The 41,807-nt window shown below is 28.3% G+C and carries 35 protein-coding genes; 32 read left to right on the top strand and 3 right to left on the bottom strand.

Annotation, left to right across the window (positions count from 1 at the left end):
• Nucleotides 1-1,151 (top strand): N-acetylglucosaminidase (locus J7G74_RS07310; RefSeq protein WP_297133585.1); only part of this gene is annotated, 1,151 nt, incomplete at its 5' end.
• Between the two features lie 37 nt (nt 1,152-1,188).
• Here the strand turns inward: J7G74_RS07310 and J7G74_RS07305 are convergent.
• A complete protein-coding gene (locus J7G74_RS07305) occupies nt 1,189-1,869 on the bottom strand; it encodes a hypothetical protein (protein ID WP_297133583.1) in 681 nt (226 codons plus the stop codon).
• Between the two features lie 186 nt (nt 1,870-2,055).
• Here J7G74_RS07305 and J7G74_RS07300 point away from each other — a divergent pair, with 186 nt between their 5' ends.
• From J7G74_RS07300 to J7G74_RS07165, 28 genes are all read left to right on the top strand, one after another.
• Nucleotides 2,056-6,348, top strand: coding sequence for a PolC-type DNA polymerase III (locus J7G74_RS07300; RefSeq protein ID WP_297133581.1), 4,293 nt, complete (start codon nt 2,056-2,058; stop codon nt 6,346-6,348).
• Nucleotides 6,349-6,470: 122 nt separating this feature from the next.
• Nucleotides 6,471-6,701 (top strand): YgjV family protein, encoded by a 231-nt coding sequence (locus J7G74_RS07295; protein WP_297133579.1) that lies wholly within the window; start codon nt 6,471-6,473, stop codon nt 6,699-6,701.
• Between the two features lie 177 nt (nt 6,702-6,878).
• On the top strand, nt 6,879-7,340 hold the full coding sequence (gene rimP / locus J7G74_RS07290; RefSeq protein ID WP_297133577.1) for a ribosome maturation factor RimP: 462 nt from the start codon (nt 6,879-6,881) through the stop codon (nt 7,338-7,340).
• 32 nt (nt 7,341-7,372) lie between these two features.
• Nucleotides 7,373-8,425: a transcription termination factor NusA gene (nusA, locus tag J7G74_RS07285; protein ID WP_297133574.1), complete on the top strand. Its 1,053-nt coding sequence runs from the start codon at nt 7,373-7,375 to the stop codon at nt 8,423-8,425.
• A gap of 12 nt (nt 8,426-8,437) precedes the next feature.
• Nucleotides 8,438-8,713, top strand: coding sequence for an RNase P modulator RnpM (gene rnpM / locus J7G74_RS07280; protein WP_297133572.1), 276 nt, complete (start codon nt 8,438-8,440; stop codon nt 8,711-8,713).
• Nucleotides 8,703-9,011 (top strand): L7Ae/L30e/S12e/Gadd45 family ribosomal protein, encoded by a 309-nt coding sequence (locus J7G74_RS07275; protein ID WP_297133570.1) that lies wholly within the window; start codon nt 8,703-8,705, stop codon nt 9,009-9,011. Before rnpM ends, J7G74_RS07275 begins: the two co-directional genes overlap by 11 nt.
• 24 nt (nt 9,012-9,035) lie before the next feature.
• On the top strand, nt 9,036-10,976 hold the full coding sequence (gene infB / locus J7G74_RS07270) for a translation initiation factor IF-2 (protein WP_297133568.1): 1,941 nt from the start codon (nt 9,036-9,038) through the stop codon (nt 10,974-10,976).
• Between the two features lie 32 nt (nt 10,977-11,008).
• Entirely contained in the window at nt 11,009-11,392 is a 384-nt protein-coding gene (gene rbfA, locus J7G74_RS07265) for a 30S ribosome-binding factor RbfA (RefSeq protein WP_297133566.1), read from the top strand.
• Nucleotides 11,385-12,365 (top strand): DHH family phosphoesterase, encoded by a 981-nt coding sequence (locus tag J7G74_RS07260; RefSeq protein ID WP_297133564.1) that lies wholly within the window; start codon nt 11,385-11,387, stop codon nt 12,363-12,365. Before rbfA ends, J7G74_RS07260 begins: the two co-directional genes overlap by 8 nt.
• A gap of 12 nt (nt 12,366-12,377) precedes the next feature.
• A complete protein-coding gene (gene truB / locus J7G74_RS07255) occupies nt 12,378-13,286 on the top strand; it encodes a tRNA pseudouridine(55) synthase TruB (protein WP_297133563.1) in 909 nt (302 codons plus the stop codon).
• Nucleotides 13,287-13,310: 24 nt separating this feature from the next.
• Complete coding sequence (locus tag J7G74_RS07250; RefSeq protein WP_297133561.1) at nt 13,311-14,240, top strand: bifunctional riboflavin kinase/FAD synthetase; 930 nt, start codon at nt 13,311-13,313, stop codon at nt 14,238-14,240.
• A 98-nt stretch (nt 14,241-14,338) separates the two neighbouring features.
• The gene (rpsO, locus tag J7G74_RS07245; RefSeq protein WP_297133559.1) at nt 14,339-14,593 is read left to right on the top strand and encodes a 30S ribosomal protein S15; all 255 of its coding nucleotides are present in this window, start codon (nt 14,339-14,341) and stop codon (nt 14,591-14,593) included.
• Between the two features lie 102 nt (nt 14,594-14,695).
• Nucleotides 14,696-15,538, top strand: a complete 843-nt coding sequence (locus J7G74_RS07240; RefSeq protein ID WP_297133554.1) for a DegV family protein — start codon at nt 14,696-14,698, stop codon at nt 15,536-15,538.
• A gap of 132 nt (nt 15,539-15,670) precedes the next feature.
• The gene (gene pnp / locus J7G74_RS07235) at nt 15,671-17,776 is read left to right on the top strand and encodes a polyribonucleotide nucleotidyltransferase (protein ID WP_297133552.1); all 2,106 of its coding nucleotides are present in this window, start codon (nt 15,671-15,673) and stop codon (nt 17,774-17,776) included.
• Between the two features lie 137 nt (nt 17,777-17,913).
• Entirely contained in the window at nt 17,914-18,663 is a 750-nt protein-coding gene (locus J7G74_RS07230) for a polysaccharide deacetylase family protein (RefSeq protein WP_297133550.1), read from the top strand.
• An 84-nt stretch (nt 18,664-18,747) separates the two neighbouring features.
• Nucleotides 18,748-19,989 carry a M16 family metallopeptidase gene (locus tag J7G74_RS07225; RefSeq protein ID WP_297133547.1) on the top strand — a complete coding sequence of 414 codons (1,242 nt, stop codon included), beginning with the start codon at nt 18,748-18,750 and terminating at the stop codon, nt 19,987-19,989.
• A 36-nt stretch (nt 19,990-20,025) separates the two neighbouring features.
• Nucleotides 20,026-20,271: a YlmC/YmxH family sporulation protein gene (locus tag J7G74_RS07220; protein WP_297133545.1), complete on the top strand. Its 246-nt coding sequence runs from the start codon at nt 20,026-20,028 to the stop codon at nt 20,269-20,271.
• 216 nt (nt 20,272-20,487) lie between these two features.
• Entirely contained in the window at nt 20,488-21,333 is an 846-nt protein-coding gene (locus tag J7G74_RS07215; RefSeq protein ID WP_297133540.1) for a ClpP family protease, read from the top strand.
• 175 nt (nt 21,334-21,508) lie between these two features.
• Nucleotides 21,509-23,857: an FtsK/SpoIIIE family DNA translocase gene (locus tag J7G74_RS07210; RefSeq protein ID WP_297133586.1), complete on the top strand. Its 2,349-nt coding sequence runs from the start codon at nt 21,509-21,511 to the stop codon at nt 23,855-23,857.
• Nucleotides 23,858-23,860: 3 nt separating this feature from the next.
• Nucleotides 23,861-24,919 carry a tRNA 2-selenouridine(34) synthase MnmH gene (gene mnmH, locus J7G74_RS07205; RefSeq protein ID WP_297133537.1) on the top strand — a complete coding sequence of 353 codons (1,059 nt, stop codon included), beginning with the start codon at nt 23,861-23,863 and terminating at the stop codon, nt 24,917-24,919.
• Nucleotides 24,913-26,250 (top strand): 30S ribosomal protein S12 methylthiotransferase RimO, encoded by a 1,338-nt coding sequence (gene rimO, locus J7G74_RS07200; RefSeq protein WP_297133535.1) that lies wholly within the window; start codon nt 24,913-24,915, stop codon nt 26,248-26,250. Before mnmH ends, rimO begins: the two co-directional genes overlap by 7 nt.
• The gene (gene pgsA, locus J7G74_RS07195) at nt 26,234-26,776 is read left to right on the top strand and encodes a CDP-diacylglycerol--glycerol-3-phosphate 3-phosphatidyltransferase (protein WP_297133532.1); all 543 of its coding nucleotides are present in this window, start codon (nt 26,234-26,236) and stop codon (nt 26,774-26,776) included. The genes rimO and pgsA overlap by 17 nt, the downstream gene beginning before the upstream one ends.
• 359 nt (nt 26,777-27,135) lie before the next feature.
• A complete protein-coding gene (recA, locus tag J7G74_RS07190) occupies nt 27,136-28,167 on the top strand; it encodes a recombinase RecA (RefSeq protein WP_297133529.1) in 1,032 nt (343 codons plus the stop codon).
• 246 nt (nt 28,168-28,413) lie between these two features.
• Entirely contained in the window at nt 28,414-29,952 is a 1,539-nt protein-coding gene (gene rny / locus J7G74_RS07185) for a ribonuclease Y (RefSeq protein ID WP_297133527.1), read from the top strand.
• Nucleotides 29,953-30,103: 151 nt separating this feature from the next.
• Nucleotides 30,104-31,888 carry a DEAD/DEAH box helicase family protein gene (locus tag J7G74_RS07180; RefSeq protein WP_297133526.1) on the top strand — a complete coding sequence of 595 codons (1,785 nt, stop codon included), beginning with the start codon at nt 30,104-30,106 and terminating at the stop codon, nt 31,886-31,888.
• A gap of 106 nt (nt 31,889-31,994) precedes the next feature.
• A complete protein-coding gene (locus tag J7G74_RS07175) occupies nt 31,995-32,903 on the top strand; it encodes a tyrosine-type recombinase/integrase (RefSeq protein ID WP_297133523.1) in 909 nt (302 codons plus the stop codon).
• A 91-nt stretch (nt 32,904-32,994) separates the two neighbouring features.
• Entirely contained in the window at nt 32,995-34,440 is a 1,446-nt protein-coding gene (gene purB, locus J7G74_RS07170) for an adenylosuccinate lyase (RefSeq protein ID WP_297133522.1), read from the top strand.
• A 245-nt stretch (nt 34,441-34,685) separates the two neighbouring features.
• Nucleotides 34,686-35,138: a MarR family winged helix-turn-helix transcriptional regulator gene (locus J7G74_RS07165; protein WP_297133519.1), complete on the top strand. Its 453-nt coding sequence runs from the start codon at nt 34,686-34,688 to the stop codon at nt 35,136-35,138.
• A 55-nt stretch (nt 35,139-35,193) separates the two neighbouring features.
• Here the strand turns inward: J7G74_RS07165 and J7G74_RS07160 are convergent, their stop codons facing one another.
• Nucleotides 35,194-36,393, bottom strand: a complete 1,200-nt coding sequence (locus J7G74_RS07160; protein ID WP_297133518.1) for a pyridoxal phosphate-dependent aminotransferase — start codon at nt 36,391-36,393, stop codon at nt 35,194-35,196.
• A 283-nt stretch (nt 36,394-36,676) separates the two neighbouring features.
• Here J7G74_RS07160 and J7G74_RS07155 point away from each other — a divergent pair, with 283 nt between their 5' ends.
• Together J7G74_RS07155 and J7G74_RS07150 are read left to right on the top strand one after the other, a co-directional pair.
• Nucleotides 36,677-37,630 carry a galactose-1-phosphate uridylyltransferase gene (locus tag J7G74_RS07155; protein ID WP_297133516.1) on the top strand — a complete coding sequence of 318 codons (954 nt, stop codon included), beginning with the start codon at nt 36,677-36,679 and terminating at the stop codon, nt 37,628-37,630.
• 12 nt (nt 37,631-37,642) lie between these two features.
• Complete coding sequence (locus J7G74_RS07150; protein WP_297133514.1) at nt 37,643-38,395, top strand: exodeoxyribonuclease III; 753 nt, start codon at nt 37,643-37,645, stop codon at nt 38,393-38,395.
• Between the two features lie 36 nt (nt 38,396-38,431).
• Here the strand turns inward: J7G74_RS07150 and J7G74_RS07145 are convergent, their stop codons facing one another.
• Nucleotides 38,432-39,193 (bottom strand): 3'-5' exonuclease, encoded by a 762-nt coding sequence (locus J7G74_RS07145; protein WP_297133510.1) that lies wholly within the window; start codon nt 39,191-39,193, stop codon nt 38,432-38,434.
• A 295-nt stretch (nt 39,194-39,488) separates the two neighbouring features.
• Here J7G74_RS07145 and J7G74_RS07140 point away from each other — a divergent pair, with 295 nt between their 5' ends.
• The gene (locus J7G74_RS07140; RefSeq protein WP_297133508.1) at nt 39,489-41,396 is read left to right on the top strand and encodes a glutamine synthetase; all 1,908 of its coding nucleotides are present in this window, start codon (nt 39,489-39,491) and stop codon (nt 41,394-41,396) included.
• Nucleotides 41,397-41,807: the final 411 nt, after the last annotated feature.

Genomic DNA, 41,807 nt, shown 5'->3' with positions numbered 1-41,807 from the left:
TTGGAAAATTAAATAAAGATGATAAAGTAGAAGTGATATCAGAAAGTGGATCATGGAGTAAAATAAATTACAAAGGAAGTACAGCCTATGTAAGTAGTCAGTATCTGTCTGATAAAAAAGTAGAAGATGATAAGGACGAAGAAGTAAAAGTATCTAATAAAAAAGTTACAGCAAGTACTTTGAATGTAAGAAGTGGCCCATCAACATCACATTCGATTATAGGGACTTTATATAAAGGAAATGTAGTAAAGCCTTTATCACAAGATAATGGATGGGTTAAAATAAAACTTAATGATACTACAGGATATATCTCTGATACATATTTAACTAATACATCTGAAAGTGAAAACATAAATGGATTTAATAACTCATCTTCAGCAGGTACAAACTATAAGCCTTTATCGTACACATTAGATCAACATGTAGAAGTACAGTATAGTAAAGCCTTAAAAGGTGGAAATAAAATAGATGCATCTTCATCTACTGGAGGAAGTGGAAATAGAGGATATATAAATGCTACAAGAGCTGACTTGAAAAAATATTTAAATCCAGATACATTTACTTCATCTAAAAGTGGAATGAACCAATTTTTAAGGCTTGATAGTTATAAAGGTGGTGTAACTGTAAGTCAGTTAAACTCTTATTTAAATAGTTTAGCTCCTGACTCTAATGGAAACAATGTTTTTTATAACAAAGGTGAAGCATTTATAAATGCAGCTAAGAAAAGTGATATAGACTTAGCTTATTTTGTGGCACATGCTATGGTTGAGACTGGTTATGGAAGATCCACATTAGCAAAAGGTCAATATGTGAGTACTCCAAATGGACAAGTAAAAGTATATAATTTCTTTGGTATAGCAGCTTTTGATGGAACAGCAGATTCTTCAGGGAAAAACTATGCCTATAAGATGGGGTGGACAAGTGTTGAAAAAACTTTGGAAGGTTCAGCTAAATGGATAGCTGATAATTATATAAAAAATTCAAGGTATAACCAAAATACTCTATATAAGATGAGATGGAGTTATGAAAATCCTAATCATCAATATGCAACAGATGTAAACTGGGCAAAACTTATAGGGTCTGTTATGACAAAAATAACTTCTATGTATAGCTCAACTTCTATGAAATATGAAGTTCCAAAATATAAATAAAATAAAAAATCCTACTTTTTATAAGTAGGATTTTTTGTTAAGCAAAGTATTTCTTATATTTAAAAAAAGATTCTAAATTATTTTCTTTTATGATAGATTTTAAATCACCATAATTATAAGTTGCTAAAGCATATTCTCTAACCTTATCAAAAATGAATCTTTCTTTAGGTGTGTGAAAATGCATAATATTTCTAGCTATTTCCCAGGCAATAGCCTCCCTACCTACTAAATTTTTCTTGAAAATTAAAACACTATTTTCTAAATCTTGCGGAAGATTTTTTTTATGAAAATCAATATTGGAAAAATCAATATTATAATGAAGCATCTTTTCTAAAATATCTGTCAATACTTTTGATTGTTCCCATCTATTACTGTTAATACTATCATCTAATATATGACCAATTTCATGGGAACAAACACATTTAGCAATTATCTTTAAGTTATCTTGTGAAATATCTATATTATAATAATCGAATCCATTAACATAAAAATAAAAGTTATAGCAAAATGACAAGAAACCCAATCTAGTAACTAACAAAATTTTAAATTTTGGCAGTGCACATACGGGTGTATCTTTTTTATTAGAATAATAAAGATATACTTTTTTATTGATATATGAATTAAAGTCTTTTATACAGTCTTTAAATAGTTTTTTACCTCCAAGATTGTCGTAGTAGGTTGATAAATAATTTATATCAAGGATGTTCTTGCATGTCATATTAAACACCGCCTTAATTTGAATAGTCGTCATATTATATAATATTAATTAAAGATGAATTCGAAGCTAATCCTAAAAAATTTTTTTATTAGTAAATAAAAATAAAAAAGAATATATATTATACTCAATATTAATTGTTTTTGAGATGTGATATAATAATTTATCTAGAAAGGAAGTGATAATCTCATGGATAATATTAAAGATTATTTAAGCAAATTAGAAATAAATAATAATAGGTTATCAAAGCAACTAGGAGATGTGCAAGTGTCTAAAGTTGTGTATTTTAAAGAAGACAGAATATTTTATATGTATTTATCATCAAAGGAAATGATATCTCATGAGATTTTAGATGAACTTAGAGAAGAATTACTAGGTAAATTAAATTACTTTAAAAATATTAGAATAAAGATTAAATATATAGGCTTTGGTAGAAAATCAGAAAAAGATATTATAAAAGCTTATTGGCATAATATTTTATATATATTAAAAAAAATATGTCCAGCAATAGAAGGATGGAAAAAACAAGTTGAATATATGTATTTAGATAATCTTTTAAAAATTAAAATACCTAAAGATATTTTTTATGAAAAATTAAAAAAGAATAATATAGAAGAAGTAATAAAAAATATATTAATTGAAGAATTATCTATAGAAGCTGATGTTAAAGTTGAAAAAGCTGTAAGTGAAAAAATAGACAGAAAAAAATTAATGGAAAGAACAGATAAAGAAATAGAAGAATTAATTAAAGAGCTAGAGTTTGATACTGTTGAAGAAGTTGAAGAGGAAGGATATGTTATCAAAGACGATGAACATGATACACACCTAATATATGGTGAAGATGTAAATAGTTTAGTTTGTTCAATCAAAGACTTGAATCAAAACTCTAAAACAGTGGCAGTAGTAGGTGATGTATTTAATATAGAAATAAAAGAATTAAGAAATGGTAAAATTCTTTTAATAATGTCTATTACAGATAACACAAGTTCCATTAACTGTAAACTATTCTTAAATGACTTAAATAAAGATAAAGTATTAGATAAAGTAAAAGAAGGTTCTTATGTAAAAATCAAAGGAGATGTTTTATATGATACTTATCAAAGAGAACTAACTATGACAATAAGTGGTATCAGAGAAGAAGAAAAGCCTCTTAGAAAAGATAAAGGAAATAAAAAAAGGGTAGAACTTCATGCTCATACTCAAATGTCTTCTATGGATGCCATATGTTCTACTAAAAAGTTAGTAAAACAAGCAGCCACTTGGGGACATCAAGCCATAGCCATAACAGATCATGGTGTTGTACAAGCCTTTCCAGAAGCTATGGATGCAGGAAAATCAAATAATATAAAAATACTTTATGGTGTGGAGGGGTATTTAGTAGAAGATAATGCTCATATTGTTGAAGATGCAAATGATTTAGATTTATCTCAAACTTTTGTAGTATTTGACTTAGAGACTACAGGTTTTTCTAATAAAAATGACAAAATAACTGAAATTGGTGCAGTTAAAGTAGAAAATTTCAAAGTGGTAGATAGATTTAGTCAATTAATTAATCCACAAAAAGATATTTCTTACAAAGTTCAAGAACTAACGGGTATAACGAATGACCTAATAAAAGATAAGCCCACAATAGAAGAAGTATTGCCTAAATTTGTAGATTTTATAGGAGACAGCGTTTTAGTTGCTCATAATGCTGATTTTGATATGGGATTTATGAAACAAAAATGTAGAGAACAAAATATTGAATTTAAGAATATAAGTATAGATACACTAACTCTTGCTAGAACACTTTTACCACATCTAAAAAGATTTAAACTGAATATAATAGCTAAAGAACTTGGTATACCTCTACTTAATCACCATAGAGCAGTAGATGATGCTGAAGCTACAGCTCATATATTTATTAGGTTTTTAGAAATGATAAGAAAAAAAGGCGGAGAAAAATTAAGTGATGTAAATTCCATATTAGGAGATATAGACTATACAAAACTAAGAACAAATCATGTTACTTTAATTGCTCAAAATCAAGTTGGGATTAAAAACTTATATAAAATAGTATCCGATGCTCATGTAAATCATTTTTATAGAGCGCCAAGAATATTGAAAAGTGTTCTTCAAAAATTTAAAGAAGGTATTATAGTAGGATCAGCTTGTGAAGCAGGGGAAGTTTTTCAAGCAGTAAAACAAAATAAGAGTGATGAAGAAATAGAAAAAATTATTCATCTCTATGATTATATAGAAGTAATGCCTATAGATAATAATAGATTTATGATTGATAAAGGTGAAGTTGAGGATGAAGAAGAGCTAAGAGAAATAAATAAAAGACTTATAGAAATTGCTAAAAAGTTTAAAAAATTACCTGTAGCTACAGGAGATGTTCACTTTATAGAGAAACATGAAGCAATTTTTAGAAAGGTATTAAAATATTCTCAAGGATTTAAAGTAGATGAAGAAGAAACATATCTTCATTTTAGAACTACAGATGAAATGTTAGAAGAATTTAGTTATTTAGGTGAGGAATTGGCTTATGAAGTAGTAGTTGAAAATACTAATAAAGTAGCAGATATGGTGGAAAGTATATTGCCAATACCTAATGAAACATTCCCTCCAGTAATAGAAGGGTCTGACAAAGAGCTTAGAGATATGTGCAATGCTAAGGCAGAGAGGATATATGGTTCTCCACTACCTGATGTAGTTAGAAAAAGGTTGGACAGAGAACTAAATTCTATAATTAGCAATGGATATGCAGTTATGTATATAATTGCACAAAAACTAGTTACTAAATCTCTATCAGATGGATATCTAGTTGGTTCTAGGGGATCTGTTGGTTCATCATTAGCTGCTACGATGAGTGATATAACAGAGGTTAACCCGCTACCAGCACATTATATTTGTGAAAACGAAGAATGTAAATATTCTTATTTCTATGAAGTTGGTGAGTGGGGTTCTGGAGTAGATTTACCAGATAAAGATTGTCCAAAGTGTGGTAGAAAATTAAAAAAAGATGGTCATGATATACCTTTTGAAACATTCCTTGGGTTTGAAGGTGATAAAGAGCCAGATATAGACCTTAATTTCTCAGGAAGTTATCAGCCTGTAATTCATAAATATACGGAAGAACTTTTCGGAGAAGGATATGTATACAGAGCTGGTACTATAGGTACAGTAGCAGAGAAAACAGCATATGGATATGCGAAAAAATTTGTGGAAGAAAATGATTTAAACTCAACAAGTGCAGAGGTGTTAAGACTGGCCAATGGTTGTACAGGTGTGAAAAGGACATCTGGTCAACATCCAGGTGGTGTTATGGTTATTCCTAACTATAAAGATGTATATGATATTACACCAATACAATATCCAGCTAATGACACCAGCTGTGGAGTAATTACTACTCACTTTGACTATCACTCTATAAGTGGTAGGATACTAAAACTTGATATACTTGGGCACGACGTTCCGACTATTATAAGAATGCTTGAGGATATTACGGGTACTGTAGCTACAGAAATACCTTTAGATGACCAGGAAACTATGTCATTATTCACATCTACAGATGCACTGGGAGTTACACCAGAAGAAATTAATTGCCCAATAGGATCTCTTGCTATACCTGAGTTTGGGACCAAGTTCGTTAGACAAATGCTTTTAGATACAAAGCCTAAGACATTTGACGAATTAGTACGTATATCTGGTCTTTCGCACGGGACAGATGTGTGGTTAAACAATGCACAAGATTTAGTTGTTGAAGGGACTGTTGAATTCAAAGAAGTTATAACTACTCGTGACGACATAATGAACTATCTTATATTTAAAGGATTAGCACCGAAGTTGGCATTCACAATAATGGAGAGTGTTAGGAAAGGTAAAGGGTTAAAACCGGAATTCATAGAAGAAATGAATAAGAATAATGTTCCAGAATGGTATATAGGTTCATGTCAAAAGATAAAATATATGTTCCCGAAAGCTCATGCCGTAGCATACGTTATGATGAGTTTTAGATTGGCATATTATAAGGTACATTATCCTGCAGCTTTTTATGCAACATATTTTACTACAAAAGCAGAAGATTTTGATGCTGACTTAATAGTTAAAGGGTTAGATGTTATAAGGGACAAAATAGATGAAATACAATCTCTTGGAAATGATGCCAGTGCAAAGGAAAAAAATATGCTTACAGTACTTGAAGTTGCATTAGAAATGTACGCTAGAGATATAAAGATAATTCCTGTTGATATATATGAGTCTGATGCTACTAAGTTTAGGGTTATTGATGATAAAACAATTTTACCACCAATGATAGGATTGCAAGGGGTTGGTGAAAATGCAGCCATCCATATTCAACAAGAAAGGGAAAATGGTGAATTTATTTCAAAAGAAGATTTAAGAAGAAGGACTAAAATTTCAAAAACAGTAATTGAGACTTTAACAAATCATGGCTCGTTATCCAATATGAGTGACAAAAATCAGCTTTCCTTGTTTTAAAATATTATTATAGATTCGGGACAAAATATATAATATAATGGAAGGACTGGTAAATGAAAATTTATACTTTGAAAAAATAGTAAATATGACATCAAGTGTAATAGAGAAAAGGAGGATTTGCTATGTTTAGTTCAGAGCTTATTGAATGGGTAGGTTATGGAGCATCTATTTTGCTAGTAATATCACTTATGATGACTGATATTACTAAGTTAAGAATAATAAATTCTATTGGATGTTTAATGTTTGTTATATATGGTTTAACCGTAGGTGCATATCCTGTAGCTTTATCCAATATGGCAATTATACTTATTAATTTTTATAATTTATATAAGTTAAAAAGTCAAAACCAATAATTATTACGTTTAACTACTTATATAATACAAAAAAACCACAAAAGCTTGTAAATATAAGATTTTTATGATATAGTGATATATAAAATAGTATATTTGCAGAAACTAAGAGTGAGACATAGCTTCTCACTCTTTTGTTTTAAATAATATATAAGTACAACTGAATAGGAGGTAATCAATATGAAAAAAAGCATAGCTGCTGAAATTGAACAATTAGTGTTACCAATAACAGATGCTAATAATTTAGAATTAGTTGATGTTGAGTATGTTAAAGAAGGAGGAGAATTCTTCCTTAGAGTTTACATTGATAAAGAAGGCGGAGTATCTTTAAATGAATGTGAGGTTGTAACAAGAGCATTAAATCCAATTTTAGACGAGAAAGATCCAATAAAGGATAATTACTACTTAGAAGTATCATCTCCAGGACTTGATAGACCGTTAAAAAAAGATAAAGACTTTATAAAATACCAAGGTAGAGATGTGGAAATAAAGCTTTATAAACCAATGAATGGTTCAAAACAACATGAAGGTGAATTAGTTGGTTTAACTGAAGATAAAAATATTAAAGTTATAATAGATAATGAAGAAGTTGAATTTAATAAAAAAGATGTTGCACTTATTAGATTAGCAATTAAATTTTAGTGGTAACATATTAATATAGGGAGGATAATAAAATGAATCATGAATTCATGGAAGCTTTAGATGAATTAGAAAAGGATAGAGGTATTGATAAGGATGTACTTATAGATACAATTGAGCAAGCACTTTTAACTGCTTACAAGAAAAACTTTGGTTCTGCTCAAAATGTTAGAATAGATTTTAATAGAGAAAAAGGTGATGTTAAAGTATATTCACAAAGAAGAGTAGTTGATGAATCTGATTTATATGATAATTTCTTAGAAATAGAATTAGATGAAGCAAGACAAATAAATCCAAAATATGAATTAGGAGACATATTAGAAAATGAAGTAACTCCAAAAGATTTTGGTAGAATAGCAGCTCAAACAGCTAAACAAGTAGTTGTTCAAAGAATAAGAGAAGCTGAAAGAGAAATAATATACAATGAATTTATAGAAAAAGAAGGAGAATTAGTAACAGGAGAAGTTGCTAGAGTATCTGATAATAAAAAAATAGTTTATGTAAGACTAGGGAAAATAGAAGCTTCTATGCCAGAAACTGAACAAATACCAGGAGAACACTTTAAAGCTGGTGATAAAATAAAGGTATATATATTAGAAGTGAAGAAAACTAATAAAGGACCTCAAATAGTAGTTTCTAGAAGTCATCCAGGTTTAGTAAAAAGATTATTTGAATCAGAAGTTCCAGAAATATACCAAGGTATAGTTCAAATAAAATCTGTATCAAGAGAAGCTGGTTCAAGAACAAAAATGGCTGTTCATTCTATAGATGAAAAAATAGATCCAATAGGTGCTTGTGTAGGACCAAAAGGAACTAGAGTAAAATATGTAGTTGATGAACTTGGTGGAGAGAAAATTGATATAATAAACTATAGTGAAAATCCAGCTGAATATGTATCAGCATCACTAAGCCCATCAAAAGTAGTTAAAGTAGAAGTTAATGAGGAAGAAAAATCAGCTTTAGTTGTAGTTCCTGATTATCAATTATCTTTAGCTATAGGTAAAGCAGGGCAAAATGCTAGACTTGCAGCAAAACTTACGAACTGGAAAATAGATATAAAAAGCGAATCTCAACTAGACGAAGAATAAGGAGGGATAAGTTTGACAAAAATAAAAAAAGTACCTCAGAGAAAATGTATTTCATGTCAAGATAGAGATAATAAGAAAGAGCTTATTAGAATCGTTAAAAATAAAGAAGGCGAAATTTTTATAGACTTAACTGGCAAAGCTAATGGAAGAGGAGCATACATATGCAAGGATTCTGAGTGTTTAAAAAAAGCTATAAAAAGCAAAGCTTTAAATAGAGCATTTAAAATGGAAGTTCCTAATGAGGTATATGAAAAATTATTATCGGAGTTAGAATCTTATGAAAAATAATAATAATCAAATACACTCATTACTAGGAATTGCTATGAGAGCTGGTAAATTAGTATCTGGAGAAGATGCTACATTATTAGATTTAAAAAAAGGTAAGTTAAATTTAGTTATTGTAGCAGAAGATGCATCAAATAATACAAAAAAACTTTTTAAAGACAAATCTTCATTTAGAAATGTAAAGTGTATTCACTTTTCTACAAAAGAAGGTTTAGGATTATCCATTGGAAAAGATTCTAGAGCTGTTATAGGAATAAAAGATATAGGATTTACAAATAAAATTGTACAATTAATGGATTAACAAATAATTATAGGGGGTGATCTTGTGAAAAAAACAAGAGTATACCAAATAGCAGAGCAAGAGGGAATGTCAAATAAGGATATTCTAGCAAAATTAAAAGAATTAGGAATTGAAGTGCAAAACGAAAAATCTGAAATAGAAGAAGAAGATGTTGAATTATTACTAGACTTAATAAAAGAAGAAAAAGGTAATAATGAAAATACTATAGCTGTTGAAGGAAATTTAACAGTACAAAATTTAGCAGAAGCATTAGGAAGACCAGCTACAGAAGTTATAATGAAACTTATGAAAATGGGAACTATGGCTTCATTAAATCAAGAAGTTAATTTTGAAATAGCTTCTCACTTAGCAAGTGAATATGGATTTACATTAACTATGTCTTCAAATGAAGAAGATGCTGAAGAAGAAATAGAAGCATTAATGGACATACAAGAAGATGCTGAAGAAGATTTAAAACCAAGACCACCAGTTGTTACAGTTATGGGACACGTTGACCACGGTAAAACTTCTTTACTTGATGCAATAAGAAGTACACATGTTACAAATAGTGAAGCAGGTGGAATTACTCAACATATAGGTGCATCTGAAGTATCAATAAATGGACAAAAAATAGTATTTTTAGATACTCCAGGACATGAGGCTTTCACATCAATGAGAGCTAGAGGTGCACAAGTTACAGATATAGCTATACTTGTTGTTGCAGCTGATGATGGTATAATGCCTCAAACAATAGAAGCAATAAACCATGCTAAAGCAGCGGAAGTTCCACTAATAGTAGCTATAAACAAAATAGATAAACCATCAGCTAACCCAGATAAAGTTAAGCAAGAACTATCAGAACAAGGATTACTTGTTGAAGACTGGGGTGGGGATGTTATAGCAGTTCCAGTTTCAGCTAGACAAAGAACAGGTATAGATACATTACTTGAAATGATACTTTTAGTTGCTGAAGTAGAAGAATTAAAAGCTAATCCAAATAAAAGAGCAGTAGGTACTGTTATAGAAGCTGAATTAGATAAAGGAAGAGGTCCTGTTGCAACTATATTAGTTCAAGGTGGTACTCTTAAAGTTGGAGACCCAATAGTTTGTGGTGTTGCTTGTGGTAAAGTAAGAGCGATGATAAACTCTAAAGGAAAAAGAGTTAAAACTGCTGGACCATCAATGGCAGTAGAGATACTAGGTCTTTCTGAAGTTCCACAAGGTGGAGACCAGTTTGTAGCTGTACCTTCAGATAAAGTTGCTAGAAGTATAGCAGAAAAAAGACAATTAATAGCTAGAGAAGAAATGTTAAAATCTAGTCAAAGAATGTCACTTGATGAATTCTTTAATCACATGAATGATGGTCAAGTGAAAGAACTTAATATCGTCATAAAAGCAGATGTTCAAGGTTCTGTTCAAGCGGTTAAACAATCACTTGAAAAACTATCTAACGAAGAAGTGGGTGTAAGAGTAATTCACGGTGGTGTTGGAGCTATAAATGAATCAGATGTTATGCTTGCTGCTGCATCAAATGCAATAATAATAGGATTCAATGTTAGACCAGTACCTAGTGCTGAATCATTAGCAGAAAAAGAAAGTGTAGATGTCAGAAGTTATACTATAATATATAAAGCTATAGAAGATATACAAGCAGCTATGACTGGTATGTTAGATCCAGAATATAAAGATGAAGATACAGGTAAAGCAGAGGTAAGAGAAGTTTATAAAATATCTGGTGTAGGAACTGTATCAGGATGTTATGTTACATCTGGGAAAATATTCAGAAGTGGTAAAGTTAGAATCGTAAGAGATGGAATAATAATTCACGAAGGTGAAATACAAGCTCTTAAGAGATTCAAAGATGATGTAAAAGAAGTTAATAATGGATACGAATGTGGTATGAGCTTTGTAAACTACAACGATATTAAGGTTGGAGATATAGTAGAAGCATATATAACAAAAGAAGTAGAAAGAAAATTAAAATAAATAATTAACGAAAAGTAAAGAAGGTTGATATTATGGCATCGTATAATAGAACACGTAGAATAGGCGAAGAAATAAGAAAAATAGTAAGTACAATGCTTATTAATGGAATAAAAGACCCTAGAATAAATTCTATGGTAAGTGTAACAGATGTAGAAGTGACTAATGACTTAAGCTATGCCTATGTATATGTAAGCATTTTAGGTGGAGATGAAGAATCTACTTTACAAGGTTTAAGCAGTGCTGAAAGTTACATTAGAAGAGAAATAGGAAGAAGTATAAAAATAAGACATATCCCACAAATCATATTTAAAGTAGACGATTCATTAATCAAAGGTATGTATATGGACAGCCTTATAAAAAAAGTATCTGAAAAAGATAATCAAAGATCTCAAAATGAGGAAACTGATAATGAATAATATAGACAATATTATAAATTATTTAAATGGAAGTAACGATTTTATCGTTACTTCTCATATTAATCCAGATGGAGACAATATTGGTTCAACTCTTTCAATGTATTATTTCTTAAAAAATCTTAACAAGAGGGTTTACTATGTTTTAGATGATAGTGCACCTTTAAATCTTCAATTTCTAGTAAATGATATAAACAGAATAAGCTCTCAAGAATTTAAAGAGATGAACATAAATGATTATAATTTGGTTGCTTTAGATTGTGGAGATAAAAATAGAATATGCTTAGATGACAATATAATGTCTAACTGTAATAAACTAATCAATATAGATCATCATGATAGTAACGATTTGTATGGAGATTATTATTATGTAGTTAAAGATGCATCATCAACTTGTGAATTAGTATATAATCTACTAAAAAGAAATGAAGAAATAACTAAAGTAAAAACTATTGATGAAAAAATAGCTACATGTCTTTATACAGGTTTGATGACAGATACAGGCAAACTTACCTACTCAAATACTCAAGCAAGTAGTTTTGATATGGCTAAAAATCTATTACTTGCAGGTGCTGATACTCAATTAGTTGTACAAAGTGTATTTGGTAGCAATCCTTTTAATTTTTATAAATTATTAGGTGAAGCTTTAAATTCCTTAGAAATAACAAATATTAAAATAGCTACAATGTGTGTAACCCAAGACATGTTAAAAAGAACTGGTGTAGATTTTAAAGATACAGACGGTGTAACTCCTTATGCTAGAGATATAGAAAATGTGGAAATTGGAATTTTACTTAAAGAAAAAGGCAATAATGAAATTAAAGTAAGCTTAAGATCCAAATCATATGCTGATGTAAGTAAGATAGCAAAAGTATTTGGTGGAGGTGGTCATATAAGAGCTGCTGGATGTACTATATATGATACAATAGAAAATGCAAAAGAAAAGATAATACAAGAAGCATTAAAAGAAATTTAAGGATGATTTTTAATGAATAAGATAATAAATATATTAAAACCTACTGGAATGACATCTCATGATGTTGTCAGTAGAGTTAGAAGAATTTTAAATATAAAAAAGGTTGGTCATACAGGTACATTAGACCCTGATGCGGCAGGTGTACTTCCTATTTGTATAGGAAAGGCTACTAAAGTAAGCGAGCTTATATTAAATAAAGAAAAATCATACATATGTGAATTGACTTTAGGAGCAAGTACGGATACGTATGATTCTTCTGGAGTTATTTTAAAAGAAGGAGATACTTCAAAAATCACGAAAGAAGATATTTATAAGGCATTTGAGAGTCAAAGAGGAGAAATTGATCAATATCCTCCAATATACTCAGCTCTAAAAGTAAATGGTAAAAAAATGTGTGATTTAGCTAGAAAAGGTAAAGCAGACAGTATAGAAATTAAACCTAGAAAAGTAAAAATAGAACATAATGAAATTTTAAGCATAAAGGATAATAAAATTTTATTTTTAGTAAAATGCTCAAAAGGAACTTATGTCAGAAGTATTTGCCATGATATTGGAGAATATTTAGGATGTGGTGGACATATGTCATTTTTACTTAGGACGTCTTCAGGAAAATTTAACTTAGAAAACTCAATAACTTTAGAAGAATTAGAACAATATTATTGTGACAACATATTAGAAAATTACTTATATGACATTGATTATGTATTAGATAAGTTTAAGCCAGTTAAATTAGTTGAAAGTGCACTAAAATATTATAGTAATGGTGGCATAATAGATTCTAGAAGGTTTACTACAGATAATCTAGATAATGAAGATGAGTATGTTAGAGTATACTGTAATAATAAATTTATAGGAATAGGAAAAATATTAAAAAATAATAACACTATTAGTATAAAGAGTGATAAACTTTTTATAGAATAAATATTATATCAGTGGGGAAAAGACATGATTATTATAAATTCTTTAGAAGAAATAAAAAGTTTTGATAAAAGTGTTGTTACTATAGGCAAATTTGATGGTATACATAATGGTCATAAAGTTCTTATAGAAAAAACAGTTTCTATTGCAAAAGAACAAGATTTTAAAAGTGTAGTAATTACTTTTAAAAATAGTCCTTTAAGTTATTTCTTTAATAGAGAAACAAAAGAAATAATTACAGAAGAGGATAAAATGAATTTATTTAAATCTTTAGGAGTAGACATAGTAATTGATATACCTTTTGATAAAAGTATGGCTGAAATATCGGCTGAAGACTTTGTAAAGAACATTTTAATAGAAGGTTTGCATGCCAAAAAGGTTATTGTAGGACATGATTTTGCTTTTGCAAGGAATAGAGAGGGAAATGCACAAACTTTAAAACAATTAGGTTCAAAATATAGTTTTGATGTGGATGTTATAGGACCAGTAAGAGTTAAAGGAAAAAGAATAAGTAGTACTTTTATTAAGGAATTAGTTCAAACTGGAGAGGTAGATGGAATACAAGAATACTTAGGCAGAAATTATACAATAGAAGGTGAAGTAATTAAGGCTAAACAAGTAGGGAGAATTATAGGATTCCCTACAGCGAATCTTAAGTTAAAAGAAAGTTTGGTAATACCTAAAAGAGGTATATATGCTACAAAGGTATATATAGATAATGAAGTTTATATAGGAGCTACAAATGTTGGATATAATCCAACTGTTAATGGAAATAAAATGTCTATAGAAACAAATATATTAGAATTTGATAAGGATATTTACGGAGAAACTATAAAACTTGAATTTTTGGAAAGAATAAGAGATGAAAAGAAGTTTAAAGATTTAAATGAATTAAAAGTACAATTGAAGAAGGATATTAATTATATATATAAAAAGTATATTTGCAAAAGTAACTAAGTTGTGATAAAATAATCAAAGTAACCATTACTCGGCATATGAATACTCCAATCAATGCTTAGTAAATGGCGATTATTAAATATTTGGAGGTAAAACAAATGAATAAAACAGAAATAATAAAAGAATTCGGAAGAAAAGAAGGAGATACTGGTTCTCCAGAAGTTCAAATAGCATTATTAACAGCTAGAATAAACGAATTAAACGATCACTTAAAAGTTCACAAAAAAGACCACCACTCAAGAAGAGGTTTATTAAAAATGGTTGGTAGAAGAAGAAACTTATTAGCTTACTTAAAAGAAAAAGACTTAGAAGGTTACAGAGCATTAATAGCTAAATTAGGATTAAGAAAATAATCTTGTTACTTTATTTAAAAAGCAGGTATACTATAATACCTGTTTTTTTGTATTTTATAATAAAGAAATTTAAATACTATGTTCTATAAGGGGGCAGTAGCAGTGAAAATTAAACTATTATGCGATAGCATGTGCGACATTCCTGATGAAATAAAAGAAAAAGATTTTCTAGAGATGATTCCACTTACTATAAACATAGGTGGAAAAGATTATAAAGATGGTGTAGATGTTACTAAAGAAGAATTTTATGATGTTTTAAAAAATAGTGATATTTTACCTAAAACATCTCAAGCTACATATATTCAATTTAAAGAAGCTTTTGAAAAGTATGTTAATGAAGGATATGATGTTATATGCATAACAGGATCTTCAAAGACATCTGGAACATATCAAAGCGCTACTTTAGCTAAAAATGATGTAAGTGAAAATATTTATTTATTTGATTCATTATTTTTATCACTAGGTAGTGGTCAATATGTAATAAAAGCTTGTGAATTAATTGAAGAAAATAAATTAAGTGCTAATGAGATAATTGATAAACTAGAAGAAATTAGAGATAGTGTAAATTTATTTTTTGTTCCTTTTACACTTGAATATTTAAAGGAGAGTGGAAGACTTCCTAGTATTGTATCTTTTGTAGGAAATATGTTAAATATAAAGCCTATATGTACTATGGAAGATGGAAAAAATAAAATAGTAACAAAAGTTAGAGGTACAAAACATATAGCATCTAAGTTAGTAGACATGATTTTAGAAGTTAATAATAATGACTTAGAATCAAAAACTATTACTATAGGATATGGATCAAATGAAGAAGATTTTAAAAAGTTAAAAGAAGAAGTAGATAAAAGAATAAAAGCTAAAAATGTTTTTATTACAAGGGGAGGTTCTAGTATATGCTCACATACAGGACCTGAAATTTTAGCAATAAGTTCTTCGAAATAGTTAATAATAAACATATGACTAAAAGCCCTAATAATGTACATGATATAATTATATTGTTAATTAGTAGTAATTTTGTTAATATAGTACATAGAAGAAATAGTGGTTTTAGTACAAGAGGAGGTACAAGCATTAATGTTTGAACATAAAATTTTTACAATGGATTTAGCAGGAAGAGAACTTTCTGTTGAAATAGGAAAAATAGCACAACTTGCTAGTGGAAGTGCAATACTTAGATACGGTGAGACTATGGTTATGGTTAATGTATCAAAATCAGCTCAACCAAGAGAAGGTGTTGATTTCTTCCCACTAAGTGTTGACTATGAAGAAAGATTATATTCAGTTGGTAAAATACCAGGTGGATTTTTAAAAAGAGAAGGTAAACCATCAGAAAAAGCTATACTTACATCTAGACTTATAGATAGACCTATAAGACCTTTATTCCCAAAAACTTTTAGAAATGATGTACAAGTAGTTGCTACAGTTTTATCTGTAGATCAAGACTGTACTCCTGACATAGTTGCTATGATAGGTTCTTCAGTAGCTCTTTCTATATCTGAAATACCTTTTAATGGCCCAACAGGTTCTGTATGTATAGATTTAGTAGATGGAGCGCTTGTTGTTAACCCAACAGCTGAAGAGAGAGAAAAAAGTTCATTACATCTTGTAGTATCAGGAACTAAAGATGCTGTAATGATGGTTGAAGCAGGAGCAGATGAAGTACCAGAATCATTAATGCTTGAGGCTATATTAAAAGCGCATGAAGAAATTAAGAAAATAGTTGAATTTATAGAACAAATCCAATCTGAAGTTGGAAAAGAAAAAATGGAATTTGAAGAAATTAAACCGAATCCTGAAATAGAAGCTAAGGTTAGAGAAATAGCTACTGAAGGAATGAGAGAAGCTGTTAGAGTAGTTGAAAAATTAGAACGACAAGAGGCTATGGATGCGGTTAAAGAGCAAACTATAAATAGCTTTGACGAAGAAACTTTGGAGGAATTTGGAAATGATATAATAGCAACTTTAGATGCGATTATTAAAGAAGAAGTTAGAAAAGCTATAGTTCATGAAGGTAGAAGACCAGATGCTAGAAAAACTGATGAAATAAGACCAATTTGGTGTGATCATGGATTTATACCAAGAGCTCATGGTTCAGGGTTATTTACTAGAGGACAAACTCAAGTAATGACAGTTACAACTCTTGGAGCATTAGGTGATGTTCAAATATTAGATGGACTTGATGAAGAAGAAAATAAGAGATATATGCATCACTATAATTTCCCAGCATACTCTGTTGGTGAAGCTAGACCATCAAGAGGGCCAGGAAGAAGAGAAATAGGTCATGGAGCTTTAGCTGAAAGAGCATTACTTCCAGTAATACCATCAAAAGAAGAATTCCCTTATGCTATAAGACTTGTATCTGAAGTATTAAGTTCAAATGGATCTACATCTCAAGGTTCTGTTTGTGGTTCTACATTATCTTTATTAGATGCTGGTGTACCTTTAAAAGATATGGTTGCAGGTATCGCAATGGGACTTATAGAGCATGATGGGAAGATGGCTATACTTTCAGACATACAAGGTATGGAAGACCACTTAGGAGATATGGACTTTAAAGTTGCAGGTACTGAAAAAGGTATAACTGCTATACAAATGGATATAAAAATAGCTGGTATAGATAAAGAGATATTAACTACTGCCCTAGCTCAAGCGAGAGTTGGTAGATTACATATCTTAAATGAAATGAAAAAATGCATAGATAAGCCAAGTGAAGAGTTATCTAAATATGCACCAAAAATAGTTACTATGAGAATAAATCCAGACAAAATAAGAGATGTTATAGGAGCTGGTGGTAAAGTAATAACTAAGATAATAGATGAAACAGGTGTTAAAATAGATATAGAACAAGATGGTGAAGTATTCATAGCTGGAGTTGATATGGATATGATAAGACTTGCAGAAAAGAAAATAAATGATATAGTTGCAGAAGTTGAATTAGGAGTTGTCTATAAAGGTAAAGTAACTAGAATAGTTAATTTTGGTGCTTTCGTTGAATTACTTCCAGGAAAAGAAGGTCTTCTTCGTATAGGAAATATTGCTCATGAAAGAATAGAAAAGGTTGAAGATGTTTTAAATGTTGGAGATGAAGTAGAAGTTAAAGTTACTGAAATAGATGAAAAAGGAAGAGTAAACTTATCTAGAAAAGTTTTATTACCTAAACCAGAAAGAAAAAATAAATAGTAATTAATTATTATATAAGTGAACGAGACATTGTCTCGTTTTTTTATTTTTAGCAAGTCCTAAATAAAGAATAATTTAAGAGGTATCCTAATAAAATTAATTAAGAAGTAATTTGTACATATTAGGAGGAGAAGCTTATGATAATGATGGTACTTAACAAAAGTAAGTTAAAAAAGATAATAATGTTTATCTTAATTATCTTGCTAATTGTAGGAGGGATTGTATTTACTGTAAAAAAGAACGAACCTACACCAACTATAAATATTTTAGACTTAGCAAAAGAACCCTATACCCAGGGCACTAAAAAGGACAGTGGCTATGTTGCATTAACATGCAACATAGACCTAGGATGGGAAAGTGAGTATGTTGAATCTATATTAGAAACTCTAAAGAAAGAAAAAGTAAATATAACTTTTAATGTAACTGGCAAATGGGTAGAAAAAAATAAAGACTTATTATTAAAAATAAAAAATGAAGGTCATGAGATAGGGAATCATGGATATAAGCATTTAGATTATGCAACCTTATCTTATGATGATAATCTAGAGCAAATAACTACATCTAAAAAAATAATAGATAATGCTTTAGGTGAAGAAACTAAATTCTTTCAAGCACCAGCAGGCTCTTTTGGATCAAATACAGTAAAAGCAGCAGAAAGTTTAAATTACATATGCTTTAAGTGGGATGTGGATACTATTGATTGGCAAGATAAACATAATCCAGAAAAGATAATAGAAAGAGTGAAAAAGAAAGATATAGTAGACGGAAGTATAGTTCTTATGCACCCTACAGAGGCTACAACTGAATGTATAGATGATATAATACAGATTATAAGGGAGAAAAATCTTAAGCCTGGTAGACTTAGTGATGTGTTTGTTGTTGAATAAATTATCTTACTAAACTATAATTAATACTATATGTTTTTATGGATAAAGAAAATATAAAGAATAAAGAAAAAATTGGAGGATAGTATGTATAAATGTCAAACCTTAAAAAATGGTCTTACTGTAGTAGGTGAGGAAATACCATATTTTAAATCCGTATCTCTAGGTATTTGGATAAATACAGGCTCTAGAATGGAAAAACAAAATGAAAGTGGTGTATCTCATTTTATAGAGCACATGTTATTTAAAGGGACTAAAAATAGAAGTGCAAAAGATATAGCGAGGGATATAGATAATCTGGGGGGACAAATAAATGCTTTCACAAATAAAGAGTGTACATGCTATTACGTTCATCTTTTAGATGAGCATATTAATGTGGGGATAGATGTACTAAGTGATATGATACTAAACTCAACTTTTGATAAAAAAGATATAAATAAAGAAAGATTTGTAATATTAGAAGAGTTAAAAATGTATGAGGACTCTTTAGAAGACCTATCCTATGATTTATTATTAGAAAATATTTACCCTGACAATGGATTGGGGATGAATATATTAGGAAATCGAAAAACTATCAAAAATATTACTAAAGAGCAAATATTAAGTTATTTTAATAAGTATTATGTACCAAATAATGCTGTAATTTCAGTTTGTGGTAATTTTAAATTTGATAATCTAGTAAAAGAGTTAGAAATGAAATTTGGAGAGTGGCAAACAAAAGAAGTTTGTACTGATGTTGAAGAAGCTAAGTTCCACTCTTGTATAGTAAGAAAAAATAAAGATAGCGAGCAAGTAAATATTGCTATCAACTTAAAGGCAATACCAGAAGAGAATGAAGAAGAATCTTATGCATTAGCAGTTGTTAATAATATTTTTGGGGGAAGCACAAGCTCAAGATTATTCCAACATATAAGAGAAGAAAAAGGTCTAGCATATTCAATATACTCATCTCAGACATTATATAGAAAATGTGGGGAATTAGGTATATTTGCGAGTACAAGTGAAGAATATTTGAAAGAAGTATATGAAAGCATAATAAATGAAATAAAATATATAAGAGAAAATTATGTTACGGAAGAAGAGCTAAAGGAAAGTAAAGAACAATTAAAAGGTAATTATATATTAAGTTTAGAAGGCGTTGATTCTAAAATGTTATCTATGGGTGAATCAATGTTGCTTAATAATAAAATAAAAGATGAGGATGAAATAATAGAACATATAAATAGCGTTAATATGGAACAAGTTAAGGCGATTATTGACAAAGTATTTAACATAGAAAATTTAGGAGTCTGTATTGTAGGAAAAGATGTAGAAAGTGTTCAGATATAAAATAATTAATATTTAATTTATATTGGGGGAAAAAATATGAATTTATCTGAATTGGCTGGTAAAGAAATTGTGAATTTAGTTACTGGAGAGAGACTAGGTGTAATTGGAGAGTGTGACATAATCATAGATGAAAGTTCTGGAAAAATATTAGCATTATCTATACCAAGAGAAAGAGGTTTTTTTGGAATAAGAAGGGATAAAGGGGATTTAGAAATTCCTTGGAGAAATGTGAAAAAAATTGGAAATGATATGATTATTATTGAATATGAAGGAATATATTAGGAAGAGCCTACGACAATACTAGTATAAAATTTTGTGGTATGATAGTAGTATCATAATAAAGAATAAATACAATGAATTATATTCATAATCAATGTTCAAATTTATAGCTAAAAAGCAAGATAATTTTATCTTGCTTTTTGTGTTTATTGTAAGTAAGAATTTATTTTAGACTCATTGGGAAATATAAAAATAAATATATTCTATGAGGTGAAATAAATGATAAAAAATCAAGATAATACTAATCAATACATAAATGATAATAGTGGCAGTGATAATGAATTAGAAGATTTAAATTATGATGAATCAAATGTAGAAGAAAAAGAAGTAAATAAAGCAGAAAATAGGAATAATGCAAATAGTAATGATAACTCAGATGAAGATCAAGACAATGATGATGAAAAAATACAAGATATAAAACAAATGGGGGTTAGCAATATGCCGTCTAATGCCTCAAAAGAAATTCAATGCATAACAATAATAGGCGAAATAGAAGGACATTTTGTTGGTAACCCGCAAAAAAAATCTACAAAATATGAACATATAATACCTTTATTATACTCTGTTGAAGAAAGTAGTGAAATAAAAGGAATACTTGTTATTTTAAATACAGTAGGAGGAGATGTGGAAGCAGGCCTTGCTATGGCAGAGTTAATAAATAGTATTTCAAAAAAAGTAGTAACTTTAGTCCTTGGTGGAAGCCATTCAATAGGTGTTCCTCTTGCAACTGCAGGTGATTATTCTTATATAGCACCAACAGCTACTATGATAGTTCATCCTATAAGAACTAATGGACTTGTTATAGGTGTAAATGAAACTTTTGAATATTTTAAAAAGATGCAAGAGAGAATAGTTGAATTTATAACAAGGACTTCTAATATAGAAAGAGGAGAATTAGAAAGGCTTATGCATGCTAAAGATGAACTAGTAAGTGATGTGGGAAGTGTTCTAATTGGTAAAGAGGCCGTTGAGTGTGGACTTATAGATGAAGTTGGAGGGCTTAAAGAAGCTTTAGCTAAACTTAGACAATTAATAAAAGATGATCAAAATCAAGAGAATAAATAAGATTTGTTTAAAATTAATAAAATGTGATATAATGTTTTAATAGTCAAGTGTTAATGTAATCCATTAACACTTTTAATTTGAATTGAAAAGGTATGAGAAATAAGAGGTGAGATTGGTGGCTAAGAAAAAAAGTAAAGGCTCTAATAATAAAAAGTACAAAAAAAATAAAGAGAGTATGATTATCTCTGGAGAGTATTCTAATTTAGTTACAATATTCATAGGTATATTTTTATTATATAGTTTAAATTCAAACTCAATGGGCCTTATAGGACAATTTATACAAGACACTTTTAAAGGGTTGTTTGGAGCTCTTTCCATAATTATTCCAGTTCTAATAATCATAATAGGTATTCTTGGATTTTTTGAAAGAAATGAATATGTTTATAGAATGAAAAGGAGTAAAGCTGGTTACATATTCATATTATTTTTATTCATATTTTATGGATTAATTAATGCAAGGAGAATTCCAGTAGAAAATCCTCTAAAACCAAATATGTATAGAGATGTTATGCAAATGGGAATAGAAGGAAGTGGTTGTGGACTTGTTACATCTACAATTGCATATTTCATCAAATCAGTATTTGGTCTAACAGGTGGATGGTTAATTTCATTATTCGTATTATTTATTACGATTATGTATACATTTAATATATCTCTAAAAGATTTAATTTTAGGTATACAAGAAAAATCTAATAACATTAAAAATGGTAATATGAGTATGAAAGATAAGATGTCAAATTTAAAGGAATCTGCAATTAATCTGGTTACTGAAGAGGTTGATGAAACTACTCAACTAGGTAACAATAAAAAAGGATTATTTAAAAATATCCTTCATAAAAATGAGAATAAAGATGAATTAACTAATACAAATATAGATTCAAATGTAGAAGATGAAGACAAAACTATAAAAATAGTAGGATTTAATAAAAGTGATGATGATTATTTAGAAATACTTGAAGGTACAAGTTCAATGCCAGAATTAGATGTACTTAAAGATCTTCAAAATACAAATCCAAATTTAAGTAGGACTAATGTAAATCTGGATAAGACTACTGAAATTACATTAGATAGAACTACTGAATTAGAATTTAATAATCAATCAACTTTTTATAATTATCAAAAACCTAGTTTAGATTTATTGACTAAAATAGGTAATAAATGTAATGAAAGTGATAAAAGAAAGGCTTTAGAAAATGCCTCACTATTAATTAAAACATTATCTAACTTTGGTGTAGATACTAAGATGGGCCAAGTTACTTTAGGGCCTACAATCACTAGATATGAAGTTCAACCAAATCCGGGAGTTAAGGTGAGCAAGATTGTAAACTTGTCTGATGATATAGCTCTTAGTCTAGCTGCGAAAAGTATAAGAATAGAAGCACCAATACCAGGAAAGAGTGCAATAGGTATAGAAGTTCCAAATGATGAACCACAAGTTGTTAGTCTTAGAGATGTACTTGGAAGTAAAGAATTTAAGGATAACTCTTCTGTATTATCTATAGGACTAGGGAAAGATATTAGTGGTAATCCTGTTGTGGCTGATATTGGGAAAATGCCTCATTTACTTGTTGCAGGGGCTACAGGATCTGGTAAGAGTGTTTGTATAAACACAATAATAAATAGTGTATTATTCAAAGCTACTCCACAAGAAGTAAAATTATTACTTATAGACCCTAAAGTTGTTGAATTAGCAAATTATAATGGAATACCACATTTATTATCTCCAGTTGTAACTGATCCGAAAAAAGCAGCAAATGCTTTAAATTGGGCAGTAGTAGAAATGAATAAGAGATATAAATTATTTGCTGAGCTTGGAGTAAAAGATATTACAAGTTATAATGAAAAAAGTGAAACTAAACTTTGTAAAATAGTAATAATAATAGATGAGCTTGCTGACTTAATGATGGCATGTGCAAATGAAGTAGAAGATTATATATGTAGATTAGCGCAAATGGCAAGGGCAGCAGGTATGCACTTAATTATTGCAACACAAAGACCTTCTGTTGATGTAATTACAGGGGTAATAAAGGCAAATATCCCATCAAGAATAGCATTTGCAGTTTCATCTCAAACAGATTCTAGAACAATATTAGATATGGGTGGAGCTGAAAAACTACTTGGTAAAGGTGACATGTTATTCTATCCTTTAGGAGCTTCTAAGCCAGTTAGATTACAAGGTGCATATATTTCAGAAAATGATTCTGATAAAGTTATAGATTTTGTAAAAGGCCAAGTAAAAGAAGAAATTAAATACGAAGAAGAAATAATACAAACTATCTCAAAAACAGCTAATATTAAAAATAATGATGTGGATGAATTTTTAGAAGATGCTATAGCATTTGTAGTACAAAGTGGACAGGGGTCATCTTCTATGTTGCAGAGAAAGTATAAAATAGGATTTAATAGAGCTGCTAGGTTAATAGACGCTATGGAAGAAAGAGGGATAGTTGGCCCTAGTGAAGGAAGTAAACCTAGAAAGGTATTAATAACTATGGAAGAATTGGCGAATTTAGAAGGTGAATAGAATTTGAAAACAATAAAAATAGAAGATGCATTAAAACTTGAAAAAACAATTTTTATAGATGTTAGAACTGAAAAAGAGTATGTAGATGACCATATATTAAATGCTTATAACTTACCTTTATTTGATAATGATGAGTATCATGAAATTGGTACTATTTATAAAAAAGAAGGTAAACATGAAGCAATAGATAAAGGTTTTGATTTTGTATCGCCGAAACTAAAAGATATGTATAAAGTAGTAAAAGACTTATCATTGAATTATGAGCATATAATTATATATTGTGCTAGAGGTGGCATGAGAAGTAGCAGTGTAGCGAATATGTTAAGTTCCATAGGAATAGATTTATATAAACTTGAAGGTGGATATAAAGCCTATAGAAATTATGTATTAGATTACTTAAGTAATATAATGAATGAAAAACAATTTATAGTACTTCATGGGCTTACTGGAGTTGGAAAAACAGAATTATTAGTAGAACTTAAAAAAAATAATATAGATATAGTTGATTTAGAGCAAATGGCAAGAAATACTGGTTCAGTTTTTGGATTTATTACTTATGATGAAAAACCACCATCACAGAAAACTTTTGAAACTAGAATTTTTGAATCACTATATTTTTCAAAAACAGATTTTTTATTCATAGAAAGTGAAAGTAAAAGAGTTGGAACTGTATTAGTTCCAAATGATATATATGATGCTATCATAAGAGATGGATATCATATTCTTATAGAATGTGATATAAATGAAAGAGTAAAAAGACTTTGTAAAGAATATATTTATGATAGAGATGAACTAAATATTGAAGAACTTAAAAAATGCATAAATACATTTAGAAAAAGGCTGGGTAATAAGCAAGTTGACGAATATTTAGATTTACTAGAAAAAGGTAAATATGAAGAGCTTGTAGGAAATTACTTAATTTCATATTATGACCCACTATATATGCATTCTATAAAACAATATAAATATGATAAAACAATAGACTTTAAAGCAATTAATGAGACATTAAAAGAATTAATGAGTTTTCATAAGGCAGCAGTGGAAGGAGTTAAACAATGTTAAAAATAGCACTTGAATCATTAGGTTGTTCTAAAAATCTAGTTGATGCAGAAATAATGATGGGTATATTAAATAAAAAGGGATACAAATTAACAGGGGATTTTGAAGAAGCAGATGTAATCTTAGTAAATACATGTGGATTTATAGAGTCAGCAAAACAAGAATCTATAGATACAATAATTGAGTTTGCAAATCTTAAGGAAACTGGTAATTTAAAATTACTTATTGTTACTGGCTGTTTAGCTCAAAGATATTCAGATGAATTAAAAGAAGAAATTCCTGAAATTGATGCTATAGTTGGTACTGGAAGTTATCAAAATATAGATGAAATATTAGAAGGATTACAAAAAGAAAAGCAAATTGTAAGTTTAAATGATATAGAATTTGTATACAATGAAGATCTTCCAAGATATGTTTCTACACCAAGCTATATGGCATACTTAAAAATAAGTGAAGGATGTGATAAGCATTGTACTTATTGTATAATACCTAAGTTAAGAGGGAAACAAAGAAGTAGAAAAATGGAAGATATAATATCTGAAGCTAAGACTTTAGCACAAAATGGTGTTAAAGAAATTGTAGTTATAGCACAAGATAGTACAATGTATGGCTCTGATATATATGGAAAACCTGTTTTACCTGAATTATTAGATCAATTAGCAGGAATTGAAGGTTTAAAATGGATAAGAATAATGTACTCATATCCAGAATCAATAACTGAAGAGCTAGTAGATGTTATAAAAAGACATGATAATATTTGTAATTACTTTGATATGCCAATACAACATGCAAGTAATAAAATATTAAAATTAATGAATAGAAAAACTACTAAAGAAGATATTTTGTCTAAAATAGAAATGATTAGAAAGAATATACCAGATGCTACACTTAGAACTACAATAATAACTGGATTCCCAGGAGAAGATGAAGATGATTTTGAACAACTTGTGGAATTTGTTAAAGAAGTTAAGTTTGATAAATTGGGAGCATTTACTTACTCAAGAGAAGAAGGTACAGCTGCTGATAAATTACCTAATCATATTGAAGAAGAGGTTAAGGCAGAAAGAAGAGATGTTTTAATGATGGTACAACAAGGTATTTCTGAAGAAATAAATCAAAATAAAGTTGGAAATATTTATGAAGTACTAATAGAAGAGCAAATTGAAGACAACGTATATATGGGTAGAACTCAATATGATGCAGAAGAAATTGATAGTATAGTATATGTAAAATCACATACAGATCTAGAGGCGGGAGATTTTGTTAAGGTAAAAATTGATAAAGCCCTAGAGTATGATTTAATGGGGGATATACAAGATGAATTTACCAAATAAATTAACATTACTTAGGATTTTGTTAATACCGGTATTTATATTAGTAATGATGTCTAATATACAAAATCATTACTTAATATCTTGCTTAATATTTGTAATAGCATCAATAACAGATGCACTAGATGGTCATATTGCTAGAAAAAATAATCTGGTAACAGACTTTGGAAAATTTATGGATCCTTTAGCAGATAAATTATTAGTAATATCAGCACTTATATGCATGATAGAGTCTGATTTAGTTGCTGGATGGATGGTTATAATAATAGTATCTAGAGAGCTTACCGTTAGTATTTTAAGAGCTATTGCTGCAGCTGATGGAAAAGTTATAGCTGCTAGTGGCGGTGGTAAGATAAAAACAATAAGTCAAATGCTAGCTATAATAATATTATTAATTGGTGCAAACTTTAATAATATCTTATTAATAAATACAGGAAGTATATTTATTTTAATAGCAACATTTTTTACTTTATACTCAGGAATAGATTATTTATATAAAAATAGAGATTTATTTATGAATAGTAAATAACTAAAAACCTCTCTGGAATTTGATTCTAGGGAGGTTTTTTATTGTAAGGAAATTATATGTTATCTAATCTTTGGAGAATGTATAATTTTCAACTTTGTTACCTAAGTAACGAGCAAAGCCGTTGAGGCTATGAGCAAAGTAAATTTTTTTATTACTTACAAATTTGTTGCTATAAAAATAAATAAAATCGTATAAAAGAATTAATAAAAGTTTATAAATATAAGTATAAGTCTTTATTTTTAATAATTTCATGGGTTTTTATAAATAAGGGTATTTTCAATTGACGATGAAAGTTTTATAGGATATAATAATATAGTAAATAGAACAGGTGTTTGTTTTTAGAGAAAGGATGAAATAACATGAGTATAGAACAAGAAAAGTTACAAGCTCTTAATCAGGCTTTAGGAAAGATAGAAAAAGATTTTGGTAAAGGATCAGTTATGAGACTTGGGGAAGCCACATCAATGGCAATAGATGTAATATCTACAGGATCTATAGGACTTGACATTGCCGTTGGAATAGGAGGACTTCCAAAAGGTAGAATCATTGAAATATACGGACCAGAATCTTCAGGTAAAACAACAGTTGCTTTACACACAGTAGCTGAGGCACAAAAAAATGGTGGAATAGCTGCATTCATAGATGCAGAGCATGCCTTAGATCCAGTGTATGCGAAAGCTTTAGGAGTTGATATAGATAATTTAATAATATCTCAACCAGATACAGGGGAACAAGCATTAGAAATAACAGAAGCACTAATAAGATCTGGTGCAATAGATATAATAGTAGTGGACTCTGTAGCAGCACTAGTACCAAAAGCAGAGATAGAAGGAGAAATGGGGGATTCTCATGTTGGCCTTCAAGCAAGACTTATGTCTCAAGCTTTAAGAAAATTAACAGGTTCAATTAAGAAATCTAATTGTGTTGCAATATTTATAAACCAATTAAGAGAGAAAGTTGGGATAATGTTTGGGAATCCAGAAACTACTACTGGTGGTCGTGCTCTTAAATTCTACTCATCAGTAAGACTTGATGTAAGAAGAATAGATAGTATAAAACAAGGTGATAAAGTACTAGGAAATAGAACTAGAGTTAAAGTTGTAAAAAATAAAGTTGCCCCTCCATTTAAACAAGCTGAATTTGACATAATGTATGGAGAAGGTATATCTAAAATAGGTGATTTATTAGACATAGCAGCTGACATAGAAATAGTTAAAAAATCAGGTTCATGGTATGCATACAACGATATAAAACTTGGACAAGGTAGAGAAAATGTTAAGAAGTTCTTAGCTGATAATATGGACTTAACAGATGAAATAAATGCAAAGGTTAGAGAACATTATAATCTTGATAAGGCAGTTGTATCAGAAGAAAATGATGAAATTGAATAAAATATAGAGAAATTGAATAATAAAATGCATACACCCCTCCTATAAACTTGACATGAAATAGAAAAAATTATAAAATTAAGTGAGGATAAAATATTTTAAATTAAGATGATTTTATTTAAAGTATTCCAAGATTATAGATAAAGAAACTTTATTATATTTTAAAAATTAAGACCAATTGTCATAATAGTCATAATTTTAAATTACGTTAAAGAATAATATTGATATTTTGGGATTATAACAAAGGAGGTGGATGTCATAGAAATTATAGCCATAATAATTGGTTTAGCTATTGGTATTATAGTTGGATATTTTGTTAGAAAAAATATATCTGAAACTAAAATTGGTGAAGCTAAAGACTTAGCCAATGATATAATAGATAAAGCAAATAAAGACTCAGAAACAATTAAAAAAGAAAAGCTATTAGAAGCAAAAGAAGAGATACACAAATGGAGAACTGATGCTGAAAAAGAGCAAAGAGAAAGACGTAACGAATTACAAAAATACGAAAGAAGAGTTCTTCAAAAAGAAGAAGCTATTGAAAGAAAACAACAAAGCTTAGAAAACAAAGAATCAAACTTAAATGATAAGTTAAAAGCTGTACAAAGAAAAGAAGAAGAAGTAGAAGAAATCAAAACAAAGCAGCTTGAAAAGCTTGAGGATATATCAGGGGTTACTTCTGAAAAAGCAAAAGAAATAATACTTACAAATGCAGAAAGAGAAGTAAGACATGAAATGTCAATAATGATTAAAGATATTGAATCTCAAGCAAAAGAAGAAGCTGATAAGAGATCAAGAGAAATAATAGGCTATGCTATCCAAAAATGTGCAGCAGATCATGTTGCAGAAACTACTGTAACGGTAGTTAATTTACCTAATGACGAAATGAAGGGGAGAATAATAGGTAGAGAGGGAAGAAATATAAGAACACTAGAAACCTTAACAGGTATAGATCTTATAATTGATGATACTCCAGAAGCTGTTATTTTATCAGGTTTTGACCCTATTAGAAGGGAAGTAGCAAGAATCGCTTTAGAAAAGCTGATATCTGATGGAAGAATACATCCAGCAAGAATAGAAGAAATGGTTGAAAAATCAAGAAAAGAAGTTGAAAACATCATAAAAGAATTTGGTGAACAAGCAACTTTTGAAACTGGTGTACATGGACTACATCCTGAATTAGTTAAATTATTAGGAAGATTAAACTACAGAACTAGTTATGGTCAAAATGTATTAAAACACTCAATAGAGGTAGCTCATATAGCTGGTATAATGGCTGCTGAAATAGGAGCTGATATAAAGCTAGCTAAAAGAGCAGGTTTATTACATGATATAGGAAAAGCTGTGGACCATGAAATGGAAGGGACTCATGTTGATATAGGTATGGACTTACTTAGAAGATATAAAGAATCTAAAGATGTTATACATGCTATGAGTACTCATCATGGGGATTATGAGCCACAAATAGTTGAAGCTGTATTAGTTACAGCAGCAGATGCAATATCTGCAGCAAGACCAGGGGCAAGAAGAGAAACTTTAGAAGCTTATATTAAGAGATTAGAAAAGCTTGAAGAAATTGCTAACTCTTATGAAGGTGTAGAAAAATCTTATGCAATTCAAGCAGGTAGAGAAATTAGAATAATGGTTAAGCCTGACAGCATAAATGATGAAGAACTTCATTTATTAGCTAGAAAGATGACTAAACAAATTGAGGACGAGCTTGAATATCCAGGTCAAATAAAAGTAAGTATAATAAGGGAAACAAGAGCAATTGAATATGCTAAATAAATAAAAAAGAGAGGTATAACCTCTCTTTTTTTATGTACTATTATATTATAGAGTATCTTAATTGTAAAAAAATTATGCAAAATGTATATATTTGATAATATAGTAAAATATATGTTTAAATGATATAATTACTATAAAGGGGGAATGCAAATTGAGACAAAAGATAAATATCAACTCACAATTAGATGCATTAAAAATAAAAGAAGTAGAAAAGATTTTTTATAAAAAAATATCTGATAATACTAATATAATACCCAAAGTAACTCCATTTAGAGGTATAAATACAGATCTATTATATATAAAAGATAATAAAATACTTTTTATAAAATTTATGGATACAAGCGAAGAAATATTTTCAATCCTAGATGAAGAACTAATTGAAGTAATGAATGAAGAGTATGAACTACTTAAGTTTAAAATGGCTCAATTTCATAGTAATATTAGCTTTAATTATGTTTTTATTATGCCATATGTAGAGATTGAAGATTATTATGGATTTGAAAGTTTTGTGAAAAATAATATTATAGATAAGAATAAATTAGAAGAGATAATAGGAAATCGTGATAAGTTAGATAACTATCTTAAAGAAGTTAATAATGAAATTGAATTAAATCTTTATATATTAGATATATGTCCTGAATATTATGAACTTAATGGACAATATCATCTTAATAAAGAATTTAAAAAAATTACTTTTTCTCAAGGTGATTATAATTATAGTGCTTCTATGTTAACAGATGAACAATTAGAAAAAACTATTTCAATTAATTATGGTAAGACTTTAATAGAAGGACCTACAGGTAGCGGTAAAACATCTTTGATGATGTCTAGAGCTATTAAATTAGCACGTATTTACCCTCATCATAACTTTATTATATTCACACATACTAAGCAATTATGTAATCAATTGAGAGAAACTATAAAATTACTATATAAAGAAAATAATAATTTAGAAGTTCATACTATATCATCTTTTGTATTCAAGTTGGCTAAAAAATATAATTTAATACTAGATTATGCTATGTTAAAGCAAGATTACGAAAGAACTTTTAATAATTTAATAAAACAAGCGAAAAATATCATAAAAAACAAAAAAATCTTTAAAGGTATATTTATAGATGAAAGCGAAAGTTTTGAACAAAAAGACATAGAATTTATACAAGATTTTCTGTATGAAAAGAAGTATATATTTAATATTTTTTACTGTGAATGTCTAAATATTTATAATAACGTAAATATTTTTAAAGAACCCTTTAGTTATATAAGTTTTGATGAAAAAATTATGTTGGATAATAATTTAAGAGAAGGAAAATATATTGTAGATTTTTCAAATCAATTTTGTAGAAATGCAAATAAATATATAAAAAATCTAAGAAAGAATATTAATAGAGATATATATAAAGAATCGAATAATATTATTAATGAAGGAATAAATGCTCAAGTAATAAAAGTAGATGACTTAGAGGATCAAATAAGTGCCATATTATGGGAAATAAAATATTTAATAAGTAATAAAGGATTGAATTATAGTGACATAGCTATAGTATATCCGTATAATAAAAAAAGACTTAAAAATGGAAAAACTATATATTTCCAATACTTATTGAAAAAAGCTTTAAGTGAAGGGAATATTCCTTTTATACAAGGTGATGATAACTTAACTAAATACGATAAAGACGGTGGAGTAACAATATCTAATTTGTATTTTATAAAAAACTTAGAATATAAAGCGGTTGTATTTTGTGAGTTAGAAATGTTATATAATCAAACTATAAATGAAGAGTATCAAGATTATCAAATTAATGACTTTGTTGGAGATCTAAATAAAATATATATGGCTATAAATAGATCTAGTGAATATTTAACTATAATAACAACATTTAATGAAAATTCAAGTGAATTAATAAAAATAATAGTTGATTCTACAAAAGAATAATTAAGAAGCACTTATGTGCTTCTTAATTAATTTATAAAATAAAATACCATAGGAAGTTAAATTTTAATTTATAAAATTTATAAAAATAAAGATGAAAGGAGTAATTATGGATCAAGAATTTATATTAACAAAAGAAGAATATGAAATATTTCAACTATTTTCTATAAAAATGGCGCCTTCTACAAAAAAAGATTACCTAAGTAAAATTATATCTTTCAAAGAATTTTTAAAAATAGAAAATTTATTGGAAGTCACTAAAAATGAATGTAGAGACTTTATAGAATACATAGACGATGAATATGCTAAGTCTACTTGTGAAAAAATATTTAGTTATCTACATAGTTTTTATGCATTTATGAAAAGAGAAAAATATATTGAGGTTAATCCTTTTACATCTGTTGAGAAGCCTGTTGTAACAAGGGAAAAAGGCAAGAAGGATGTTTTGAGTATACAAGAAATAAATCAATTAGTAGACTCATTAGATAAATTGAATGCTAGGGATCGTCTTATAATGATATTCTTAGTAACTACGGGATGTTTATTAAATGAACTAGTCAAAGTTAAGTGGAAAGATCTTATAGTAGATGAAGAAAGTAATTTCTATGTACGATTAGGCAAAGGTAAAAAAGAAAGAGTAGTTAAATTACATCCTTATTGTTTCAGATTGATTGAAAGTTATAGATATTTTTCTGGTCTTAGTGAAATAATAATACCTACAGACGATTATATTTTTACAACACAAAAAAGTCAGTCTATTACTGATAGAAATGTAAGGATGATAGTAAAAAAAGCTTTTGATATGGCAGGTTTATCTCAATACTCTGCAAAAGACTTAAGGCATTCTTATGCAGCTATAAGCCTTATGCTTGGTGCAGATAAAGAAGATATAAAAAAACAACTTGGTTGGAGTGACAAATATTATGCTATAAGATACAAACATGTATTAAATTTTGTAGATAGTGAAAGTATAGATTTTATGTTAGGTAAAGATAATCTAAAGATAAATAAAAAATAATATGAACAAATTGATAAAAAATATTGTTATTGTTCGTTAAATTATATATAATATTCTTTGGAATAGAAAAAGATTTAGGGATGGTGCAAAGATGATAGATAACAAATATACAACATATTCAAATCCTTTAACAGAGAGATACTGTAGTAAAAATATGAGTTATATATTTTCTCCACAATTCAAATTTTCAACTTGGAGAAAATTATGGATTGCATTAGCAGAGGGAGAAAAAGAATTAGGAATAAATATAAGTGATGAGCAAATAGAAGAATTAAAAGCTCACATAGATGACATAAATTTCGAAGAAGCAAAAAAAATAGAAAAAGAAGTTAGACATGATGTTATGAGTCATGTTAAAGCATATGGACTTCAATGCCCAAAAGCAAAAGGTATAATACATCTTGGAGCAACTTCAGCTTATGTTGGAGATAATACAGATGTTATACAAATGAATGAAGCTTTAAAATTAATAAGAGTTAAACTTGTTAATTTAATAAATAATTTAAAAGATTTTGCTTTGAAATATAAAGATGTTCCAACATTAGGATTTACTCATTTCCAAGCAGCTCAATTAACCACTGTAGGTAAAAGAGCGACTCTTTGGGCTCAAGACTTAATAATAGACTTAGAAGATTTAAATTACAGACTTGATAATATGAAACTTAGAGGGGTAAAAGGTACAACAGGAACACAAGCAAGTTTCGTTAGTTTATTTGAAGGTGACAATGATAAAATAAAAGAATTAGATAAAATAGTATGTCAAAAGATGGGATACAAAGAATCATATAAAGTAAGTGGACAAACTTATACTAGAAAGTTAGATTCTCAAGTATTAAATGTACTTGCCGGAATAGCACAAAGTATGCATAAGATGACAAACGATATAAGATTATTGCAGAGTTTAAAAGAATTAGAAGAGCCATTTGAAAAAAATCAAATAGGTTCATCTGCTATGGCTTATAAAAGAAATCCTATGAGAAGTGAAAGAATAGCATCTTTATCAAAATTCATAATATCTGAATCAATTTCTCCAGCATTAGTTGAAGCTACACAGTGGCTAGAGAGAAGTTTAGATGATTCAGCTAATAAGAGATTAGCTATACCTCAAGCATTCATGGCAGCTGATGCTATATTAGAAATAGGTATAAATGTAACTGATGGTTTAGTTGTATATGAAAATATGATAAGAAAACATATAGATGAAGAACTACCATTCATGGCTACAGAAAATATACTTATGGAAGCTGTAAAAAGAGGTGGAGATAGACAAGAGTTACACGAAGTAATAAGAGAATTATCTATGAAAGCTGCATATAGAGTAAAACATGAAGGTTTAAATAATAACTTAATAGACCTTATAATAGAAGATGAAGCATTTAGCATGATCGATAAAGAAGAGATATTATCTATACTAGATCCAATTAACTTTGTTGGTAGAGCTCCTGAACAAGTGGTAGAATTCGTGGAAGAATATCTAGAGCCAGCTATAAGTGAATATAAAGATTGTATAGGTTTACAAGTAGATTTAAGAGTATAGTTTCATAAATTAGAAATTAGACGAAGAGTCAAAATAGACTCTTCGTTTTTTATTTTTGCATAATTAAAATTTTTATTTATTATATTTAAAAATATAGAAAATTAAAGTCGAGTTTTATCATAAAAAATAAAAACAAATACTTTGGATATAGTGGATATATTCATGAAAAGTATTGTACTTAAAAAGTTTTTATTGTAAACTATAATGGAGTAAAAGTCAATAAATTAAGCATCTGAGGTGATTAAATGAACTGTATAGTAACAAATACAATAGGTTTTTTATCAAAAACTTTTCCTAAAATTTATTCTAGTTTATATTTAGAATACCTAAAGAAATATTCGGCATTATGTAATGTTAATAAGACTCAATTAAGAGCATTGGTATTTATAAAAAATCACGGTAGTATAAGTATGACGGAATTATGTGCTAAATTAAACATTGAAAAAGGTAGCTTAACAAGCATGATAGACGATTTAACTAAAAAGGGATACGTTTACAGGGAAAAAGATCTGTCTGATAGAAGAAAATATATGATAATGATAACAGAAGAAGGAGATAAATTAGCTGTAGACTTTACTAATAAATTAAGTGGACAATTAGAGGAAAAGCTATTTAAGTTAGATGAATGTGATAGATTAAGATATCAAGAAGCATTAGAAACCCTTCAGTACATATTAAGCAAAGAAGAATTAAGATAATAATAAAAAAATCCATCTTATACATAAGATGGATTTATAATTTATAATATTTTTATTAAGCATGAGCTAATGCATTGTATTCTTCTAAAGCCTCTCTTAATAATTGACCAGCTTTTCTTAAATCTTCTTCTTTTAATACATAAGCAAGTCTTACTTCATTCTTACCAAGGCCTGGAGTAGAGTAGAATCCTTCTGCTGGAGTACACATTACAGTTTCTCCATTTCTACGGAACTCTTTCAAGGTCCATGCAACGAAATCTTCAGCGTTTTCAACAGGTAACTTAGCTACAATATAGAATGCACCCATAGGTTTTTCACAAATTACACCTTCAGCCTTCATTAATTCACCATATAAAGTATCTCTTCTTTTTCTATATTCATCATTAACTTCTTTAAAGTAAGAAGTTGGAGTGTTATATAAAGCAGCCGCACCTAACTGTTCTAATGTAGCAACACAAAGTCTTCCTTGGCATACTTTCATGACTTCAGCCATGAATTTTTTATTTTTACAAGCAATAGATCCTATTCTAGCTCCACAAGCACTGTATCTTTTAGAAACACTGTCTATTATAACTACCCTATCTTCAACTTCTTTCATATTTCCGAAGCTAGTATATTCTAATCCTTCGTAAACAAACTCTCTGTAAACCTCATCAGCTATTAACCATAAGTCTTTTTCTTTAGCTATATCAGCTAACATCTGAACTTCTTCTTTAGTGTAAACACATCCTGTTGGATTACCAGGGTTAACTACTAATATTGCAGATGTTTTATCATCTATTTTAGCAAGGATTTCTTCTTTTGAAGGAAGATGGAAACCTTCCTCTGCTAGAGTAGTTACAGATTTTACTTCAATATTTAAACATTGTGCAAAACCGTTGTAGTTAGTGTAGAATGGCTCTGGGACTAGTATATTATCTCCTGGGTCGCAAGCAGCCATGAAAGAGAATAATAAAGCTTCACTACCACCATTAGTTACTATTATATCTTCCTTAGCAAAGTCCATATTATATGTAGTATAATACTTTCTTATTGCTTCGATTAATTCAGGTATGCCTTGAGAACCTGCATATTCTAATACTTTATTGTCAAAACTTTTTACTTTGTCAAAAAATCCTGTTGGTGTAATTATATCTGGTTGGCCTATATTTAAATGATAAACTTTTACGCCCTCAGCTTTAGCAGCTGTAGCGAATGGAGCTAATTTTCTTATTGGTGATTCTTGCATAGAACTAAGTCTTTTTGAAAATTTCATTAAATATTCCTCCTTGAAATAAATGTGAAATGATTGCAAAATCTTATTCTAATTTAATATTAGCACAAAGGAATATGACTTGCATTATGATAAAAAAATATAATAATATCTTTAATTAATTTTATATGAATATTAAACTATTTATAAAGATAATTAAACTTATTGTCATTAACTTTGATACATTTACATAATACATTTTTTTAAATATAATTAAGATAATAAACTTATACTAAGATATAATAAATTTTCGAGAAAATTAAAAAATATAATAAAGGAGTTTATAATGAAAGAACTTGGTATAGATAAATTAAATAATGCTAAAGTAATCATTGCAAATGATAGAAGAAAAAGACCAATGGACAAAAACACAACTAATGATTATGAGGCTTTTGGGGAATATAGCGAGCTCTGTCCTTTTTGTAGAGGAAATGAAGAATTAATATCAGAAGAAACTTTTATTATGAGTAAAAATAATAATTGGTTAGTAAAGTCTGTTAAAAATAAATATCCTATAATAGATCAAAATTCTGAAAATAAGATAAAAGGAACTCACGAAGTAATTATAGATACTTATAAGCATAATAGCAGTTTCTATAATATGGAAGAAGGAGAATTTTATAATTTACTTTTAACTTATAAAAATAGATATATAAATTTGAAAGATAGTGATATTAAGTATATTTGCATATTTAAAAACTATATGAGAAAGGCTGGAGCATCTTTAATGCATCCTCATTCACAAATAATATCTCTTCCTCTTATACCACCAGAATTAGAGAGAGAATATGAAGTTTGTAGTGAGTTTTATAAAAAAATGGGTATAAATATTTATAGTAATCTGATTGCAGAAGAGATAAACTATGGAAAAAGAGTTATACATAGCAGTGAGAGCTATTTGGTATATATACCAGAAATTAGCAAATATGCTGGAGACACTATAATTGTTTTTAAAGACAATATATATTTTGAAGATATTACTAATGAAAAATTAAAAGAACTATCTATAATATTAAAAAAATATTTTAATAAAATGTATGAAGAAGAAGGAAATTGTCCCTTTAATATATACATTCATACACATCCAATAAATGAGGAAAAAGACTATAAACATATATTCAATGTACATATTCATATAGTTCCTAGAAAATTTAATTTAGGGGGATTTGAATTAAGTACAGGTATGTATGTTTCTTCGGTTAGTGCTGAAGAATTAGCATCAAAATATAGATTTGATTAAATGGAGGACAAAATGAAACTTATATCATGGAATGTTAATGGAATTAGAGCTTGTGTAAATAAAAATTTTATGGAATTTTTTAATAAAGTAGATGCAGATATGTTTTGTTTACAAGAAACAAAGCTTCAAGAAAACCAAATTGATTTACAATTAGATGGTTATTATCAATACTGGAATTATGCTAAGAAAAAAGGATATTCAGGAACTGCTATTTTTACAAAAGTTGAGCCACTAAGAGTGTCATATGGAATAGGTATGGAAGAACATGATCAAGAAGGTAGGGTAATTACTTTAGAATTTGAAGATTTCCATCTTGTAACAGTATACACACCTAATTCTCAAAACGAATTAAAAAGACTAGATTATAGGATGAAGTGGGAAGATGATTTTAGAGCCTACTTAAAGAAATTAGACGAAATAAAGCCTGTTATAGTTTGTGGAGATTTAAATGTTGCGCATAAAGAAATTGATTTAAAAAATCCAAAAACTAATAGAAAAAATGCTGGTTTTACAGATGAAGAAAGAGAAAAATTCTCTAAATTATTAGATGAAGGATTCATAGATACTTTTAGATATTTTTACCCTGATAAAGAAAATATTTATTCATGGTGGTCTTATAGATTTAAAGCTAGAGAAAAAAATGCTGGTTGGAGAATCGATTATTTCTGTGCATCTGAAAAAATAAAAGACAGACTTGAAGGTGCTACAATTCATACTGAAGTATTAGGTTCAGACCACTGTCCAGTAGAGCTTATAATAAAATAATAAAAAAATCCTTCCATATCATAGAGGAAGGATTTCTTATTCTTTGTAATCATTTTGACACTTACTTTTTCTACCCATTTTATAGGCTAGATGGATTATTTTCTTTTCTTCTTTATTTAGATCTCTATTTAAGATCTTTTTAAATTCTTTGAAAATATTATCATAGTTAATTTTTCTTTTAGTAGAAGTTTTTTTAGTTTTATTTAATGCATCAAAATCATAGTGTTTAATTTCTATTGCATCACTATAAATTTGCTTAAATACTAGAGAGGTATAATAAGCATCATTTAATGCATTATGATAAGATTTATCTTGATTTAACTCTAATAAAGTAATTGCATTTTGAAGACCTATACTTTTTCCTGTTGGATTGTTAAAATAGACCGATGCATGTTGTTGTACATTAATATAATCATTCGATATATTATCTATAGATAAATTATAGTACCTAATGTTTCTATATAATTCCTTTAAATCACCATTACCCCAAACACATAAAACATTATTGTTTTCATTGTTCATAAAACTTTTAAACATTTCGAAGGCATCTACAAATGCTGGGGCATCTTTGACATCGTCATTGCTAATATTAGTCATTTTTTTTATAAAAGGATGAATTTCCTTATATATATTAGGTTTGATAAATGTGTCAAATGTATCAATAATATTAAGATTTGAATCAAGTTTAACAGCTCCAATTTGAAGAATTTCAAAAGGACATTTTTCATCAGAAACTGTTTTGTTTAGTTTTTTATCAAATCCTTGATTAAACTCTAAATCAAAAACTATATACTCCATAATTTTTTCTCCTAAACTATTAATTATGCCAATACTATAATTTAAAATGAAGTTAAATTATAATATCTATTTCTAAGTATAACCTATAATTTATAAAAAGTTAAACTTTTTATAAAAGTAAAAGGCTTTTTTATGCTATTTACTATATTGTCAAAATATTCATAGAATGGTTAAAAAAACATTGCGAAAAATAATTCTATTGATTATAATAAAGTAAGTAAAAATACGAATTATAAAATACTTGAATATGATAATATACGGAAATGTTTAGGGCAAATTTGGAGGGAGTTTTAAGATGAATTGCAATAATGATATGTTATATTATGTTAACAAAAAAGACTATAAAAATGAAGAATTTAAAGAATTAATATTAAAACATAAAAATATAAGATTTGTTTCTTTAGTTGGGGTAGATTTAGGAGGGAATGCTACAGATGAAAAGATACCCATAGAGCTTTTCTTAGAGGATGTAGATGGATTTTTAAAATCTGCTATTCAAACTGATGGATCAAGTGTTGAGTTGTATAATATAGCTACATTAAATAATGCTAAAGTAGATTTAATGCCAGATGTAAATTCTAAATGGTATGTAGATTACAATTTAGATCATATAGATGAATCTACGAATCTTCCTATAGGAACATTAAAAATACCAGCGTTTTTAATTCATAATAATAAAAAAGTATGTTCAAGAGGGATTTTACAAAAAGCTGAAAAGAATTTTAAAAAGTCTTTAATTGAAATATTTAAAGAATATCCACATATGATAAATAATATCGGAATAAATAGTATAGATGATATAGAAGAGATAATATTAACATCTGCTACAGAGTTGGAATTCTGGGTGAATACACCAGAAGATAAAGCAGATTTAGAAAAATTAGCAGTTTCGCAAAGTTTAAAAGAGCAATATTGGAAAAGAACACATGGTCTAATAAGAACTTGTTTAGAAAAGTCTTTAATAAAATTACAAAATTTAGGTATATGTCCAGAAATGGCTCATAAAGAGGTTGGGGGAATACAAAGTTCTATAAGTATAGAAGGAAAAACTAATCATGCTATGGAGCAGTTAGAGGTATCTTGGAAATTTGATACACCTTTAAGAGCTGCAGATAATCAACTTATAGTAAAAGAGGTAATCGAAGACATATTTACAATGAATGGATTAGAGGTTACATTTAAAGCTAAACCAATTTATGGCGTAGCTGGTAGTGGTGGTCATACTCATGTGGGAGCAAGTGTAAAATTAAAAAATGGAAAATTACAAAATTTATTTGCTCCAATAGATATGAAAGAGGATTATTTAAGTGAAATTGGATATGGAGCATTAATGGGAATACTTCACAATTATGAGGTATTAAATCCAATAGTAACTTGCAGTAATGATGGATTTGAAAGGTTAGTACCTGGATTTGAAGCTCCTATATGTATAGTAACTTCATTAGGTCATACATATCAAATACCTTCTAGAAATAGATCTGTCTTAGTTGGTTTGATTAGAGATGCTAAAAACCCAAAAACTTTAAGATTTGAACTTAGATCGCCGAATCCTTTATCTAATACTTATTTAGTTATAGCTGGGTGTTACCAAACTATGCTAGATGGAATAATAGCTACTGCTAAAAGTGAATTAACTACAAAAGAATTAGAAAAAGAAATTTCTAAAGGAATTGGAGACGAAAGTTTTTATTTAGAAAAAGATAGAATGTATAGAGATGAAAATGATGTATTTGAATATTATAATGAAGTAGAAAGAAATGAAAGATTTGGTCTACCACCAGCTACTGTATATGAGAATATGCAAAACTTTGAAAAATACAAAGAAAAATTAGTATCTTTAAAGCATGGAGATGTGTTTAGTGATAGTATAATTGATTCTTTTAAAACAGGAGCAATAGATAAATGGAAAAAAGAATTAAGATTTAGAATAATACATGAGCATATGGATAGACTAAGAAGTTATGTGAAACTTCATACAAAAGAGAATATGGATGCACTAGATGAAGTTAACTGGAATGCAATATCGGATTTAAAAGTAAAAGTTATGAAAGATACACTAACTAATAAATCTTTATTTACAAAAATAATTGAAGCAATTGAAAATAAAGACTATGAATTAGTATCGACACTTCAGTTAGAACTTAGCAATGATATGAAAAAATTACAAGAATTATACTTAGATTACTCAAAAAATATATTCTAATAAATGAAAATAAAACCTGTGGATAGTATTCACAGGTTTTATTTTTTACTTACAAGGACATTATATTGACTTCAAACCTGTGGAAAACTTCTAGGCTAAAGTATTATCAATACACTTGAAAAATTGTAAAAAAGTAAATTTTGAGCAACGGGGCAAAGCCGTTGGCGACATGAGCGAAGCGAATTTTTTATTTGTTTTATGGATAAACATAATTTATAACTTATTAACTTAAGAAAATTATCAAGTCGTTCAAATTAAGCACCTTTTATGATATAGGTAATAAGGCTATGACAATTATAAGAATGTAAGATAATAATCTTAAGTGTTTAGTAGAATTAAATTTTTTAGGTGATAAAAAAATAAATAAAAAGCTTAATAATACTATAAATATTGTTAAAAAAATTAAAAAAT

Origin of the sequence: Terrisporobacter sp. (assembly GCF_017888745.1) — a bacterium.
GTDB lineage: Bacteria > Bacillota > Clostridia > Peptostreptococcales > Peptostreptococcaceae > Terrisporobacter.
Note: the sequence above shows the minus strand (reverse complement) of the source record. Positions and strands in the feature narration are given on the sequence as shown.

What these genes read in the sequence shown, in the direction of transcription:
- J7G74_RS07160 (WP_297133518.1), bottom strand. Translation starts at nt 36,393, where the DNA reads ATGAAATTTTCAAAAAGACTTAGTTCTATGCAAGAATCACCAATAAGA.
- J7G74_RS07165 (WP_297133519.1), top strand. Translation starts at nt 34,686, where the DNA reads ATGAACTGTATAGTAACAAATACAATAGGTTTTTTATCAAAAACTTTT.
- J7G74_RS07305 (WP_297133583.1), bottom strand. Translation starts at nt 1,869, where the DNA reads ATGACATGCAAGAACATCCTTGATATAAATTATTTATCAACCTACTAC.
- rimP (WP_297133577.1), top strand. Translation starts at nt 6,879, where the DNA reads ATGAAAAAAAGCATAGCTGCTGAAATTGAACAATTAGTGTTACCAATA.
- pgsA (WP_297133532.1), top strand. Translation starts at nt 26,234, where the DNA reads ATGAATTTACCAAATAAATTAACATTACTTAGGATTTTGTTAATACCG.
- purB (WP_297133522.1), top strand. Translation starts at nt 32,995, where the DNA reads ATGATAGATAACAAATATACAACATATTCAAATCCTTTAACAGAGAGA.
- pnp (WP_297133552.1), top strand. Translation starts at nt 15,671, where the DNA reads ATGTTTGAACATAAAATTTTTACAATGGATTTAGCAGGAAGAGAACTT.
- J7G74_RS07275 (WP_297133570.1), top strand. Translation starts at nt 8,703, where the DNA reads ATGAAAAATAATAATAATCAAATACACTCATTACTAGGAATTGCTATG.
- nusA (WP_297133574.1), top strand. Translation starts at nt 7,373, where the DNA reads ATGAATCATGAATTCATGGAAGCTTTAGATGAATTAGAAAAGGATAGA.
- recA (WP_297133529.1), top strand. Translation starts at nt 27,136, where the DNA reads ATGAGTATAGAACAAGAAAAGTTACAAGCTCTTAATCAGGCTTTAGGA.
- J7G74_RS07250 (WP_297133561.1), top strand. Translation starts at nt 13,311, where the DNA reads ATGATTATTATAAATTCTTTAGAAGAAATAAAAAGTTTTGATAAAAGT.
- J7G74_RS07300 (WP_297133581.1), top strand. Translation starts at nt 2,056, where the DNA reads ATGGATAATATTAAAGATTATTTAAGCAAATTAGAAATAAATAATAAT.
- J7G74_RS07215 (WP_297133540.1), top strand. Translation starts at nt 20,488, where the DNA reads ATGATAAAAAATCAAGATAATACTAATCAATACATAAATGATAATAGT.
- J7G74_RS07260 (WP_297133564.1), top strand. Translation starts at nt 11,385, where the DNA reads ATGAATAATATAGACAATATTATAAATTATTTAAATGGAAGTAACGAT.
- rbfA (WP_297133566.1), top strand. Translation starts at nt 11,009, where the DNA reads ATGGCATCGTATAATAGAACACGTAGAATAGGCGAAGAAATAAGAAAA.
- J7G74_RS07210 (WP_297133586.1), top strand. Translation starts at nt 21,509, where the DNA reads ATGATTATCTCTGGAGAGTATTCTAATTTAGTTACAATATTCATAGGT.
- J7G74_RS07140 (WP_297133508.1), top strand. Translation starts at nt 39,489, where the DNA reads ATGAATTGCAATAATGATATGTTATATTATGTTAACAAAAAAGACTAT.
- rimO (WP_297133535.1), top strand. Translation starts at nt 24,913, where the DNA reads ATGTTAAAAATAGCACTTGAATCATTAGGTTGTTCTAAAAATCTAGTT.
- J7G74_RS07145 (WP_297133510.1), bottom strand. Translation starts at nt 39,193, where the DNA reads ATGGAGTATATAGTTTTTGATTTAGAGTTTAATCAAGGATTTGATAAA.
- J7G74_RS07175 (WP_297133523.1), top strand. Translation starts at nt 31,995, where the DNA reads ATGGATCAAGAATTTATATTAACAAAAGAAGAATATGAAATATTTCAA.
- J7G74_RS07220 (WP_297133545.1), top strand. Translation starts at nt 20,026, where the DNA reads ATGAATTTATCTGAATTGGCTGGTAAAGAAATTGTGAATTTAGTTACT.
- truB (WP_297133563.1), top strand. Translation starts at nt 12,378, where the DNA reads ATGAATAAGATAATAAATATATTAAAACCTACTGGAATGACATCTCAT.
- J7G74_RS07150 (WP_297133514.1), top strand. Translation starts at nt 37,643, where the DNA reads ATGAAACTTATATCATGGAATGTTAATGGAATTAGAGCTTGTGTAAAT.
- J7G74_RS07295 (WP_297133579.1), top strand. Translation starts at nt 6,471, where the DNA reads ATGTTTAGTTCAGAGCTTATTGAATGGGTAGGTTATGGAGCATCTATT.
- J7G74_RS07230 (WP_297133550.1), top strand. Translation starts at nt 17,914, where the DNA reads ATGATAATGATGGTACTTAACAAAAGTAAGTTAAAAAAGATAATAATG.
- J7G74_RS07155 (WP_297133516.1), top strand. Translation starts at nt 36,677, where the DNA reads ATGAAAGAACTTGGTATAGATAAATTAAATAATGCTAAAGTAATCATT.
- J7G74_RS07225 (WP_297133547.1), top strand. Translation starts at nt 18,748, where the DNA reads ATGTATAAATGTCAAACCTTAAAAAATGGTCTTACTGTAGTAGGTGAG.
- rpsO (WP_297133559.1), top strand. Translation starts at nt 14,339, where the DNA reads ATGAATAAAACAGAAATAATAAAAGAATTCGGAAGAAAAGAAGGAGAT.